Raw genomic sequence first — 57,344 nt, 5'->3', positions numbered from 1 at the left:
CGCCGGGCGTCGGGTCAGCGGGCGAACAGTTCAGCGGGCGAACAGTGCGTTCAGGTCGCCGTAGGGGATCGTGTCGGTGAGTCCGGTGTAGGTGCCGCTCTCGTACAGCTCCCGTGCCGCGCGGCGGACCACCGCGTAGGCGGCCTCGGCGACGGCCGAGCCCAGGCTGACCCGGGCCACGCCGAGTTTGCCGAGTTCGGCGACGCTGGGCGCGCCGGGGCCGACCAGCACGTTGAGCGGCGCGGTCAGCGCCTCGGCCAGCGCGGCCACGGTGGTTGGGTCGGTGACGCCGGGGACGAAGACGCCGTCGGCGCCGGCCGCGAGGTAGGCCGCCGCCCGGTCGAGCGTGGTGCGCAGTCGGTCGGCGGGGTCGCCGACGCCGCGGAGATAGGTGTCCACCCGGGCGTTGATGAACAGCGGGACGTCCCCGGCGGCGGCCCGGGCGGCGGCGATGCGCTCGCTCTGCTCGGCGACCGGGCGCAGTGGGGTCGAGCCGCCGTGCGAGGCGTCCTCGAGGTTGACGCCGACGGCGCCGGCGGCCAGTACGCCGCGAATGGTCTCGGCGACTCCGTCCGGGTCCGCGCCGAATCCGCTCTCGATGTCGGCGGTGACCGGGACGTCGACGGCGGCCACCACGCGGGCGATCAGTTCCAGGGCCCGAGCGCGGCCCAGTCGATCGCCGTCGGCCGCGCCGAGGCCCCAGGCGACGCCGGCGCTGGTGGTGGCCACCGCCGGCGCGCCGGCCTCGGCGACGAGGCGGGCGCCGGCGGCGTCCCAGACGTTGGCGAGGGCGAGGGGCGCGGTACTGGTGTGCAGCGCCCGGAAGGTGAGGGCGGTATCCCGCAGGTTGGTCATGGGCCCACTCCACCATCCCGCCCCCCGATCCGGCCGGCGGTTTTGCGCCGGCGTCCCCGTGACCTCGGTCAGGGGTGGTCGATCCGGGCGCAGAGGTCGTCGATGCTGCCGTGCAACATGGTCAGCGTCTTGACGCCGGCGGCGCTGATGTCCACGGTGTACGCGCCGTCGATGGTGTAGAGGCCGCGGGCCACGTTGCCGCCGTTCGGACCGAAGCCGGCGAGGATGGGACCGAGGACGAACCACAGGTGGGACCCGTCGGGGCGGGACTCGACGACCGCACTGCCGCCGGCGTCCGCGTCGAAGTGCGCGCCGGTCGTGGTATCGGTGAGTCGGATGACCAGCGGACCCCGGTAGGCGACCCATTTCGGGCTGCCGTCGGGATAGGTCTCCAGTACCCGCTGCTCGACCTCGTCCCGGATCGCCTCGCCGTGCACGGGAAAGTCGCAGCGGGTGCCGGCCGGGTAGTCGAGCGGCGGTGTCGGCACGGGCTCCCACCGGCCCCCGGGGTCGCCGGCGGTGGGCGGGGGTGTGCCGGCCGAGGCGGCCGGTGCGGCGCCGAGCAGGGTGGCAACCGCGGTCAGCGCGACGAGGGTTCGGCGCGTTCGGCGCATGGGGTCTCCTTGCCGAGACGGTGACGGTGCGCGGGGTCGGTGGCCCCACATTCGGCTTGTTGCCCGCCGCCGACCGGATTCTCACCACGGGAGGGCCGGCGGTGACGGAGTGGTGGTTGCCCGCGCCGACACCGCCGTTCGACTACCCGGCCGGCCGGTGCCGCGCGGGTGCGATTGCGGGGCACTGTGTACGGCGGGAGGGTGGAGAGGTAAGCCCTGCGGCGTTCGGTGAGCCGGCAGGCCGCAGCGTCGTCGGGCCATCGGCGCACGATTGCCTACCGAGGGTCGGCCGGGGGGCCGAGCGGGTTCGCGGTCCGCGTCCCGTCTGCTCGTTTGCTCGTTTGCTCGGCTGCTCGGCTGGGAGAGATGGTCATGGACGGCACTACGCTCGAAGCCATGCGGACCACGTTGCGTGGTCCGGTGATCGCGCCGCAGGACCCGGAATACGACTCGGCGCGGAAGATCTACAACGCGATGATCGATCGCCGTCCCGCCGCCATCGTGCGCTGTACGGATACGGCGGATGTGTTGGCCGCGGTCGACTTCGTCCGCGACCACGAACTCGAACTCGCGGTCCGGGCCGGCGGACACAGCGGCGCGGGCCTGTGCGAGGTGGACGGCGCGGTGACCCTGGACCTGTCGCCGATGCGCTGGGTACGGGTGGACCCCGCGGCCCGGACGGCCCGGGTCGGCGGCGGCACGCTGCTCGCCGATCTGGACCACGCCACGCACGCCTTCGGCCTGGCCACCCCGGCCGGAATCATGTCGACGACGGGCGTCGGCGGGCTCACCCTGGGCGGTGGCCACGGCCATCTGACCCGCAGGTACGGCCTGACCATCGACAACCTGGTGGCGGCCGACGTGGTGCTCGCCGACGGTACCTTCCGCACCGCGACCGAGACCGAACACCCGGACCTGTTCTGGGCGTTGCGCGGCGGTGGCGGCAACTTCGGGGTGGTCACCTCGTTCCGCTTCCGGTTGCATCCGGTGGACACCGTGGTCCTGGGGATCACCCTGTGGCCGGTCGACCACACGCGCGACGTGCTGCGCTGGTACCGCGACTTCCTGCCGCGCGCGAGCGAGGATCTGAACGGCTTCTTCGCGGTGCTCGAGGTGCCGCCCGGTCCGCCGTTCCCGGAGGAGATCCACGGCCACCGGATGTGCGGCGTCGTCTGGTGCGGGACCGGCGACCCGGACGGGGCCGACCGGGCGCTCGCGGCGGTGCGCGAACCGGGCCCGCCGGCCTTCCACTTCACCACACCGATGCCCTATCCGGCGGTCCAGTCGATGTTCGACGAACTGATTCCCACCGGCCTCCAGTGGTACTGGCGCGGCGACTTCTTCGCGGAGATCTCCGACGCCGCGATCGACGTGCACGCCAAGTACGCGGAGAATCTGCCCACTTCGCTGTCGACGATGCACCTCTACCCGATCGACGGCGCCGCGCACCGGGTCGCCCCGGACGCCACCGCGTGGGGTTATCGGGACGCCATGTGGTCCGGGGTGATCGGCGGCATCGACCCCGATCCGGCCAATGCGGAGGTGATCCGGCAGTGGTGCGTGGACTACTGGCAGGACCTGCACCCACACTCGATGGGCGGCGCGTACGTCAACTTCATCGGCGCGGGTGAGGGCCACGAGCGGGTCGAGGCCACGTATCGCGACCACTACGCGCGGCTCGCGGAGATCAAGCGGACGTACGACCCGACGAATCTCTTCCACGCCAACCAGAACATCGTGCCGGCCGGGTAGGTCCAGTCCCTGTTCGTGTGTTCCTGTGTTCCTGTTCCTGTTCCTGTTCCTGTGTTCCTGTTCCCGACCGCGGTCGGGCCGGTTCGGGACGGTGTTCGCGGTCTGGGGGTTTGCCCTACCCTCGGGACCCGGGGCGCCGGCCGGCGGTGGTCGGCCGGTGGTCGGAGGATGTGGGCGTGACCGATACGACAGCGCCGACCCCCTCTACTCCGCCCGTGCCGCCCGTTCCGCCTGTTCCGACTGCTTCGATTTCTCCGATTTCTCCGACTCCTCCAGCCGAGAGCACGCGTGGCGTCGGTGGGTTCGGACGCCGACTCGGCTATCTGCTCGCGGGATTGCCGCTGGGGCTGGCCGCGTTCGTGGTCGCGGTGATCGGGTTGGCGGCGGGCACGGCGACCTTCGTACTGCTGCTCGGGGTGCCGCTCCTGGTCGGCACACTGGCCGCGGCGCGCGGCTTCGCCGCGGTGGAGCGCCGGCGGGTGGTGGCCGTCACGGGGCGGGAGCTGCCGCCGTACGCGTACCGGCAGCCGGCGGGTGACGGGTTCAAGGGGTGGTTGGCCGCACTGCGCGAGCCGCAGTCCTGGCGCGATCTGATCCACATGGTGGTGTCCTTCCCGGTCCGGGTGGCGAGCTTCTGCCTGGCGCTGACCTGGACCGTCGGCGGCCTCGGCGAACTGCTCTACGCCGCGTGGTCGTGGCCGATCCCGCGCGACCGGGGCAAGGAGGGCCTGCTGGATCTGATGTTCGGCATTTCCTCGCGCGCGGCCGAGATCGGCTTCAACACGGGTATCGGGGTGGTGCTGCTGGCCACCGCGCCGCCGCTGCTGCGCGCCCTGGTGGCGGCGCAGGCGGCGCTGGCCCGGGCGCTGTTGACCAACGAGACGAGTGCGCTGCAGGTACGGGCCGAACAACTCGCGCGGGGGCGGCGCGGCGCGGTGGCCGCCGAGGCGCAGACGTTGCGCCGGTTGGAACGGGATCTGCACGACGGGCCGCAGCAGCGGTTGGTACGCCTGACCATGGACCTGGAGACGGTGGCGCGCCGGCTCGACGACGACCCGGAACGGGCCCGGCCGCTGGTCGCCGAGATGATCTCGCAGAGCCACGAGGCGCTGACCGAACTGCGCGCGTTGTCCCGGGGGATCGCGCCGCCGATCCTGGCCGACCGGGGGCTGGCGCCGGCGCTGAGCGCGGCGGCGGCGCGGTGTCCGGTCCCGGTCGCGCTGAGCGCCGAGTCGGTCGAGGGTCGGCGGTTCGCCCCGGCGGTGGAGAACACCGCCTACTTCGTGGTCACCGAGGCGCTGACCAATGTGGCCAAGCACGCGCGGGCCGCGCACTGTTCGGTGCTGGTGACGGTGGACGAGCAGACGTTGTTCGTCACCGTGCGGGACGACGGTCGCGGCGGGGCGCACCCGGGCAAGGGACACGGTCTGGCCGGGCTGATCGACCGATTGGCCGCGGTCGAGGGGCGGTTGACGGTGGTCAGTCCGGAGGGTGGGCCGACTACGCTCACCGCGGAAGTCCCGTTGAGCGGAGTGGGGGAGCACTGATGCGGGTGGGGTCGGCCTGATGCGCGTGGTGTTGGCCGAGGACTCGATGTTGCTGCGGGAGGGCCTGGTCCGGCTGTTGGAGGAGACCGGCGCGGAGGTGGTCGCCGCGGTCGGCGACGGGTCGGCGCTGGTCGCCGCGGTCGCCGAACACCGGCCCGATGTCGCGGTGGTCGACGTCCGGATGCCGCCGACGTTCACCGACGAGGGGCTGCGGGCGGCGCTGCGGATCCGGCGGGAGGTGGCGCCGGGCACCGCGATCCTGGTGTTGTCCCAGTACGTCGAGGAGTCCTACGCGGGCGACCTGCTCGCCGACGGCGGCGGCGTCGGCTACCTGCTCAAGGACCGGGTGTCCCGACTCGACGAACTCTCCGACGCGTTGACCCGAGTGGCCGCGGGCGGCACGGTCCTGGACTCGGAGGTGGTCTCCGCCCTGTTCGCCCGGCGACACCGCAACGACCCACTGGGCGCGCTGACCCCACGGGAACGGGAGGTCCTGGGCCTGATGGCCGAGGGACGGCGCAACAGCGCGATCGGACGAAGCCTGGGCCTGAGCGCGGGGACGGTGGAAAAACACATCTCGGCAATCTTCGACAAACTGGCGCTCCCCCCATCATCCGACGACCACAGGCGGGTGCTGGCGGTTCTGGCTTGGCTGCGCGGGTAACTTGGCTGCGCGGGTAATCGGCGACTTCGGTCGCTGACGACTGCCCGCTGCCCGCCGAAGAGCACACCGCGCCGGCTGGCTTGTTTCGACCGCCGAGACCGGGGCGCCGGTGGGGAAGTGCCAACCTCCGTTTTGCCCGCGTTCGTTCTGCTGTTCTGCTGTTCAGCCGTTCATGGCCGGTCAGGCAACACCGTCCATCCGGGCCCGCGTCTCGCTCGACAGCGCAAGTAGGGCCGCCTGGGACGGTGAACCCGGCTCGGCTGCGTACAGCAGCAGCGTCAACTCATCGTCCGACGGCGGCAGTCGCATTGCCTGGAAGTGCAACTCCAGTAGCCCGTACCGCGGGTGCCTGACGTACTTAATGCCGTGCGACTTCTCCTCGACCACCTGCGAATTCCACAACCGGGTGAACTCCGGGCTGCGCTCCAAGAGTTCGCCGACCACCTCGCAGAGTCGCACGCTGTCCGGGGTACGGCCGGCCTCGGCGCGCAGTACGGCGACGACCTCGCGGCGGATCTGCGCCGCTCCCGGGTGGATGGCCTCCGCGTCCGGGTGGAGGAACACGCTTCTGGCGATGTTGCGTTCTTCCGGCGGCAATTGTGCGAAGTCGAGCCCCAAGAGCTCCGCCGGTCGATTCCATGCCAAAACGTCCATGGCGCGCCCGTGGACCACGGCTGCCACACCGTCCATCGCGTCGAGCACGACCTGCAGACCGGGCCGCACGACCTGCGATTCTTCCGGGGCCGGCCGCCGGCCACCGCCGCCGCGTGCCGCCCGGTGGGCCACGTTCCGCAGGTACGTGTGCTCGGTTGTGGTCAACCGCAGCCCGCGGGCGAGGGCATCCAGTACCTCCGGTGAGACGTTCCCGCCGCGGCCCTGCTCGATGCGCGTGTAGTACTCCACGCTGATCCCCGCCAACCGGGCCGCCTCCTCGCGGCGCAGCCCGTGCACCCGGCGCCGTGTCCCGCCGGGCGGTAGTCCGAGTTCGGCCGGGTCGAGGGCCGCCCGGCGGGCCTTCAGGAACGCATTGATATCCGGTTCGGCACGCACCGGGCCATTCTCCGGTATGTCCGATCCAGCCAGGCCCTGCGGGTACCAGGCCTCGCCGGGCCTGGTTGGGGTCCGGCCCGGCAGGCAGGGTCGATTCCGACAGCCGGCGACTACACGGAGACAGGGACCAGTCATGAACCGCAGGATCCTCGGCGGCACCGGCATATCCGTCAGCGAATACACCCTCGGCGCGATGATGCTCGGCGCGTGGGGTACCAAGGACCATGACGAGGCCGTCCGCATCGTGCGTACCGCCCTGGACGCGGGCATCAACACCATCGACACCGCCGACATGTACTCCGACGGCGAGTCCGAGGTGATCGTCGGGAAGGCCCTCAAAGGCCGTCGGGACGATGTCGTCCTCGCCACCAAGTTCCACAACCCGATGGGTCCGGACGCCAACCAGCGCGGCAACTCCCGCCGCTGGATCGTCCGCGCGGTCGAGGACAGCCTGCGCCGCCTGGACACCGACCGGATCGACCTCTACCAGGTGCATCGCCCCGACCCGGACACCGACATCGACGAAACCCTGTCCGCGCTGTCCGACCTGGTGCGCGCCGGCAAGGTTCGGGCGATCGGCTCGTCCACGTTCCCGGCCGCGGAGATCGTCGAGGCCCAGTGGGTCGCCGAGAAACGCGGTCATGTCCGCCTGCGCAGCGAGCAACCGCCGTACTCGATCCTGGCCCGTGCCATCGAGCGGGACGTGCTGCCCACCGCGCAGAAGTACGGGATGGGCGTGCTCACCTGGAGCCCACTCGCGGGCGGCTGGTTGTCGGGCAGGTACGGCGGCCCGGACGGCGCGACCCCGGCCGAGGCCACCCGCTCGAACTTCCTGCCGCAACTGTTCGACACCGGCCTGCCCGGCAACGCGGCCAAGCTCACCGCGGTCACCGAACTGAAGAAGGTGGCCGCCGACGCCGGACTGACGTTGCCCGCGCTCGCCACCGGCTTCGTCCTCGCACACCCCGCGATCACCTCCGTGATCATCGGCCCGCGCACCCACGACCAGCTCACCTCGCTGCTGGACGCGGCGGGAACGGTGTTGAGCGGCGACGTCCTCGACCGAATCGACGAGATCGTCCAACCGGGCACCGACCTGAACCACGACGTCACCCACTACGACCCACCCGCACTCAAGGACAAGACGCTGCGCCGCCGTTGACGCGAACTCCCGGCAGCACCTTGGGCATGCCCGGTGGCCGGCGGGGACCGGCCGCCTCGTTTTTCCGCGAAGCGCGCCCCCTGCCCTCCACGAGCGGGATCTGCCGGCAAAACACGACGCTCGACGAACCGACCCCGAGTCCCCGTATTTGCCGCAACTCCTGTTTGCCGCCGAGCGGTTCGCCGGCCCAGTTGCCCTGAGCCCAGTTCTCGTGTGTCTGCCGGAGACCCGGCCCAGGAGACGACGTCAGCCCGGATCGTCGACAACCCGACCTGGCGCATATGTCCGGGCGGCGAGACGCTCTCCAGCGGGAACGGCCCGACATGGCCTCTGCCCTCAAGTCCCGGGCTTCTTGGCCTGCTTGTCGACGTTTCCTGGAATGCCGCGATCGAGCCCGGCGCGATACGTCATCCTTGCGTCCGGGAGGGGGACATGGACAAAGCATCGAGAAGGAAGCAGGAACAGCAGGCGCTGAGCGCAACCTCGGGTGCCACGGTCCGAACCGGGTGTGGTGGTGACCCGCGAGCACTGGGCCAGGAGGCGCTCGGGCGACTGTTGCGCTCGAACGCGCCAGGGAGGCTCAGTCTGGCCGGCGCCTACGCGTTCGGTTACGGCGAGCTGGGATACGCCCAAGTGAAGGGGACTGGTCCGGACTGGTACCACGAGATCGACCCATTGGACGCGCTGTTCCTGGGGACCTTCTGGCCCGGGAAATTTCGTGACGAGTTCGAGTTCGCCAATGCGCGTGACGCGTGGCTGCGTCTTCTGCGGGGCACCGTGCACGGGAAGGGCATCCAGCGCTTCGTACGCGAAGTCGTCTCGACGAGCGAGGAGCTGGGGATCCCGGTGAACGACGGGAGCCTGATGTTGGCGCTCGCCGGCAGGCTTGAAGCGGCCGGACTCGACCAGCGCCGCCTGCCCCGGAGGTTGCTGCCCGGGGCGGCCCTCCAGGGCCGCCGCGCGGTGTGTGGGCCGGCCTTGGATCTACAGCTCCCAGGCCCGCCGGAGGACGCGAAGGAGCAGGTCGGGCGATTCTGGAGGAAAACGACGGAGAAGTCGTGGGCCTACGACACCCCTCAGGCCGTTCTCCGCGCCGGACTGCGCCGGTTCCAGGATGCCGGGTTGGCTGTGGAACAGGAACTCGGAGTGTTGCTGCCGGCCTTGTACGCGGCGCTCATGGCGAAGCCAGGGGAACCTCTGGAAGACATGGGTGAACACGCTTGGGCGTGGGCGCTTTCCGTGGACGAGGCATCGACGCTGGTGCCGGTGCTCGACATCCTCCTTGTCGCTCCCGAACTGGGGATGTCCGTCGCCGAGACGCTCGGGCACCTCTTCGCCGTGCCCGCGTTCACCGAGCCGATCCCTTCGGATGCCCTGCTGTGGACCAGCTCTCCCGGTCTCGCCCTGTCGCGCCTGGCCTTCGAGCTGGGTATTCCCGAGGTGTCCATGCGGGAATCGGTGGTCACCCCGGACCTGTTGGATTGGCTGGGTATGCGTATCAGAATGCGCCTGAGCGCCGCCGTCCGCGAGAGTGCCGACGATCTTGAGGAGAGCGACAGCACCGACAGTGCGGATGGCACGGACGGCACGCTAGAGGAGTCCGGCGAGCGATGGGCCGAGCGACGTAAGGCTGTGCGTGAGGCGGTGCTGTACAAGGTCCGCAAGAAGTCCGTCGAAGCGGAGTCCATGCACCGCCGGTTCGACCGTTCCGTCGAGCGCATCTGGAACGCGGACGGTAGTTCTGTGGTGCGGATCTCGACCGACAGCCCGCACGGACAAAGGTTGCGGGCGGCTCTGGAAGGCCAACTAGTCGCCTTCCGGGAGAAGTTCGGCCGTGAGCCGGGACCGGGTGATCCGGTGTTCTTCGACCCGGATGCCGACCAACCCACCGGTCTCACCAAGGCGTACTTCGACGACATGATGCTGGACATGGCGGAGCGTGCGATCGAGATGGGGATCGATCCCGCGTTCTTCCATGCCTCGCGCGAGGTCGGGTACGTGGTCACCGCGGAAAACAGGAGCGCGTTCACAACCGCAGAGGTGCTCGCCTTCGACAGGGCTCTGGCCCGGCACCGGCAGGCCCGGGGATGACGGACAGGACCGAGAATCGCATCAGCGGCGGAGTCTTCTTCGGCGTCGTCGTCCAAGGGCGGACCATCACCCTGACGCTCCCGGACCGCCCGGATCCCGCGCTTGCCGGACTTCCCCGGCGGTCGGCCACCTTCGCGGGGCGCCGCCCCCAACTGGAACAGGTCCTCGTTGCCTTGGCCCCGGCAGCTCCGGGTGCGACGGCCGGCACTTTGGTGGTGACCGGGCTCCCCGGGACGGGCAAGACCGAACTCGTGCTCCAAGCCGCCCACCGAGCGCTGCGGGAAGAGGGCTGGTTTCCTGGCGGGGTTCTCTTCGTCGATCTGTACGGTTACGACACCAAGCGCAAGGTGTCACCGAATCGGGCGCTCGGTACTCTCTTGCGGGCGCTCGGCATCCCTCCCGAACACATTCCTCCCAGGATCGAGGAACGCGCGCTCATCTACCGTTCCGCGCTCGGCGCACTGGCCTCTGCCGGGCGACGGGTCCTGGTCATCCTGGACGACGTACCGGCCACCGGCAAGATTCGCCATCTCCTGCCGAGTGACGGGAGCACAGCCACGCTCGTGTCCTCGAGGCACTCCCTCGCCGAATTGGACGCGCCGGCGCTGACGTTGCGGGCGCTGCCCGCTGCCGAGGGCCGGGAGTTGCTGGGTGAAGCCCTCCACACGGCCTTGCCCGAGGACTCCCGGGCGGCGGTCGAGGCCGGGGAGGCCGATCGGCTGGTCGCACTGTGCGGCGGCTTGCCGCTGGCCCTGCGCATCCTGGCGTCCTTGCTCGTGGACGTGCCGGCTCGACCTCTGTCCCACCTCCGCCGAGACCTCGAGGACGCGCACTCCAGACTCTCCGTGCTGAGTCGGGAGCAACGCGCCGTGACCGCAGCCTTCGAGCTGTCCTATCGAAAGCTCACCAAAGACCAGGCCAAGCTCTTCCGGCTGATCTCCGTGCATCCCGGGCCGGACTTCTCCACCGAGGCCGCAGCCCAGTTGTACGGGGAGAGCGTCAAAGAAACCGAACGGCTGTTGCTGGACCTGGCCCGTCGACACATGGTCGACCCACGAGAACCGTACGGCCGCTGGCAGCAGCACAGTCTCGTACAGCTGTACTCATGGGAGCAGCTCACGGCGGGCGGCGACGACTCCTGGAGGGAGGGGCTCGGACGTCTGCTCGTTTACCTCCACAAGATGACCACCTTGGCACGCGAAACACTTTTCGTCCCGTTGGCATCGCGCTCCGCAGCGGAGCCCCGCTTCAACGATCGAGCCGCCGCGCTGCAGTGGCTGGAGGCCGAGCGACACACCCTGGTCGCTGCTGCCATCTGGGCCCACGAGGTTGGCGACGATCTGATGTGCCTGGCCTTGGCGGTGCCCGTCTCGCAATTCCTGATGGAGACGCGCTACTTGGAGGATGCCGAGCGGGTACTGAACGCGGCCATCCGGTCGAGTCGAAGGCGCAAGGACAGTTATCGCGAGGCTTCTCTGCTGAGTTCCCTCGGTGTGGTGCTTGGGGACAAGCGCAAGCTGCGCAAATCCATTCGCACGCACTACAAGGCCATCAAGATCTGTCGGAGGCTGAAGAAGCGCCAAGCCCTGGGCAGTGCGCTCAACAATCTCGGGCTCTCGCTCTATGAGCAGCGCGAGTTCGAACAGGCCGAAGCGGCCCACGCCGAAGCTGCGCGGCTGTTCAAGCACACCGGCGACCGGAGCGGAGCGGCGCGCGCTCTGAGCAACATCGGCGAAGCACTGTCCGAGCTGGGCCGTGTGAAGGAAGCTGCCCGCGCTCTCCGCAAGGCCGCGAAGAGCTTCCGAAAACAGGGCGATCTGCGTGGTTACGCCCAGGCTCTGGGCAGCCTCGCCAAGGTAACGCGCAACGATGGCGAGGCTGTGCAGGCCGTGGGGCTGCACAAGCGCGCGCTGGACCTGGCCGACGGCTTGGTCATGCCTCATGAAAGGGCGGTTGAACTGTCCAACTACGCCGCCACACTGACCGTTGCCGGAGAGTTCGAGGCGGCTCTCGCTGCGCAGCAGGAGGCACTGAGAACCTTCAAACGCCTGGGCGACTGCCTTGGCGAGGCAAGGACCTTGGGCAACATGGCCTGCACACGCCAGATGCAGGGCAAGTGGAACAAGGCGGTGCGGCTGCACACCCTCGCCCTGGAGGCATTTCTCGAGGGCAAGGACGATCACGGTCTGGCCGCCGAACTGGGGAATCTCGCGGTTGCACTTCTTCACCAGGGCTGCAACACCGAGGCTCTCGAGAACCTGGAGCTTGCCGCCGACCTGTATCAGCGGACCGGGGACCCGGCGAGGGCCATCGACACGCTCGACTACGTCGACCGGGTGCGAAGGCGAATCGGAGTCGGCCTGTGACCCCGTCGAGAGCCGGCCGAGGAAGCCGACGGGCCCGACTTTGCCGCGACCGCGTTATGGGGCCGGTGTGCTTCGGGCCACGGAAGCCTGCCGCTATGCCGCCGCCGTCCGGTTCGGCGAGGGGTGTGCCCGGCGGTGGTGGTGGCGGGTGGCGATGCGGGCGAGGAGGTTGTCGGTGCTCAGCGGATGCCGGTCGGTCGTGGCCAGTTGGAGCATGCCGGCGGCCAGTGCGAACACGCAGTAGTGGAACTGTTCGGAGGCCGGCCGCGAGACGGTCATCGAGATGCCGAAGGACAACAGCAGACCTGCCGCGCCCAGTGCCGTCCATCGGAGCCGGATCCCGAACAGCAGCGCCAGGCCGAGGGTGGTCTCGGCGATGGTCGCAAGCACCGCGAGGGTCGGTGCGGCTCCCGATGGCAGGAAGGAGGCGACCTGCCGCGTGTACGTGGTGAAGTGCGCGAAGTCGCCCCACGTCACACCCGGTGTGCCCGGTCCGCCGAACGCACCGAACCGGGCGCCGACCGAACGCAGGAAGTCGCCGGCCATCAGGGCCCGGATCGGGATCCCCAGCCACGGACGCCGGCCGGACGCCGCGGCGAATCCGCCGAGCAGGACCAACACGGCTACTCCGAACACGTCGGCCCCGTGGGTGAGGAGCCAGATCGACTGGACGGCGAGTGTTGCCCACAGGGAGGCAAGGACACAGCGCTTCACAACAGCTCTCCAGGGTCATGGGTCGTGGGTCGTGGGTCGCGGGTCGTTCTGCGGGCAAGAGGAGCCCGTACGGCCCGACGTTCCTGTGAGCGCGATCACCCTGTCGGGATCCCATGACCAAGCCGTACGACTCGCGGCGCAGGCCGGGTGCGCGGCGCGGCATCGACGGAGGCGGTGCGCCGATTCGCCGCCCGGCCGCACCGCGACGGCTGTGGTCAGGCCCGGTCGGCGAGTTCGTATGGGCTGTGCATGGCGAGGTAGCGGATTTCGAGGTCGGTCGTCAGGTAGTCCATGCGGCTCTCCCAGAACGCCCGCATGTGCGGCAGCTCCAAATGGGCGTCCAGGTCCGCCCGGGTGCGCCATGCCTCGTAGAAGACGAAGACGCCGGGTTCGTCGTGGTCTTCGTGAAAGTGGTACTCCAGACAACCGGATTCCCGTCGGGTGGGGGCGACGAACGAGAGCAGCAACTGCTTCAACTCCTCCGCGCGCTCGGGCCTGGGCCGGGCGATACCGACGAGCGTGAACGGCTGGGTCATGGACTTCTCCTCCGCTGGGTACCGGCGTACTAGGTACGATCAGATTCGTACCTAGCGGAAGTTAGCAAGCACTTCAGGTACGATGCAAGTCGTACCTGAAGGAGGTGTGTCGGATGGCCGACGACGAGGGGCACCCGGAGGTCGGCGAGATCGAGCTCGGCAGGGTGCTGTCGGCGCTCGCGGACCCGCTGCGCCGCCGGGTCGTACGCGAACTGGCAGCCGAGCCCGACGGCACGGCGAGGACGTGCAGTTCCTTCGAACTCCCGGTGTCGAAGGCGACCGTCACGCACCACTTCCGCGCCTTGCGCGAGGCCGGCCTGGTGCGCCAGGTGGACCGAGGCAACAGCCGCATGGCCACGCTGCGCCGCGCCGACATCGAACAGCGCTTCCCGGGACTCCTGACCATCCTGACCGACGAACCCGAGGCGTGACGCCTGACGCTCGATGCCCGACGCCGGTACACCGCCACGGCAACCGCAACGACGTCGGCCCCGACCATCGAAATGGTCGGGGCCGACGTCTTGCCTGTCAGGGCCGGCGGAGGATACGAGATTCGAACTCGTGAGGGGGTGAACCCAACACGCTTTCCAAGGGATCGCGCGCTGGTACGGCGAGCCTCACCAACGTCCTGACCTGCTCCGAAGCGCCCGACTGGTCAACCGCTGAACTCCTCCGTATGCCCATGAACGCAACCAGAATTGCAACCAGGACGGATCGCCGAACTGGTTGCATTGGAGCAGGTGAGGGCCCTTCCGAGGGCGGAGTAGCCGCAACTGCTCGCTGTGGACATCACCGGCATGAGTGTCGTCGCCTGGCCCTAGGGTGACCGCATGGTGACGTTCCGATCTGGATCCACGCTGCGGCGCATGGTCGAGGCATCAAGGGAGTTGGCGGAGCAGCCGAGCGTGCTGGAGCGCATCGAAGCTGTGCTGCGCATCATGGGGGCGGACCGTACGTACGGGAAGGGCAGGCCATTGGTGGATGCCCTGGAAGGCGTATCGCGAGAGGCCATCCTGCATGGGGATTTCGAACTCGCACAGCGTTTCCAGCGGTTCGCCGGCTATGCGGGAGGAGAACTGTTCCTCGAAGTCGTGGAGACATACTACGACGACGAGGCGCGGCAGCGCAGTGAGGAATTTATGCGGAGGCTGGCTGCGCTCGGCGCTGACCGGGCGGTCGCCGTTCTTGACGCGCTTTGTCGTGACAACCCCGACGCGACCGCTGCCAACGCCCGTGATCTTTTCAAGGGGATCACTCAGTCCGTCGACCACCTGGGTCTTGGGAACGGCGATGGTGGCATCCAACTGTCCACTCGGGAAGTGAGGCGACTCCAGCAGTACGGGCACATGGAAGTGCTCCTTCGCTCCTTGCCCAACTTGGCATCTGCGGAAGCGACCCGATTGATGGGTGATGTTCTGGCGGATGCCGACGCGGGTCTACTGGCCCAGTTTCTCGAACTCAAGGCAAGGCAGGCCGCGTTGGCGGACTTGCGGGCTGCGGTGGAGGATCCGGTCAGCTCCGAGAGTGCCCTCCACGCCTGCCTGAAGAATCAGGCGTGGATCTTCGGTGGGGCCTACGTTGCCGAGTTGGCGCGACGTCAGTACACCCCGGACACGATCCTGGATATTCCACTCTTGCGTGCTGACGGGTCACTGCACGTCGTTGAACTCAAACGCGCCTGCATAAGCAACTTGGTCGTCAGGCTCAACGGCCACCTGATGCTCGGCGCGCCGGCACATCGCGCCGTCTCCCAGTCGCAGAACTATCTTCGAACCTTGGACGAGAACCGGAGAACCATCCTGACAACCCACGGTGTCGACACTCGTAGAGCCTCGGCCACTGTCGTAATCGGCCATTCCCGGTACGTGAGTGGGGGGATCACCTGTCGGGAGGTCTCGGAGACGCTGCGCACCTACAACACGCATGCCACTCGCATAGAAGTGATCACGTATGAGACCTTGCTGGATTCGGCAGCAAGGATGCTGGCGCTTTCGTCGACGCAGCAATCCTCCGACGCGGCCGAGGAGTCCGACGCATGAACGATGCACGTCCCGAGATTGAGCAACTCTTGGCTGACTTGTGCGGTGGCTCGATCACTGCCGATGACTACGTGGGCTATTTCCTGAACGAGTACGGTGAGGAGCTAGTCTTCGCCCAGCGTCAAGGCGACAGGACGGCGCGGCTCTGGCACGGCGATGCGGAATGGCAGATGTTCCACGTCGGCGACGACTCGATACGAGTCGGCCATGTCATGGACGGGATGATCACCGTTGGCGGCCTCATCATCAATCAGCCTGAAGCGACATGGCTGTCCTCCTGCCTGGCCGCGTCCCGCCACTTGCGTATGCAGTAGCGAGGACAAGTGAGGGCGGATGCGCCCGCTGGCCTGGACCAAGCGTCCTTCGACATGCTCAGTTGCGGTTTCACCGAAGTTCACCCCATCGCTGAGTCGCTTAAGGCGAGCTGCACCATGAAGGGTGAAATTTGCCGTAAATGTCCCATGTAAATGGGACCAGAACCGCGCCCAAGACGACGTCAGCCCCGACCGGCGAACCGATCGGGGCTGACGTTTTTCCTGTTCAGGCTGGCGGAGGATACGAGATTCGAACTTGTGAGGGGGTGAACCCAACACGCTTTCCAACCGTTCGGCTGAGTGTTCAGGAATGCGCGGGAGAGTTCTGACCTGGGGCGTGGCACCGAGAGCCAAGACCGCGGACGCTGTCGTACGCGGGTGAATGCCACCAGAACTGCAACCAGGACGTGGTGCGACTCCGCTGGGCGGAGTGTCGGCTGGTCCGGTACCGATAGTGTCCGGCGAGGGTCCTGGGAACTCTCTGTTGCCCACGGCCGGGTGGGTCCTGATGGCGAATCTGCAGGCGACTGGTCCGTGCAGGGGTTCAAACGGTGCGCAGGCCGTACACGGCTTCGGAGCCCACGTATGGAGCCCTCTTGCGGCACTCGCCGCGATCCGGGCGGGCGGGCCCGGGATGACGGCACGGGCCACACTGGGTGTAGGAGGGTGTCTCCAGGCTTCCGCACGCGAGGGTCGGGGCGCTGGGTTGTTCGGAATCGAAGACCGGACACGTGGGGCCACCACGTCGGAGGTCACGCCGTCGCGGCCGAATGCGGCCGTTGCGACCCCCGAGGGAGAGCTGTGAACCCGGTTGAGCGTCGGCGAACGAGATCAGGTCAGCTGCCTATTGAAGGCATGAATGAGCGCCGGTTGGTGCTTCGGTCAGCGGTCGATCACGACATGGATGGCCATCACTGAGCTGGCCAGGGGTATCGAGTCGCCCAGTGCCCGGCTGACTTGCCTTGGACCACGCGGTTCTTCGGTGATACACGGCGTCTCAGTGGTCCCTACCTTGTTGATCGGGCAAGGCGAGCCATTCGTAGGGTTCTCCCACCCAGGGGTGTCGGGTGTGGCTTTCAGTGGTCTGCCGATGGTGGCTTCGTACGATTTGCCGCCCGACACCCCGCGACGACTCGGCCGCTGATTGGGAACTGCGATTCGGTCGCTGTGTAGGGACTCGACGGCGAGGTCGTCTGCGGGACAACGAACCGACGAACCACGGAGAGCGCGTGACGAGGATCCGGGCCGGGGTGGACGCGGGCAAGACCCACCACCACTGTGTGGCGATCGACGAGAGCGGCAAACGGCTGCTCTCGCGCCGGGTCGCCAACGACGAGCCGGTACTGCTCGACCTGGTGGCCGACGTCCTGGCCCTGGGCGAGGACACCGTGTGGGCCGTCGACCTCGCAAACGGCGCCGCGGGTTTGCTCATCGCACTGTTGGTCAACCACGACCGGCACCTCCTCTACATCCCGGGCCGCGTGGTCAACCGGGCGGCCGACGGCTAGCGGAGCGAGGGCAAGACCGACGCGAAGGACGCGGCGATGATCGCCGACCAGGCCCGCGTCCGCCGCGACCTGCACCCACTGCGGCCCGGGGACGAGCTCACCGTCGAACTGGCGCTCCTCACCGCCCACCGCATGGACCTCGCCGCCGACCGCACCCGTGCGATCAACCGCCTGCGAGCCCTGCCGACTGGCGTATTCCCTTCCCTGGAGCGGGAGTTGGACCTCACCAACGCCGGCCCGTTGGTTCTTCTGACGGGCTAGCAGACCCTGGCGGCGATCCGCCGCGTCGGTGCCCGGCGGCTGGAGACATGGCTGCGCAACCGCAAGGTCCGCGGCGCCGCACAACTCGCCGCCGGCGCCGTCGCGGCGGCCGAGCGTCAACACACCGCCGTTCCCGGCGAGGAGCCGACCGCGCATCTGGTGCGCACGCTCGCGAGGGAGGTGACGGCCCTCAACGCGCGGATCGCCGAGACCGACAAGCTCGTCGAGGGCCGGTTTCGCGAGCACGAACACGCCGCCGTGATCGCGAGCATGCCCGGCATCGGGCCCCTGCTCGGCGCCGAGTTCCTCGCCGCGACCGGCGGCGACATGACCGCGTTCGCCACCCCGGACCGCCTCGCGGCCTTCGCCGGCGTCGCCCCGGCCCCACGCGACTCCGGGAAGATCAGCGGCAACCTGCACCGCCCACAGCGCTACAACCGGCGCCTCCAACGCGTCTTCTACACCTCCGCGCTGATCAGCATCCGCTGCTGCGACGAGTCCCGCCGGTTCTACGACCGCAAACGGGCCGAGGGCAAACGACACACCCAGGCCGTCCTCGCTCTGGCCCGCCGCCGCGTCAACGTCCTGTGGGCCCTGCTGCGTGACGGACGGTGCTACCAGGCCACCACCCGTCACCCTCGCCGCTTGACAACAAGATTAGGAATCGTCGATGCGCTGTTTATTCAGTCGGAAAAGCTTGTTCGTCCCGGCGAAGTCGATCCCGTGGATGGTGCGGTCCGTGTCCTGAAGCGCACTTGGTGCCAGTGTGGAGGTAGGCGAGGTGCTTGCCGCCCTGTTGCTCGGTCTGAGACCGAGAGGTGGGCGTGCCGCGCCTCGTGAGTGTGGTCAGGCTGGTTGCCCCGGCCCAGGCGAGCACGTGTGTGGACGAGTCCTATGCGTTGATGTCTTCGATCACGCACGGGCGCGACTCGCCGGGCCTTGCATGTTTGCCCTCCACGTCACCTGCTCTGTTCCAGGGTTTCGCCCGAGAATCGGAGAGCGGACTTCGGTATTCCGGTTTGCGGCGATGCGATCCCTCGGCACTTGCTTCCTGTGCGTCGTCCCTCTCGAAAGTTCGATCGGCAGCGGGGCTCCGTGCATATGCCGAGGTCAACAACTGTATGTGATCGATGAGCCGTCAATACAGAGCTGTCCGACAGACTGCTTCGAGGAGGTCACGGGCGACCCGACGGCGCGCCATCTCACGGGCACTCACGCGTGAACACTTGCACGCCGGTTTGGCCAAGTCGCCCCGGGATCTCCTCGGTGGGCTGGCGATGGCAAGTTCGTTTTGCCTGACGGTTTGACGTAACTTGACGCCGGATCTGGCCAACTCGCGGCAGTAGCAAGGGGTATGGCCCTAGGCTGCTCAAGCGTTGAGGGGCTGACCTGCGGTTGTGGAGGGCTCATGGCAAGGCACGCAAGCATGGCTGATGGGGACCCCCACGGGGAGTTGGTCGGTGCGCTTGTGGAACTCCGTCGTGGGGCCGGGCGGCCGAGCCTGCAGGACATCAGTCGGAGTGCCCGTCGGTCCAAGCTTCCGGAGGCTCCCAGTCACGAAACAGTCCGCAAGGTACTGCGCGGCGAGTCAGCTCCTTCATGGTGGCTCATCATCGAGTCCATCGCGTTTGGCTTTGGCGGCGAATTGCGTGCCACCGCGCGATCCACAGGGAGTAAGCGAGGAAATCCTCCGGCTATGACAGGCCGCGACAGACGGTGATTAATCCGCCATGATGTGAAAGCATCCTCCCGTTGAAATCAAGGAACAGACTTGTATACAGAAGTTCTCATGGTGACACCGGAACTCGCAAAGGCGTGGCTCAAGCAGAATGCCATGAACCGCCCTTTGAGTCGCCAGACGGTTGCTCACCTGGTCCGCGCGATCGAGCGTGGCGAATGGCAACTTACTCATCAAGGCATCGCGTTCGACCAGGACGAGACCTTGCTCGATGGTCAGCATCGTTTGGCTGCCGTGGTGAAGTCGAATCTGGCGGTCCAGATGGCGGTGACGCGCGGCGTCTCTCGATCGGCTTTCACGGTCATGGACACCGGTCGGAAGCGCACAGGGCGAGACGCTCTCACGCTGGCCGGAGAAACTAACAGCACTCACCTCGCCGCTGCTCTGCGAGGGCTCCACTTGTACCTCAACCAGCCCGATACGTCATGGTCGGGTGGCTCCACTGGAATTACCAATGACCAGTTGCTTCGCGTATTGGAAGAACATCCGGGTATGCGCGATGCAATCAATCATGGCCTCATCTTGAATCGAGCCATTAAGATTACGGTGACAGCCTCCGCGATTGGTTGGTACGTCACCGCAAAAGAGCGACCCGATATCGACCCGGCTGACTGGCTTGCGAAGTTGGTGAGTGGTGCGGGCCTAGCTGTGGGGGATCCGCGGCTTACCTTCAGGAATACAATGATGGGGCTGGCCGCCGGACAGCGGCATCGTCGGAGTGATGACTCCCGGGAGTATCTGCTTTACTATTTGAAGGCATGGAATGCCTGGGTGGAGGGGCGCGAGCTGAAACTCCTCCGACGATCTCCCAAGGAGCAGATGCCAAAGGTTACGAAAGTCAGTCACCAACCTTTGTACCTTAGTAGCTGAAGCGCGGAGGAGCAGCCGCACCGCCAAATCGCGTGTCGGCCCACGCGGAGTCGGATGGCGTGCACCGGTTCCGTCATGGATCGGTGGAGCTAATTTGGGCCGGAGTCGCCTTTTGGCGCGAGTGACCATGGCTCCGTAAGTTTCCGGCGCGTCGGGAGGTCCGTGGACCTGCTCAGTAACGCACGACGTTCGGACATGTCCAAAGCCGTGGACCCGACCTCCCCCACCGAGATGGCCCTGAGTTCAGTCGGAGCCGCCTGGTGGCAGTTCCGTGCCTACGGAATCCAGCCCGGATACCAAGCGGACTCCGTGATTCACTTATCAGTTGGGAACCCATGTAGTGGTGGTCGTCGGGGGCGATGCTGATGCGGGTTGTGGCGGATCGTTATGCGTTGGTGCGGTTGGTTGGGCGCGGTGGGATGGGCGAGGTATGGGAAGCCCATGACCGGGTGATTGCGCGGCGGGTCGCGGTGAAACTGATGACCCACGATCGGCGTGCTGCTCCCGCCGCCGCTGAGTTGTTCCTTCGCGAGGCGCGCACTGCGGGCGCACTCAACCACCCTGGCGTTGTCACCATGCACGACGCCGGCCAGGATCCAGTCGACGGCACGTTGTTCCTGGTGATGGAGTACGTCGACGGGCAGGACCTGGCGACCGTGCTGCGAGAGGACGGCCCACCGCCTGTACCGAACGCGGTCGACTGGGCAGCGCAGATCCTCTCCGCGCTCGCGCGTGCGCACGACGCGGGCGTCGTCCACCGGGATCTGAAGCCTGCCAACTTGATGCTGACCGCCGAAGGCCGGATCAAGATCCTCGACTTCGGTATCGCCCGGTTTGTGCAGGCCGCAACAGTGGCGAGCGCGGTCATGGGGACTCTGGCGTACATGGCGCCCGAACGGTTCGACGCTCAACCCGGCGATGCCCGCTCGGACCTGTACTCCTTCGGCTGCGTGCTACACGAACTACTCACCGGACAGGTCCCCTTCGACACGACCGGCCCCGTATCGGCGATGCAGGCCCACCTGAACAGGTACCCCGCCCCGCCTAGCCTACGGCGACCCGGAGTGCCGTCTGCCCTTGACGACCTCGTCGTCAGTTTGCTGGCCAAGACCCCAGACGCGCGTCCCGGCAGCGCTCACGAGGTCCTGGGCAGCCTATCCGCCCATTCCGCTGCGACCAGGACTGTCCGCAGCACCCTGAAACCGCCTTCCTCTCCGACTGGGCCAATGGGCAGCAGCACAGCCGACCGGCCTTTCGAGGCATCGTGGACAGGCGGGAAGGGAGAACCTGCTGGCCAGTTCAGCCAGTACGCCGGCTCGGGGCGCGGGTTGCTCCTGACGCTGGCGATCATCATGGTTGCGGTTCTAGTGACGAAACCCGTATGGCTGTGGGCTATTACCTGTGGCGGCATCGAGCTGGCTCTCGTGCTCATTTGGTGGGGTGGCCGGCGGAAGGCGATCCGGCGCCTGCAGGGAAAGCTGTGTTCCAGGACGGTGCGTGTCGGGTCCGAGGGCATCAGCGCCGAGGATCCGACCAGGACCGTGGCCTTGCGCTGGTCCTCGATCGCGGAGGTCGGTCTCTTCTACACCGATGCCGAGGCCGGCACCTGCCACTTGCTCGCACTTCACGTCAGGCTCCACCACCCGGAGTCAGAGCACGCTGTCGTACAGTCCGTCGTCCGGTCCGGCCCCATCGGATGGCCACAGCCTTGGGACGACTACGACCGGTTCGACAACCGGGATGACTGGTTGCCTGTGTGCGTCTTCGGCCCTCTACCTGACCACCGCCAAGCCCACATGAGGAATGCGGTGACCGCCTTCGCGAAACGCCCGCTGGAGATCGATGAGAGCGGGTGATTCCGGGCCGACAGGTGCGGCGGGCCGTTTGTCCGTCTCGAGCCGTGACGCTTGGGTGCGTGAGCACCTCTGCTCACGCACCCGGGGGACATGACTACGCCACTCAGATGACCGTGGAAGGCACCTTCTTGCTGAGGTAGCTCTTGAAGGCTTTGTGGATCTCTGAACGTGCCGCCGGTTCGAGGCGTATGGGGCGAAGTCCAGACCTACGGAGATGTATTTAGCCGTATATGTCCGAAATAAATGCAACCAGAACTGCAACCACAACGACGTCAGCCCGGACCATCGAAGTGGTCCGGGCTGACGTTTTGCCTGTTCAGGCTGGCGGAGGATACGAGATTCGAACTCGTGAGGGGGTGAACCCAACACGCTTTCCAAGCGTGCGCCCTAGGCCACTAGGCGAATCCTCCGTGCGGAAGCTTACAGGAGGTCCGTGGGTGCTTGTGCACCCGTATTCGACTGGGCTGTGGGATGCAGTGAACCCCCCGTGCACCCGGCAGAGCCTCCCTATCCTTGCTGCCTTCCGGCCCTGGGGAGGTTCAGGAGGATACCGCCGCACGGGGGGTCCGGCGCCTACAGTACCCGACCCGGGTCGGTGTTCGGGCACGGGTGGGTGCACGTGGGTACGAGTGGACCCGGTCCGGCGTTCCGCGTCTGTCCGCTCGCCCGGCTATCGTCGGGGGCGTGTCGCTCGCCCTCTACCGTCGCTACCGCCCCGAGACCTACGCAGAGGTCATCGGACAGGAGCACGTGACGGAACCCCTCATGCAGGCCCTGCGGAACAACCGTGTCAATCACGCCTATCTGTTCAGTGGGCCGCGAGGGTGTGGCAAGACCACCAGCGCGCGCATTCTCGCCCGGTGCCTCAACTGTGAGCAGGGGCCCACGCCCACGCCCTGTGGCGAGTGTCAGTCGTGTCGGGATCTCGGGCTCGGCGGGCCCGGCAGCATCGATGTGATCGAGATCGACGCGGCGTCCCACGGTGGTGTGGACGACGCGCGTGATCTGCGCGAGAAGGCGCACTTCTCGCCGGTGAGTTCGCGCTACAAGATCTACATCATCGACGAGGCCCACATGGTCACGTCGGCGGGCTTCAACGCGCTGCTCAAGGTGGTCGAGGAGCCGCCGGAGCACCTGAAGTTCATCTTCGCGACCACCGAGCCGGAGAAGGTGATCGGGACCATCCGGTCCCGGACCCACCACTATCCGTTCCGGCTCGTGCCGCCCGGTGTGCTGCGCGATCACCTCGCCTCGGTGTGCGAGACCGAGGGGATCAGGGTCGAGCCCGCGGTGTTGCCCCTGGTGGTGCGGGCCGGCGCCGGGTCGGTGCGGGACTCGATGTCGGTGATGGACCAGTTGCTCGCCGGAGCCACCGACGACGGTGTCACCTACGCGATGGCCATCTCGCTGCTCGGGTTCACCGACCGGTCGCTGCTCGACGACGTCGTCGAGGCGTTCGTCGCGCAGGACGGGGCGGCGGCGTTCGAGCTGGTCGACCGGGTGATCGAGGGGGGCTACGACCCGCGCCGGTTCGTCGCCGACCTGTTGGAGCGGCTGCGCGACCTGGTGATCCTGGCCGCCGTGCCGGACGCGGCGGACAAGGGCCTGATCGACGTGCCGGCCGATCAGCTGGAGCGGATGGTTCGGCACGCCGCCGAATTCGGCCGCGCCGGGCTCACCCGCGCCGCTGACATCGTCAACACCGGCCTCACCGAGATGCGCGGCGCCACCGCGCCCCGGTTGCAGCTGGAGCTGATCTGCGCCCGGGTACTGCTGCCCGCGGTCGACGCCGGCGAACTGGGCCTGCAGACGCGCCTGGAACGCCTCGAGCGCCGCGTCTCCGTCGGCGGCCTCCCCGCGGCGCCCGCCGCGCCCGGCCCGGACCACGCCCGCGCCGAAACACCGGCGCCCACGCCGACCCGCTCGCACCAGGCCGCGCCACCGGTCCAGGCCCAGGCCCCGACCCAGGCCCCCGTACCGGCCCCGCCGACCGCAGCGCCCCCCGTACCGCAGCCCCCCCAGCCCCAGCAGGCCAACGCCCCCGCCCCCGGCGCCTGGCCCCAGGCCCGCACCGCCGGCTCCGGCCCGCCCCCCGCCACCCCCCAGCAGCCGCAGCAACAGCCGCAGCAGCCGCAACAGCCACAGCAACAGCAGGCCACCGCACCGGCACCCGCCCCTGCCGCCCCCGCCCAACCCACCGGCGACGTCGCCCGCGTACACGAGATGTGGCCGCGGATCCTGGACGCCGTCCGGGGTCGCAACCGGGTGGCCTGGATGTTGCTGCAGACCGTCACCGTGGCCGGGTTCGACGGCGCCACCCTGACCCTCGCGTTCGAGCAGGCCGGCGCCCGCGAGGGCTTCCGCAGCGGTGGTCGGGACGAGATCGTCCGCCAGGCCGTCCTGGACGCGTTCGGCTTCGACTGGCGGATCGACTGCGTCGTCGCGGGCGAGGCCGGTGCCGCCCCCGCCCGCCGCCCGGCCGCGCCGGCCCCGGCACCGACTCCGGCCCCGATGCCCGCCACCCCGCCCCCCGGCGCCTGGCCCGGCAGCCCACCCCCGTCGGCCGCCCCCACCCCGCCGCCGCCCCAGGCCCCACCCCGCCCCCCGGCCGCCGCAGCACCCCCGGCGCCGGCCCCGGCCGCCCCGCAGCCGCCCCCCGCGCGCCCGCAACCCCAGCAGTCCGCCCCCCCGCCGCCGCCCGAGCCGGACTTCGACATCCCCGAGGACTTCGGCCGCTACGACGACGAGGACCTCGCCGACGACGGCGGCCAGTCCACCCACGAACTGCTCGCCCGCGAGCTCGGCGCGACGATCATCGACGAGTCGCCGACCACCTGACCTCCGCGATGCGCGCCGTCGCCGCGCATCGGCCCCGCCCGGAGCCGTAGGCTCGACCGCAGGACGGACGCGGGCGAGCGTGCCGCCCGAGGCGGTGGAAGGCCGCGTCCGTGCGACGAAGGGTGTCCAGGTGTTTCCCGGTGGTGGCCAGCCCGACATGCAGCAGTTGTTGCAGCAGGCACAGAAGATGCAGCAGGACCTGATGGCCGCGCAGGAGGAGCTCGCGCGCACCCAGGTGAGCGGGAGCGCCGGCGGTGGCCTGGTGACGGCGACCGTGTCGGGGGCCGGCGAGCTGCTGGCTCTGGAGATCTCGCCGTCCGCGGTGGATCCTGAGGACACGGAGACCCTCGGCGATCTGATCGTCGCCGCGGTGCGCGATGCCAACCGCGCGGCCCTGGAGATGCAGTCCCAGTTGATGGGCCCGCTGGCCCAGGGCATGGGCGGCGGCCCGCTGGGCCTGCCCGGGTTGTGAGTCGGAAACCCGGTCCGGGCGAACCCGAAGCCATACAGTCACACCGACACACAGCCACGACGGTCGACGGCCGAGCCGACCCGGACCAAGAGCGAGCAGGGAGACGGTAGGTGTACGAAGGCGTCGTACAGGACCTCATCGACGAGCTGGGCCGACTGCCCGGTGTGGGGCCGAAGAGCGCGCAACGCATCGCCTTCCACCTCCTCGCGGCCGACCCGGCCGACGTCCGCCGCCTCGTACACGCGCTGGTCGAGGTCAAGGACAAGGTGCGGTTCTGCGTCACATGCGGCAACGTGGCGGAGTCGGAGCAGTGCCGGATCTGCCTCGATCCGCGACGCGACGTCGCGGTGATCTGCGTGGTCGAGGAGTCCAAGGATGTCGTGGCGATCGAGAAGACCCGCGAGTTCCGGGGCCGCTATCACGTACTCGGCGGCGCGATCAGCCCGATCGAGGGCGTGGGCCCCGACGACCTGCGGATTCGTGAGCTGATGACCCGGCTCGCGGACGGCACGGTGACCGAGCTGATCCTGGCCACCGACCCGAACCTGGAGGGAGAGGCGACCGCGACGTATCTGGCGCGCCTGTGCAAGCCGATGGGTCTGCGGGTGACCCGGTTGGCCAGCGGGCTGCCGGTGGGGGGCGATCTGGAGTACGCCGACGAGGTCACGCTCGGGCGTGCCTTCGAGGGGAGACGACTGCTCGATGTCTGACGACCTGAACGAATTCACCAGCGAAATCGCGGACCAGATCAACAGCTTCGTCCTGGCCGTCACCGAGGTGGCCAAGGGCGAGGAGCCGGAGCAGGCGGTGTCGATGCTGCTCCTGGAGGTCTCGCAACTGATGCTCGCGGGCGGCCGGCTCGGCGCGATCGCCGACATCGTGCCCGACGACCGTTTCGAACCCGACTCGGGCCCCGATCCGGACGTCGACGCGCTGCGTTCGGCGCTGTCCCGGCTGCTCGAGCCGATCGACGTGTACTACGAGGTGTTCGACCCGTACGTACCCAAGTCCAAGCCGGTCGCCGCCCGGTTGTCGGACGACGTCGCCGACGTGGTCGCCGACCTCGCGCACGGGCTGGCCCATCATCGGGCCGGGCGCAGTCGGGAGGCCCTGTGGTGGTGGCAGTTCTCGTACCTGTCCAACTGGGGCGCGACCGCCAGCGCCGTGCTGCGCGCGTTGCAGTCGGTGGTGTCGCACGCCCGCTTGGACGATCCGATCATGGAGAGCCTGGATCCGGCCGGTCAGGCGCTGGCCGACGAGTTGGTCGACGAACTCGCCGAGCAGCTCGACGAGGCCGTGGTGCTGGGCGGGCCGCACACCTGAGCGCCGTGAAAGCACGCGGAAGGTGCCGGGAAGGCGCGCGGAAACCGAGTAATTCGGACGAATCGCGAGTGTGCCCCGGTCCCGACATGGGCGTTCGGTTCCGACTGCCCGCTTAGTGATATGTACGTCTCACAATGTGAATAACGTTTTGACCACTGTGCGGCCTAGTTAGACTGTGTCGACCGCACAGATATCAAGCGAGGAGCGCACGTGGGCCTTGTCGTGCAGAAGTACGGCGGCTCCTCCGTCGCCGATGCCGAGGGCATCAAGCGCGTGGCCAAGCGAATCGTCGACACCAAGAAGCAGGGCCACGAAGTGGTCGTGGTGGTGTCCGCGATGGGCGACACGACGGACGAGCTGATCGATCTGGCGCAACAGGTGAGCCCCATCCCTTCCGGGCGCGAGCTGGACATGCTGCTCACCGCGGGTGAGCGGATGTCGATGGCGCTGTTGGCGATGGCGATCAAAAACCTGGGCGTCGACGCACGGTCGTTCACCGGCAGCCAAGCCGGGGTGATCACCGACGCGGTCCACAACAAAGCGCGCATCATCGATGTGACGCCGGGTCGGATCCGCTCCGCGCTCGACGAGGGTGCGATCGCGATCGTGGCCGGCTTCCAGGGGGTGTCCCAGGACACCAAGGACATCACCACGCTCGGCCGCGGCGGCTCGGACACCACCGCCGTCGCGCTGGCCGCCGCGCTCGAGGCCGAGGTCTGCGAGATCTACACGGACGTGGACGGCATCTTCACCGCCGACCCCCGTGTGGTGAAGAAGGCCCGGAAGATCTCCCGGATCAGCTACCAGGAGATGCTCGAACTGGCCGCGAGCGGCTCCAAGGTGCTGCACCTGCGGTGCGTCGAGTACGCCCGCCGCTACGACATGCCCGTGCACGTGCGGTCGTCCTTCTCGGGACTCGTCGGCACTTGGGTGACGGATGAACCCGAAGGGGACGACATGGAGCACGCGATCATCTCCGGGGTCGCCCACGACACCAGCGAAGCGAAGATCACGGTGGTCGGGGTCCCGGACAAGCCGGGCGAGGCGGCCAAGATCTTCCGCCTGGTGGCGGACAACGAGATCAACATCGACATGATCGTGCAGAACGTCTCCGCGGCCTCCACGGGCCGCACCGACATCTCCTTCACGCTGCCGATGTCCGACGGGCAGAGCGCGATGACCGCGCTGACCAAGGCCCAGGCCGAGATCGGCTTCGAGTCGCTGCGCTACGACGACCAGATCGGCAAGATCTCGCTGGTCGGCGCCGGCATGCGCTCGCATCCGGGCGTGACCGCCAAGTTCTTCGAATCGCTCACCGGCGCGGGGGTGAACATCGAGCTGATCTCGACCTCCGAGATCCGCATCTCGGTGGTCTGCCGCGCCGATGGCGTCCCGGCCGCAGTACAGGCCGTGCACACCGCGTTCGGTCTGGACGACCAGTCCGGCGAAGCCGTCGTCTACGGAGGTACCGGCCGATGACCCGCAAGGACAAGCCCACCCTGGCCGTGGTCGGCGCCACCGGCGCGGTCGGCACGGTGATGCTCGAACTGCTCTCCACCCGCCAGGACGTGTGGGGCGAGATCCGGCTGATCGCCTCGGCGCGCTCCGCGGGCAAGAAGCTGGTCGTGCGCGGCGAGGAGGTCGAGGTCGTCGCGCTCAGCGAGGAGTGCTTCGAGGGTGTGGACGTCGCGATGTTCGACGTGCCCGACGAGGTCTCCGCGCACTGGGCGCCGATCGCCGCGAGCAAGGGCGCGGTCGCGGTGGACAACTCCGGCGCGTTCCGGATGGACCCCGAGGTCCCGCTCGTGGTGCCCGAGGTCAACGCCGCCGCGGCGCGGGTGCGCCCGCGCGGCATCATCTCCAACCCCAACTGCACGACGCTGACCATGGTCGTCGCGCTGGGCGCGCTGCATGCCGAACTGGGCCTGAAGGAACTGACGGTCGCGTCCTACCAGGCCGCGTCCGGCGCCGGGCAGCCCGGGGTGGACGCGCTGCGCGAGCAGATCGGCAAGGTCGCGGGCAGCCAGACGCTGGGCACCCAGCCCGGCGATGTGCGCCGCGCGGTCGGCGACTTCGGCCCGTTCCCGGCGCCGCTCGTGCTCAACGTGGTGCCGTGGGCCGGCTCGCTCAAGGACGGCGGCTGGTCGTCCGAGGAACTCAAGGTGCGCAACGAGTCGCGCAAGATCCTGGGGTTGCCCGACCTGAAGGTGCACACCACGTGTGTGCGCGTCCCGGTGATCACCACGCACTCCCTCGCGGTGCACGCCGTGTTCGAGAACGAGGTCTCGGTCGCCCGCGCGCACGAGATTCTGGACGGTGCTCCCGGGGTGGTGCTGTGTGACGACCCGGAGAACGGCGAGTTCCCGACGCCGGCCGACGTGGTCGGTACCGACCCGACCTGGGTCGGCCGGGTGCGCCGATCGCTCGACGACCCGTTCGCGCTGGACATGTTCATGTGCGGGGACAACCTGCGCAAGGGCGCGGCGCTGAACACCGCCCAGATCGCCGAGGTCGTCGCCGCCGAGCTGATCGAGCGGGACTAGGTCGCCCGTCGCGGACCGATACGGCAGCCGGTGCCTCCGGGGGTGGGGGCACCGGCTGCCGCACGTGCGCGAAAGCTTCCCGGACCCGAGTGGCTGACCACACGTCACCTCGCCCACTACGGTGGGCGGATGTGTGGCTGAGCCGACGACCGTCCCCGGATCGCAGGCGCATACAACCTTCCCGGGGGGTCGGGTGTCCTACAGTCGTGGCAGAAATGGTCGTGAGGGCGGAGCCGGGGCTGCGCCCGGTTCGGATGCCGGTGGTCGGCGCGCTGGTTCCGGGCGTTTCGGGAGATTCGGTGTCCTCTGACGCGGGCGTCTCCAGCGACGTTCTCACCGAGACCTACCGTGCCCACTATGGTTCGTTGTTGCGCTTGGCTTCCCTGTTGCTCGACGACGCCCATTCGTGTGAGGACGTGGTGCAGGAGGCATTCGTGCGAGTGCACACCGCCCGGCATCGATTGCGCGAGGCCGACAAGACGCTCGCCTACCTGCGGCAGACCGTGGTCAATCTGTCCCGGTCCACGCTGCGGCGCCGGATCATGGGCATGCGATTGCTGTCCAGACCCGAGCCGGACTCGACCAGTACCGAGGACGGTTCGCGGCATGTGTTGGAACGCGACGTGCTGGTACGGGCGTTGCGCGAATTGCAACGGCGGCAGCGGGAAGTGATCGTGCTGCGCTATTACGCTGATCTGACAGAGGCTCAGGTGGCCGATCTGCTCGGGCTGTCGGTCGGCTCGGTGAAGGCGTACGCCTCACGCGGACTGGAAGCCCTCCGGGCCCGGATGGAGACGCCGTGACGAACGACCCGGGGACCCTTGGTCCCGACCCCGACGACCTCGCCGCGGAGGTTCGCCGGCGGCTGCACGAGGCCGTTGCCGACGTGCGGCCCGCGTCGGACGCGCTGGACCGACTGCGCGTCGCGGTGCCGGTTCGGCGTCGGCGTCGGCGGGCGGCCACGTTCGGCGCCGCCGGCCTGGTGGCGGTGCTGCTCGTGGGCACCCCCGTGTTGCGGACGGTGGTGACCGGCGACGACTCGAAGTCGAATGTCGGCGGGATCCGGTCCTCCTCGTCCGCGGTCAATGCCACCGAACCGCTGCCCGGGCCGAGCGAGGGGGTCAGCGCCGGCCTCCCGGGCGGCGCCGGCCAATCACATCCGGCGTCCCGAGGCGGCACCCCGACCACCGGTTCCGGCGCCTCGATCGCGCCGTCGAGCGGGCAGAGCGCGGGGGCCACCACGGGACAGACCGCGCTGCCCGCGACCAGCGCGCCGCCCACCGAGACGGTGCCGCCGGTCAAGCCGGTGCCCGCGTGTCTGACCACCGACCTGCTCGGGGAGGACGCGCACCTGGGCCCGGTCGGCTCGGACGGCCTGGCCTACGGCGTACTCCAGGTACGCAGCAACGCGGCCAAGGACTGCCAGGTGGCCGGCCCCGGCGTGGTCGTGGTGGTCTCCCCGCCGGGCAACCCGATAGTGCAGGTGACGGTGAGTCAGCACGCCAGTGGGGACGAGGCCGTCGCGCTGCCGGTGCCGTCCTCGTCGGCGGGCGGGATCACCCTTCGGCGCGGCCAGGCCTACGAGTTCCAGTTCGCCTGGAAGCCGCAGGCGCCCGGCACGGACGGCACATGCGGGGTCGGCGCGCCCAAGGCGCCGGTACCGGCACTGGGCTACGCGCTGGCCACCAACGACTTCAACGTGGCCAAGGTGACGCTGACCTCGACGTGTGGCGGCACGGTGTACCGCACCGACATCTACCGGACGGGGGAGTACCCGCGCGTGGGGTGACCCGCGCTCGGCCCCCGCCGGCGGGCGGTTACCGTTGGGGGGTGTACCGGTTCCTGCTCCAGCCGCGCTGGCTGGCCTTCCACATGATCGTGCTCGTCGCGGTCCCGGTGTGCGCGGCGCTGGGGTTGTGGCAGTTCCACCGCTACGGCGAACACAAGAGCAGCGGGGGCACCGGCGAGCAGGTGTCCGCGGCGCCCGCGGTGCCGATCGGCGAACTGGTGCCGCTCGGCACCAAGGTCCGCGGATCCGATCGCGGCCGGTCGGTCACGGTCGGCGGGACCTACGACGCGGCGCACCAACTGGTGGTGCCGGGACGCCGGCTGGACGGGCGGACGGGTTCCTATGTGGTGACCCCGCTGCTGGTCGCCGGTCGGCCGGCGGTCGTGGTCAATCGGGGCTGGGTCGAGGGGACGACCGCTCCCGCGCCGCCCGCCGGGCCGGTCACCGTCACCGGTCGGCTGGAGTGGTCGGAGGCCGAACACACCTCGGACGCGGACCGGGCCACCGATCTCAAGCCCGGTCAGCTGTCCATGATCAGCACCCCCGAACTGGTCAACGTGCTGCCCTACCCGCTCACCGACGGGTTCGTGGCGCTGACCGAGCAGTCCCCGACCGCCGACGCGGCGGCGCTCGCGCCGATGCCGCCGGCCAAGGAGTCGGGCGGCGGCGGCATTTCCGGCCGCGCGTGGCAGAACCTCGGCTATACCGCGCAGTGGTTCGTGTTCGCCGGGGCCGCGGTGTTCGTGTGGTGGCGTGTGGTCCGGCGGGAGGCGGACGAGCGGCAGGAGGAGCACGAGGCGCGACTGCTCGCGGAGCTGGGCGTCCAGAGCTGACACCCAGCCCCGTCGGGCGCGCGTACCGCTACGCCGGGTTCGGGATCGGCAGACCGATCATCCGGTCCACGAAGGCGAATTCCCCGCGTAGTTGCCGGATGCGCTCCTCCACCACCAGCGAGCCGTGGCCCGCGTCGAAGCGATAGACCTCGTGCGGCTTGCCGAGCTGTGCCAGTCGTTCGACGTAGTTCTCGATCTGCTTGATCGGGCAGCGCGGGTCGTTCTCGCCGGCGCTGATGTAGACGGGTACGCGCACCTGCTCGACGTAGCTCAGCGGTGAGGAGGCGGCCCAGCGCTCGGGTACCTCCTCGGGTGTACCGCCGAGCAACGTGCGGTCCATCGCCTTGAGTACGTCCATCTCGTCGTGGTACGCCGTGACGTAGTCGGCGACCGGCACCGCGGCCAGGCCCAGGGCCCACGCGTCGGGCTGCACGCCCAGGCCGAGCAGGGTCAGGTAGCCGCCCCACGAGCCGCCGGCGAGCACGATCTTGTCGGGATCGGCCAGGCCGGACTCGATCGCCCACTCGCGTACGGCGCCGATGTCCTCGAGCTCGATCAGGCCGATCCGGACCCGCAGCGCGTCGGTCCAGTCCTTGCCGTAGCCGGTCGAGCCCCGGTAGTTGACCCGGACCACCGCGAAGCCGTGGTCCACCCAGGCCGCGACGTCGGACGCGAAGTGGTCGCCGTCGTGCGCGGTGGGGCCGCCGTGGATGTTGAACAGGGTCGGGAACGGGCCCTCGCCGGCGGGCCGGGACACCAGCGCGTGTACCGGGCCGCCCGGGCCCTCGACCCACGCGTCGGAGACCGGGACCGAACCGGGTGCGCGCTCGCCGGGCGGGGTGAGCAGCACCTCGCCGCCGGTGGAGCGCAGTTCGGCGGGGGTCGCGCCGTTGGACCAGTGGTACTCGACGCTGCCGTCCGGCCGGGCGCCCGCGTTGCCGATGGTGCCGGGCGGGGTGTCGATCCGGGTGAGTTCCTTGCTCTCCAGGTCGTAGCGGTACAGCTCGGAACGCCCGTGCTGCTCGTGGTCGATCAGCAGCGCGCGGCCGTCGGGATACCAGTCGGCGGACAGGTCGCCGGGCAGCCCGAGGTCGAGTTCGGTCTCGGTGCCGGTCAGCGGCTCCCACAGCAGCGGCTCGTCCCGGCTGCGGCGCTGGTGTACGACAAGCAGTCGCTGGTCGCCGGCGACGGGGGAGAAGCCCATCGAGGACAGGTCGGACTCCGGTTGGCCGCCCTCGGGGCCGTCGTGCAGGTCGGCCACCGGGGTGCCGTCCAGGCGCAACACGCGCAGCGACGAGTGCATCGCGTCGCCGTGCTCGTTGTGCGCGATGGTCAGGTAGGCGGCGTCCTCGGACAGCCCGGAGAGCCAGGCCGATTCGGTGTGGCGGTAGACGGTCACCGGTTCGGCGCCGGGGCGCGCGACGTGGATCGAGGAGCCCTCGTCGTCGGTCATCCGGCCGACCACCACGGTGCCGTCCATGGCCAGCCCGAGCCCGCCGGGGTAGGAGGGGGCGAGGCCGGGGACGGCGACCTCGTCCGGGCCGCCGGCGAACGGCTGCCGCATCCAGATGCCGAACTCGTCGCCGTCGGTGTCCGCGAACCACCAGATCCACTGTCCGTCCGGGCTGATCCGGGCCGACGCGGTGCCGTTGGGTCGGTCGGTGACCTGCCGCTGTTCGCCGGTGACCCGGTCCCACGCGTAGATCTCGTAGGTGCCCGAGGCGTTGGAGACGAAGACGGACTTGGCGGGGGCGTGTTCGGCCCAGCGCGGCAGGCTGATCCGGGCCGCGCGGTAGCGGCGTTCCCAGGCGGGGGTGGGCGGGGTGCTCGGCGACGGGGTCTCGCCGGCAGGCGTGGCGGTATCGGCGGGCGTGGTGTCGGCGGTGGTGCTCTCGACGGTGTTCGAGGCGGCGTTCTCGGTGAAGTTCTCGGTGAAGTTCTCGGCGACGTTTTCGGTGGCGTTCTCGGGAGCGGGCATGTGGCAATTCAACTACGTGGGATGCGGTTGTGTTCCGTCACCGTCCGACATCGTTTGACTCCGAGCAGACGCGCGTAGCGGGGGCGGGCGGCGAACTCGGCGAGGGACCAGATCGCCGGGCGGCCGACCTCGCGACACAGGTGCAGCACCCGATCGGGGCCCAGGTGGACGCCGACGTGCGCGGCGTAGCCGGGGGTCCGGTCCGGGCGCGGGCCGCCGTCGAACAGAACCAGATCCAGCGGCGCGGGTTCGGTGACCCGGACGGTCGCGGCGACGTCGGCCCACAGCTCCGAGGAGCGCAACGGCGGGACGTGCAGGCCGTGATGGGCGAGGAAGGTGTACGCGTACAGCTGGCAATTGGCGCCCGCCGACAGATCGCCTGCGGTGACTGCCTGCGGATGCCGGGCGTATACGTACGGAACGGTGCGAAATCCCGCCGGCAGGACGGACAATGACGGGTCGTCGGCAGTATCGGCCATGTGGCGACTTTCAATTCGGGGAATCAAGATCGCCATTATGGATCAACGACGGGGGCATGCGCAGTCGAATTTTTGGCTCGCGTCGATCGACAACTCTTGACGGTCAAGAAAACGCAACGATACATTCCTCGTGGTCGAGCGACAGGCGCCCGAGGTGTCGTGCGGCGGGTGTGAACGTATCCAATCGGCTCGATCGAGGGGATATCTCCTTGTCCACCGGTACGGAGCACATCGATTTCGATCATGCGCTGCTCGCCTACGAGACCGTGGCGGCAGACTACGAGAAGATCGCCGAGGATCCGGACTTCGCCCGCTGGATTTCCTTCTATGCGCAGCTCTTCGATCGATACGGATCGGCCGGCACGCCGTCCGGAAAGCCGACCGGAAAGCAGCTGCTCGACCTGGGTTGCGGAACGGGCCTGAGCACCCTCGCCTTCCGGGATCTGGGATATGCGGCGACCGGCTTCGATCTTTCGCCGTCGATGATCGAGCTGGCCCGGGCCAAGCCGGCGGCGGCCGGGATCTCCTTTTCGGTCGGCGATCTGCGCGATATCCCGGACCTGGGTGACTTCGACGTGGTCACCTGTATCGGCGAACCGCTGAGTTATCTCACCGACGACGAACAACTCGGGCAGGCGTTTTGGGGCGTGGCGAAACTCCTGGCCGAGGGCGGTGTCTTCGTCTTCGACATGAACACGCTCGGCATCTACCGACGGGTCTACGCGACGACCCAGATCTTCGAAGCGGAAGACCGGTTCGAGGTCTGGCGCGGCGACCCGGGACCGGTGGCGCCCGACGGCATCGTTACCGTCGCGCACGACTACTTCGCGCGCGAGGACGCGGGCTGGCGGCGGGTCTCCTCGCGGCACGTCTACCGCCACCACTCCGACGCGACCGTGCGCCGGGTGCTCGCGGACGCGGGTCTGCGGGTGCTCGGGGCGCATGGCATCACGGCCGGCGAGTTGACCGAGTCCGGCGAGGGCGACGAGGAACGCGGCCGCAAAATCGTTTACGTGGCCGGCCGCTGACCGACCCGGTGCCCGGCCGGGTGCCCTGTGCCCTGTGCCGTGCGTGGGGCGCCCGTGCGCCGTTTTCCGTGTGCCGCCGAAGGGCGGCCACCTCGATCCCGGCTGCATCCCATCCCCGGGTGCTTGCGTTTGTCGAAAGCCCGGGCCCGGATCGGCCGTATTCATCGACCGTATCGACCGTGCGGAGAGGGGGTGTGCCATGCGCAAGATGACCCTGATCGTCAAGCCGATCGTCGTCGAGGACTCCTTCCGAGTCCCGTTCTCCTCGTGAACATGTGATCTCGTGATCTCGTGATCTCGTGATTTGGCAAGCTCGTAATCTCGTGACCCGGAGCCCGGCGGCGGATTGTTTCCGAGTCCTGTTCTCCGCGTGACTCAGGGTGGGGCCGGAAATCTTTCCGGCCCCACTACGCATCGTCGGGAGCGATCGAAGCCATGCCCATGTCCATGCGCAGAGCGCGCAGCATCGTCTGCTATTGGCACGAGAATTCCTTCGTCGTCGAGAACTATCGCACCCGGACCACTTCCGCGCTCGATCCGATGGCCGCGGCGCTGTTGCACGAGTTGGGCGACTGGATCGACGAGGAGAAGATCGCGGCCCGATTCCCGGATTTCGACGCGGAATCCGTCCGGGAATCCATCGCCGCTTTGCGCGAGGTCGGCCTGGTCGTGCGCCGGGACGACCCGGAGGCGGATCGGGACGACGCGGTCGGTAACTCCTGGACCGCCTGGCATCCATGTGCGCGGTATATGCACGCGATGACCAAGGATGTCCCGTTCGTGGATCCCACGGTGGAGATACGCGAACGCCTGGCCGGTGAATCCGCCGCACCCGCACTCTTCAAGTCGTATCCGGACGCCGACCTCGTGCTGCTGCCCCGCGTCCCGCGACGATTCGACGCGTCCTTCGACGAGGTGCTCTACGCCCGCCGCACACACCGGTCCTTCGCCGCCCGGGAGGTGCCGCTCGAGGACTTCGCCACGCTGCTCGCGACCGTGTTCGGCCCCACCGGCTTCATCGACGCGGACGCCTTCGGCGGCCTCATGCAACGCACAAGCGCATCGGGTGGAGCCCGCCAGGAGATCGAGGCATACCTCGCGGTGCGCCGCGTCGCACACCTGGAACCCGGCATCTACCACTACAACGTGCTCAAGCACGGCCTCGAGTTCCTCAAGCCGAGCCCACCGTGGGAGCGGATCGCCCGGCTCGGCGTCGACCAACCCGGCATCGAACAGGCCGCCTTCGTGGTGGTGCTCACCTCGCTGGTCGAGCGGCTCCAGGCCAAGTACAAGACGGCACGCGCGTATCGGGTCATGCTCATGAACGCCGGCCACTTCGGCCAGACCTTCGCCCTGACCGCCACCGCCCTGGGCCTCGGTCCCTTCCAGACCGCAGCCTTCACCGACACCGAACTCGAAGCCCTCCTCGACCTCGACGGGGTGACCGAAACCGCCGTGTACCTACTCGGCGCCGGTGTCCCGGGACCCCCGACCCGCCCGGACGGAACCGACACCCCGAAGCCCCCCGCAGGCCTGACCACCTTCCGCAGGACGCGCCTCGACGCGGGGGCGCCGGTCGCCGCCCACGTCGACGACGGAAAGGCCCTCGGGCCCCGGCTCGGCCCGAACCACCGGACATCGAAGCTCACGGAGTCGACGGAGCCGGTCGCATGACCGACACCGGAAACCGGGCGCTCCGCGAGCAGTTCGCGAGCCGGCCCGGATGCCCGTCCTGCTCGGGGTGAACGAGGTCGCCGCGCTCACCCCTGACCTGCTGTGGCATCAGGCCACACCACAGACCTCCCGACCGCCGCAAGGCGTCGGGTGGACGGCTCCAACAGTGACCACTTCGGAGGAGGTGAACCACTATGCAGAAGCTCTTCGCGCGTCTTACCCGCAAGTCGATGCCGGGGCGGTACCCCTGGCACTGAAGGCCGCGGTGATCCCGGCCGGAGGAAAGCGGCAGGGCCGCGACATTGCGGCCCTGCCTGCTCCCGGCCGCCCCACAGAGATGCCGGGCGGCCGGGAGCCTCGGCGCGCACCAGGAAGGAGCAGCCGATGAACGCCGTGCGGACGCCAACCGACGCCGGCTACAGCTGGCGGTCGTTCACCCGGGTCTACAACGCCGATCGGATCGGCTTCCTGGCCTCGCTCCCCGCCACCGGGCCGGTCGTGCGGATGGCCGCCAACCTGGTCTTCGTGTCCGACCCCGCCCTGATCGAGGCGGTCTTCCGGGCGACGAACACCGACTTCCGGATGCCCCTGAACCGCAGGCTGGAGACCGTCGACGCGGGCCGGGGCGACGCGGCGCTGGAAGCTTGGATGGACGCCCGCCGGCGTGCCTCGACGTCCGTACGCCGCACGGTGACCGGCGGCGGCGGCGACGACCCGACCGGACCGGCCGAGCTGCGCGAGCTGGTCGAGGGATGGAAGACGGCCGGGGAGGCCGCCGGCGTGGTCGAGGACCTGACCCGGCTGAACCTGCGGGCGTCCGTCCGGCTGGTGGCCGGGCGGCCCGACGCAGGCTTGGCAGAAGGCACCCGGGCACTCCTGCCCAGCCTGATCGCGGTCGTCGACAACGGCACCCGGTTGCCCGGGCTGCTGGCGTTGTTGTCCCGGCGGCACCGGCGGGCACGGCGCGACGACGATGCGCTGGTCGACCGCCTCCGCGCGATGATCGCCCCAGCGTCGGGTTCGGGCTCGGGCTCGGGTTCGGGTTCGGGTTCGGGAGGCATCATCGGGGACCTGGCCGACGCGGGGCTCGACCCAGATACGATCGCCAACCTGGCCGTGGCAGTCCTGCTGGCCGGAACACTCGTGCCCGCCGCGGCGGGCTCCTGGCTACTGGCCCTCCTGACCGCCCACCCCGACTGGCAGGACCGCGTTCGGACCGATCCCGGCGCCGGATCCAGGGTGGTCAACGAGGCCCTCCGCCTCTACCCGCCGACCTGGCTGATCAGCCGGACGGTGGCCCGCGACGGCGTCTACGCCGGATGGAAGCTGCGCGCCGGTGACGAACTGGTCATTTCGCCCTACGTCAGTCATCGCGACCCCGACGTCTTCCCGGACCCCGAGGAGTTCCGGCCCGAACGCTGGGTCGACCAACAGCCGGGCATCGCCGAGTACTTCCCCTTCGGCGCGGGCGCCCGACGCTGCATGGCCGCAGAACTGGCGCTGCAACGCCTCGAGCAACTCGTGCACGAGGTCACCCGCAGCGGCGCCAGGCTGACGGGAGAGTTCCCTTCGTCGATCTCGACGACAAGCACGTTGTTCCCCGTGCTCCTGCGGGTGGGGTTCGCCGGCCGGCCGTCGGGCCACGTCTCTTCGACCTGACCGGGGCAGATCATGCGCATCGGACTCACGGATGTCGACATCCACTTCACCGCGTCCACCCGGCGGCCGTTTGTTGTGCAACGGTTCCCGGCCGACCATCCCGGTACGGTCCGAGGCGGCGTGATCGTCGGGTTGGTGGAGGAGGCCGGTCACCAGGTGTTGTGGGACCGGCCCGAGCGCTCGGACCGGTTGATGCGGGAGTTCGTCCGCGCACCGGGCCTGTCGGTAGGCACGCCCTGATCCGTCATCCCCTTCCCGTCCTCACCGAAGGTTCTGCCGATGACCGCACGGTACTTGCACATGTCCCCGTCACCCGGGCAGGTGCTGCGCGCGCTGGACCACCTCGGCCCGTCCGTGTCCGCGAAGATCCGCGAGCAGTTCGTGATCACGCCACCGTTGGAACCGGCCGCGACACAGGCCGGGCTGGGCGCGGCGACCAGCGCGGTCATCGACGGTCTCGACGCCATCCGGGACGACATCTGCGGCGGTGACCTCAAGGCGATGGCCAAGCTCTGCCCGGCCGCGCCGAGCGAGTACGAACTGATCGCCATGCAGCCGTGGCAGGACTGGTCGACCATCGCCCGGCCGGACGTGGTGACCAGCGGCGGCCGGCCGGTGGTCGTGGAGATCAACGCCGACTCCCCGGCCGGGTCGTTCAGCCTGCACGACGCGCCGGCCGAGCTCGGCGTCCGGGTGGAAGCGGAACCGCCCCGGACGATGCGGGCGCTGATCGACGCACTGCCGCTGACCCCGGGCGTGGACCGGGTGGCCGTCTGCTATTGGCGCCACGAGATCGAGAGCGCGCCGTCCGCGTGGTCCTACGGGGCGTTCGTCAAAGCGCTCGAGGGCCATGGGATCGACGCCTTCCACTGTCCCCTCGAGGACTTGGACATCGATCGTCGCGGCGTGCACCACCGGGGCGACCCGGTCACCGTGATCTACCGATACTTCGAATCGCCCGACCAGGGCCGACACGATGAACTCGCCCTGCCGCGCCGGGCTTTCGCCAGTGGGCTCGAGGGCCTGGTCCGGGTGTCCACCGGATACCTCGGCGAGATCCTGGCCGCCAAGCTCTCGCCGGCGCTGCTGTCGGACGACGGCCTGCCGGCCCGGATGCAGCCGTCGCCGGCCGACCGGCTGCGGGACCACGTGCCCTGGACGCGGGTGGTCGAGCCGGGCGATACCACGTACGCCGGAGAGCGGGTCTCCCTCCCCGAGTTCGCCCTTGCCCACCGGAACCGGCTGTTGCTCAAACCGGTACGCGGCCACGCCGGGCTCGGCATCACCGTGGGCGCGGAGGTCGGCGAGGCGCAGTGGGCCGCCGCGGTCCGAGCCGGGCTCGACGCCGACGGGGAGCAGGCGCTCGCGGTGGTACAGGAGGTCCACCCGCCGGACACCTCGCCGGTCCGTTTCTCCGACGCCGACGGCGTGGTCACCTCGGTGACCACCCGGAGCGTCGACGGGGTGTTCATCCTCGACTCCCGGCCCGTCGCGGCCCTGCGGCGGTTCGCCATCACCCCGGGCGGCACGGTGAACATCAACCCGCGCAGCGGATACGCGCCGTCCCCGGTGTGGTGGCAGGCGTCGGGTCCCACCGGGTGACCGACAAGTCCGACGCCCGCACAACCCCGCGGTCGGGTCTGTCGCCGGAGACCGGCAAGTTGCAGCGGTGTCGGGCCGAGCAGGAACAGACGGTCGACCCCGGTTTCGCGCGGGCAACGCGCCAGAGGCCCTATCGGAGTCATCCGATAGGGCCTCTGACCTGGGTCGGGGTGGCGGGATTTGAACCCACGGCCTCTTCGTCCCGAACGAAGCGCGCTACCAAGCTGCGCCACACCCCGATGCTGCGCGTTCAGCTTAGCGGGTCGGGGGCCTGAGGCGAAATCCGGTTTAGCGGGGGGCTGACTGACGGGCCGTCAGGGTGAGGAGGGTGGCTTCCGGGGGGCAGGCGAAGCGGAAACGGGCGTAGCGGGAGGTGCCGCAGCCGGCGGAGACGTGGAGGTAGGCCTCGCGGTCGGCGGAGAGGTGTTTGGACAGGCCCTTGGCGCGTTTGCGGTCGAGGTCGCAGTTGGTGGTCAGGGCGCCGTAGAAGGGGACGCACACCTGGCCGCCGTGGGTGTGGCCGGCGATGATCAGCGGGTAGCCCTCGGCGGTGAAGGCGTCCAGGGCGCGCAGGTAGGGGGCGTGCACCACGGCCAGGGAGACGTTCGCGCTCGGGTCGGGGCCGCCGGCCACCTGTTCGTAGCGGTCCCGGTCGATGTGCGGGTCGTCCAGGCCGACCAGTTCGATCTCCAGGCCGTCCACCTTGAGTCGGCCGCGCGCGTTGTTGAGGTTTTCCCAGCCCGCCCGGTCGAAGCCGTCCCGCAGGTCGGTCCACGGGTTCTCCGGGCCGAGCCGGCGGGTGCCGTCGTCGCGGCGGAGGTAGTCGGTGGGGATCTTGGGCCGGGGACCGAAGTAGTCGTTGGAGCCGAATACGTACGCCCCGGGACGGCCCAGCAGGGGGCCGAGGGCGTCCAGCGTCTCGGGGACCGCGTCCGGGTCGGACAGGTTGTCGCCGGTGTTGAGGACGAAGTCGGGGTGCAGCGCGTCGAGTCGGCGCAGCCATTCCTGCTTGCGGCGTTGGCCGGACACCATGTGGATGTCGGACACCTGGAGGATCCGTACCGGTCGCGCGCCGCGAGGCAACACCGGCACCTCGACCCGACGCAGGCGGAACGAACGGGCCTCGTAGGCCGCCGCATAGGTGAGGCAGGCGGCCCCGGTGACGGCAACGGCAAGGGGAAAGGCTGAACGCGGTCGCATCCCTCCATGCTGGCAGAGCCGGCCGGTCGTCGGCAGTCTCGCCGGCGCACGAGGGCCGCGCGCAGGCCCGGCGCGCGGGCTCCTCGCGCTTAATCGCGCGGGCTCCTCGCGCTTAATTGGGTACGGCCGCGTGCCTCGCGGCTGCGACACTTGTGCGCATGAGCACCTTCAAGAGCCGTTTGCAGAGCGACCTGACCGAGGCCATTCGGTCCCGTGACGAACTGGTCTCCTCGACGCTGCGCCTCACCCTGACCGCGATCACCAACGAGGAGGTCGCGGGCAAGACCGCCCGCGAGCTGTCCGACGACGAGGTGCTCAAGGTCATCGTGCGCGAGGCCAAGAAGCGTCGTGAGGCGGCCGAGGCCTTCGCGCACGGTGGTCGGGCCGAGTCCGCCGCCCGCGAGCGTGCCGAGGGTGAGGTGCTCGCGGCCTACCTGCCGGCCCAGCTGTCCGACGACGAGCTGAAGCTGATCGTCGCGGAGGCCATCGCGCAGACCGGGGCGAGTGGTCCGCAGGCGATGGGTCAGGTGATGAAGGTGGTCCGGCCCAAGGTCGGCGACCGGGCCGAGGGCGGCCGGATCGCCGCCGAGATCAAGAGCCAACTGGGCGGCTGACCCGCCGGGGGCCGGCCGGGGGCCCGCCGGGCGGGTCCGATCGGTCCCACCCGCGCCCGGGCCTCGGGTCGCCCGCCCGACCCCGCGCCACACACGCCGATGGTGGTGCCCCCGAACGACTCGGGGGCACCACCATCGGCGTTTCTCATCGACGGTCGGACCAATCGGATCGACGGTCGGACCAATCTGCCCAAAAGGTCAGAACCCGCCCCAGCCTCCGCCCCCCAGCGGGTCACCCGTCGGCGGCCGGGAGTGGCCCGGCGGGCGCGTCGTGTCGGGCGGCGGTTTGCTCGTGCCGCCGCCCCCGTCGGACGACGGTGGCGTGGACGGCTGAGTCCACGGGGGAGTCCATGGCGGCCTGGTGTTGCCATTGCCCGGTGGGCGGTTCTGGTCGCGCGGCTTGGTCGTGCCGTCGTCCCCCTTCCGGTTGGGATCCGGCTTCGGCGGGATCGTGCCGCCGGGCGGGTCCACGAAGCCCGGCGCGTCCGCCCCCTTGAGCGCGCCGTTCATCGCGCTCTTCCAGATCGGTCCGGGGACCTGTCCGCCGTAGACCTTGTCGTAGGGGACGCCGGCGATGGTGATGTCGACCATCTCGACATCGTTCTTGGCGCCACCGATCCACACCGCGGTGGACAGGTTCGGCGTGTAGCCGACGAACCAGGCCGCCTTGCGGTGGTCGGTGGTCCCGGTCTTGCCCGCGTTGTCCCGGTCCTTGAGCCCGGCCATCGCCCCGGTGCCGTCCTCGACCACGCCCTTGAGCAGCGCGTTGATCGTGTCCGCCGTGCTCTGCTTCATCACCTGCTTGCAGCCCGCCTGCGGGACGGCCAGCTTGGTGCCGTCGAGCTTGGCCACCTCGGCGACCGCGATCGGCGCGCAGTACACACCGCGACTGGCGAACGCGGCGTACGCCGCCGCCATGTTCATCGGCGCGATCGTGTTGGAGCCCAGCGTCATGCTGCCCACCTGCTGGAGCGCCTTGCCGTCGCCCGAGTGCACCCCGAGCTGGTCCGCCAGCGTGGCGATCGGGCACAGCCCGACGTCCTTGGACAACAGCACGAAGTAGGTGTTGATCGACTTCTCCAGCGCGGTCTGCATGTTCCAGGTGCCGACCTCGCTCGAACTCTCGTTGTTCACCTTGAAGCTCGAGTCCGGCGCGGTCGGTTTGTCACACGTGCGGAACTTCTCCTTCCGCATGTCGATCTGGGCATCGGTCGAATACTCCTGGTCGACCTTCATCCCACTCTCGAGGGCCGCCGCGGCGGTGATCGGCTTGAACGTCGACCCGGTCTGGAAGCCGTACGTCGAGCCGCCCATGTTGTGGTCGACCGAGTAGTTGAGCGTGGTCTCGTAGTCGCCGAACCCGTACGGCCGACTCTGCGCCATCGCCTTGATCCGGCCGGTGCCCGGCTCGACCATCACGACCGCGTCGGCGACCGGGTCCTTTTGGAGTACACCCTTGGTTGCGGCGGTGTAGGCCGCCTTCTGCGCCTTTCGGTCCAACGTGGTGGTGATCCGCAGTCCACCCTCACGCCACAACCGGTCCCGCTCGTCGCGGTTCGCGCCGAACGCGGGGTCGTTCTTGACCACCCGCTCGACGTAGTCGCAGAAGAACGCGGCACCGTCGATCTGGTCGGCGGTGATGCAACCGTTGGGCAGCGGTTGGGTCTTCAGACCCAGTTCGGTGGCCTTCGCCGCGTCGGCGTCGGCCTGCGAGATGACCTTCACCTCGACCATGCGCTGCAACACGATGTTGCGGCGTTCCCGGGCGGCGTTCGGATAGCCGATCGGGTCGTACGCCGACGGCGCCTGCACGACGCCGGCCAACAGGGCCGCCTCGGGCAGGGTCAGGTCCTTGGCGTGCTTGCTGAAGTAGCGCTGCGACGCGGCCTCGATGCCGTACGCCTGGCGGCCGAAGAAGGTGATGTTGAGATACCGGTTCAGGATCTCGTCCTTGGACAACCGCTGTTCCAGGCCGATCGCGTACTTCAGTTCCTTGATCTTGCGCGAGACCTCCTGAGCCTGGGCCTTGGCCACCTTGGCCGGGTCGTTGCCGGCCTCCTCCACGAAGATGTTCTTCACGTATTGCTGGGTGAGGCTGGAGCCGCCCTGCTTGGATCCGGCGCCACCCGACTGCTGGTTGCGCAACAGCGCGCGCAGGGTGCCCTTGAGGTCGATCGGACCGTGCTCGTAGTAGCGCGAGTCCTCGATCGCCACGATCGCCTGACGCATGATCGGGGAGATCTGGTCGAAGTTCACCAGGATGCGATACCGGTCGTAGACCATCGCGAGCTGGTTGCCCTCGGAGTCGAGGATGTACGACGGCTGCGACAGGAACGGTTGATCCAGGTCGCTGGGCAGGTCGTCGAAGTTTTCCGACGCCGCCTTCGCGGTCAGGCCGAAGCCACCCACGAACGGCAGCGCGATTCCCGCGACCAGGGCACCGGCGAGGATGCTCGCACCCACGAAGGCGGCGAACCGGCCCACGAAGCCCAACGGGGTTCGTGGGCGGGACGAGCCGCGTTTCGGGCGGGCCGAGCCGGAGGAAGTTCGGGCCATGGGCGACAGCCTACGTGCCGAAACACCCTACGCGGGGAAGGCGCTTCGCCTAAGCTGGCCGGGCAGCCGGGGGATTCGTGTCACCCCGCATTTCACTCTTTGGAGTGAATGTGACCGGATGTCGCATCCCGCTGCCGTGCTCCGTGCCGACGACGCGTCTCCTGCTGAGTGAAGCCGAGACCGAAAGCGCAAGAGCATTCACCCGGACGGGTGGGTCCATATTTGCGCATAGTCCTTCCGGGCCATCGATGACTGCCCGCGCAGGGGCTGTTGCGCGTGCTCAGGGTTTCGTACCGTCCTGCTTGGCGTAGGGAATTCCCTTCGCCGCCGTTGGGGGAGCCTCGAAAATCGGGAGAGGACGGCACCAGCATGAGCTGGGTTACCGACTGGAGCACGCAGGCCGCCTGCCGGAGCACCGATCCGGACGAGCTGTTCGTGCAGGGGGCGGCGCAGAATCGCGCCAAGGCAGTGTGCACCGGGTGTCCGGTCCGCACCGAGTGCCTGGCCGACGCGCTGGACAACCGAGTGGAGTTCGGCGTCTGGGGCGGCATGACCGAGCGGGAGCGGCGCGCGCTGCTGCGCCGCCGGCCGATGATCACCTCGTGGCGTCGGCTCCTGGAGACCGCGCGCGAGGAGTACGAGCGCGACATCCACGGAGACGAGGAGTTTCGGGTCGCCGGCTGAGGACACCTCGCCGGCGGGCAAGGGATCGCCCGACACGTGTCGGGCACCGACCGACCGCCACCGCGTTCGAACGTCACCGCCCACCGGGGCCGGGAGTCAGGCCCGGGTCCCGGTGGACCGGCGACGACCTCACGCGGCGGGTCGCCCGCGAACGCGACCGCGAGGTCGGGCCGGACCGCAAGGTCGGGACCACGCCGCGATGTTCGGGGCAGGTTCGCGAGCCGAACCCGAGCCGCAGTCGGCCGCCGCGAGGTCGGCCCGCGCCCGGGCCCGGACGGATCACGCGCAGCCCCTGCACCTCGGGGCGGACCGGGTGTGCGCTCCTCCCGCGGCGCCGGCCGCGAGGTCAGCCCGCGCCCAGGCTCGCGCCGATCACCCGCAGCCCGTCCAGGTCGTGCACGTCGCCGGGCAGCGCCGGCACCTCGGCCACCCGTACCTCGGGGTGGATCGAGGTGAACCGGGTGCGGGTGCGCTCCTCCCGGTCGATCACCCGCAGCCGCTCGGCGTGCAGCGTGAGCAACCCGGCGACCAGGCGCAGGTCGGTGGGATGCGGCGCGTCCTCGACCGGTTCGCCGTCGGCCTGTTCGGTCAGCGACTCGGCGGCGGCCAGGCTGCGTTCGGCGGACAACCGACCCGCGCGCGTGGCGTGTACGCGGTTGAGCACCAACCCGGCCAGCGGCATGCGCTCGGCGCCGAGCCGGTCGACGAAGTACGCCGCCTCGCGCAGCGCGTCCTTCTCCGGCGCGGCGACCACCAGGAATGAGGTGCCCCGAGCCTGGAGCAGCTTGTAGGTCGCGTCGGCGCGCTTGCGGAAGCCGCCGAAGGTGGTGTCCAGGGCGGCCACGAAGGTCTGGATGTCGGTCAGCAGATGGGTGCCGACCACCTTGCTCAGCGCGCCGGTCATCAGCCCCATGCCCGCGGACAGGAACTTGAGCGCGCCGCGCCCGCCGACCTTGGCCGGGGCGGAGAGGATCCGGATCAGCCGGCCGTCCAGGAACGAGCCGAGCCGCTGGGGGGCGTCGAGGAAGTCGAGCGCGGACCGGCTCGGCGGGGTGTCGACCACGATCAGGTCCCACTCGCCGGTCGCGTGCAACTGGCCCAGCTTCTCCATCGCCATGTATTCCTGCGTGCCGGCGAAGCCCGCGGACAACGACTGGTAGAACGGGTTGTCCAGGATCTGCTGCGCGCGCTCGGGGTCGGCGTGTTGCTCGACGATCTCGTCGAACGTGCGCTTCATGTCGAGCATCATCGCGTGCAGGCTGCCGCCCTTGGTCTCGTCGACGTCGACCACCCGGCGCGGCGTGTTGTCCAACTCGGTCAGCCCCATCGACTGGGCGAGTCGGCGCGCCGGATCGATGGTCAGCACCACCACGTCCCGACCACGCTCGGCGGCGCGCAGCCCGAGTGCCGCGGCCGTGGTCGTCTTGCCCACCCCGCCCGAGCCGCAGCAGACCAGGATCCGGGTGCCCGGGTCGTCGATCAGCGCGTCGATCTCCAGCCTGTTCATGCCATCCCCTGCTCGCGCAGCGCCTCGGCGAGGCGGTACAGCCCGCCCAGGTCCATCCCGTCGGCCAGCAGCGGCAGTTCGTAGACCGGCAGGTCCAGGTCGCGGATCAGCCCGCGCCCGGTGCTCTCCAACTCGATCCGGCTCGCGTGCTCGTCGGCCTCGGCCAGCAGCGAGGCGACCAGCGGCCGGGTGGGTTTGATGCCGCCGGCGAGCAGGCCGGCCTCGAGCAGCTCGGGGGTCAGCCGCCGGCCGGTGTCGCTCTCGTCCTCGGCCTGCAGCGGCGGGCGGGCCATGTTGATCACCACGCCGCCGGTCGGCAGGCCCGACTCGCGCAGTTCGCCGACGCCGTCCACGGTCTCCTGGACCGGCATCTCCTCCAGGAGGGTGACCAGGTGCACCGCGGTCTGCGGCGAGCGGATCACCCCCATCACCGCCTCGGCCTGGGTGTGGATCGGGCCGAACCGGGCCAGCCCCGCCACCTCGGTGTTGACGTTGAGGAAGCGCGCGATCCGGCCGGTGGGCGGCGCGTCCATGACCACCGCGTCGTAGGCGAACCGGCCCTGCACCCGGCGCCGCGCCGACTCGCACGCCTTGCCGGTCAGCAGCACATCGCGCAGACCCGGCGCGATGGTGGTGGCGAAGTCGATCGCGCCCAGCTTCTTCAGGCCCTTTCCGGCCCGACCCAGGTGGTAGAACATGTCCAGGTATTCGAGGAGCGCCTCCTCCGGGTCGATCGCGAGCGCGTACACCTCGCCACCGCCCGGGGCGACCGCGATCTTGCGGTCCTCATACGGCAGATGCGCGCAGTCGAAGAGCTGGGCGATGCCCTGCCGGTCCTCCACCTCGACCAGCAGGGTGCGTCGCCCGCCGGTGGCCAGGGCCAGGGCCAGCGCGGCGGCCACCGTGGTCTTGCCGGTGCCGCCCTTGCCGCTGACCACGTGCAGGCGCACGCCCTCCCAATCGGCGTCGCCGTCGACGGTACGCGCCGGCGACGTGGTCACGGCAGCCGCCGGTCGGCCGGGACCCGGCCCCGGCCCACCCGGATCCCGGCCCTGATCGGCCTACTCCATTCGGCCGCACCCGCGATCCGACCCGACCCGTGTGGCCTCGCACCCAAACTCACGAGTCGAGCCTAACCACCCGGTCCCCGCCGGGTCGGAGGTGATCCCCCCGTGGTGACCCGAGTCACGTCACCGTCGCCCGGATGGCGTAGCGCGCATCCCGGTGCGCCCCCGTCTCCAGGATGTCCCCGAGCACCCGTACGGACTCGACCACGTCGGCGTAGCCGATGTAGAGCGGATTGAAGCCGAAGCGCAGCACGTCCGGCGGCCGCACGTCGCCGATCACGCCCCGGTCGATCAGCGCCGCCATCACCGCGTGCGGCTCCGGGTGGCGCACCGCGACCTGGCTGCCGCGCAGCGCGTGCTCGGTCGGGGTCAGCGTCTCCAGGCCGAGGTCGGCGACGCACGCGATGAACAGGTCGGTGAGCGCGAGGCCCTTGGCCCGCACCGCCACCATCGACACCCCCTCGTACGCGTCGAGCGCGGCTTCGAGGGCGAGCATCGACAACAGCGGCGGGGTGCCGATCCGGGCCCGCTCGATGCCCGGCGCCGGGGTGTAACCCGCCTCCATCCCGAACGGGTTCGCGTGCCCGTGCCAGCCGGTCAGGGCCGGTGCGAAGGCCGCGATGTGCCGCTCGGCGACATAGACGAAGGCGGGCGCGCCCGGGCCGCCGGACAGGTACTTGTAGCCGCACCCGACGGCCAGGTCGACGTCGTACGCGTCCAGGTCGATCGGGAGGGCACCCGCGGAATGGCACAGGTCCCACAGCGCCAAGGCGCCCGCGGCATGCGCGGCGGCGGTCAGCCCGGGCAGGTCGCGCAACTCGCCGCTGCGGTAGTCGACGTGGTTGTACGCGATCACCGCGACCGTGTCGCCGGCCACGAGCAACGCCTCGGCCAACGCGTCGACCGGCACTCGGCGTACCTCGGCGCCGAGCAGCTTCGCGATCGACTCGGCCAGGTAGAGGTCGGTCGGGAAGCTGTCCGGGTCGGCCAGCACCACAGTGCGCCCGGGCCGCAGTCGCAGTGCGCCGGCGATCGTGTTGAAGATCTGTACCGACGTCGAGTCGCCGCAGATCACCTGGCCGGGCGCGGCGCCGAGCAGCGCGCCGATCCGGTCGCCGATCCGGGCCGGCGCGTCCCACCAGTCGTTGGCGTTCCAGGAGCGGATCAGGTCGGTGCCCCACTGGCGGTGCACCGCGTCGTGCAGGGCGTCGGGCACCGCCGCGGGCAACGCGCCCAGCGAGTTGCCGTCGAGGTAGATCACCCCGGCCGGCAGCAGGAAACGTTCGCGTACGTGCGCCAGCGGATCGGCGGCGTCCAGCTCGGCGGCCTCGGCGACCCTGTTCGGCAGGGAATCGGACATGCTGCACCCATCTCTCGATGAACCGATGAAGTCGATGAACTCGATGAACTCGATGTACTGCGCCGAATCAGACCCGCGCCGGTTCGATCAGGGTGCGCATGGTCCACAACTCGGGAAAGACGCGCTCCCGGACGGTCTGTTCCAACCAGGACGCACCGGCCGATCCACCCGTACCCGGTCGATTGCCCAGCGCGCGCAGTGTCGTCGCCAGATGCCGCTCACGCCAGTGGGTCCAGCGCTCGGAGACGTCGGTGAGCGCCTCGCCGAGCTCGACCAGATCGGGAACGCCGTCGCTGTAGGCGGTTGCCCACGCGCGCTCGACGTCCGGGCACGGCACGTACGGCCGGCTTCGATCCGGGATCGGCGCCGGGGTGTACAGCCCACGGCGGGCCAGCAGGTCGAGGGCGTGGTCGTACAGGCTCGGCGCGTGCAACGAACGCTCCAGGTCGGCGTACACCGCCGGGGCGCCCGGGTAGGCCCGCAGCACCCCCGCGCGTTTGACGCCGAGCAGGAACTCCAGGTGCCGGTACAGATGCGACTGGAAGCCGGACGCCTCGCCCAGCGCGTCCCGGAAGGCGCCGAACTCGCCGGGGGTGAGCGTGCCGAGCAGGTCCCACGTGGACACCAGCACGTCCAACTCGCGGATGCTGCGCCGCAGCACGCCGGTCGCGCCGGACACGTCGTCCGCGTCGAGTCGTTCGCCCGCGAGCGTCCACTCGTGCCGGAGCAACGCGAAGAGCAGCTCCATCACCTGGGAGGAGATCAGGAAGGACAACTCGGCGGGTTCGTCGGTGCGGGTGCGCTGGAGGGCGAGCAGCCGGTCCAGGCCCACATAGTCCGCGTACGGCGGCGCGCCGGCGGGGGGAGCCTGCCGTGCGGCCGTCGGATCGGCGACGGTCATCGCGCACCACCTTTCCTGCCGGTCCCACCGGCGGGTCGGTCGGGGAGTGCCCTCATGCAATCGTGCGACCGCTCGGTTGGGAATGGGCATCGAACACACCCGAGGCCGATTCGGTTTACGCTCGCCAGGTGTCGGACGGCATACCTTCACGATCGTGAACGAGGGGCGAAGATGGACGCGATCGACCGCAGACTGCTCGCCGAACTCCAGCGCGACGCCCGGACCTCGCTCAACGAACTGTCCCGGCGGATCAACCTCTCGGCGCCCGCCGTGGCCACCCGGGTGCGCCGGCTCGAACACGCCGGCGTGATCACCGGCTACCACGCGCACGTGGACCCGGCGGCGGCCGGTCGCGGGGTGGTCGCGCTGGTGCGGATGAGTTGTTACGGGCCGCGCTGCCTGCTGCGCCGGGACGCGGACACGGTGCGCGAGTGGCCCGAGGTGCTCCAGGTGCACCGGGTCACCGGCGACGCGTGCTGCCTGCTGATGGTCGCGGTGGGCACGATGGCCGACTTCCAGGCGCTGATCGACCGGCTCGCCGAGCACGGGAAACCCTCCAGCACGATGGTGTTGTCCTCGCCGGTGGCGTGGCGCCCCGTCGAACCACCGGAGGGGTCCGTCTAAAGTCTGGACACATGACGAAGTGGGAATACGTGACCGTCCCCCTGCTGGTGCACGCGACCAAGCAGATTCTGGACAACTGGGGCGACGACGGCTGGGAGTTGGTACAGGTGGTGCCGGGTCCGAACCCGGAGAGCCTGGTCGCCTACATGAAGCGCGCGAAGCAGGGAGCGGCGCAGTGAGCGAGGTACACCCCGAACAGCGCATTACCGAGCTGGGGTTGACCCTGCCCGGCGTGGTGCCCCCGGTCGCGGCCTACGTGCCCGCGATCCGCACCGGCAACTACATCTACACCTCCGGCCAGTTGCCGATGATCGACGGCAAGCTGCCCGCGACCGGCAAGGTCGGCGCCGAGGTCACCGCCGAGGAGGCCAAGGAGCTCGCCCGACAGTGCGCGCTCAACGCGCTCGCCGCGGTCAAGGCCGAGCTGGGCGACCTGGCGCTGGTGCGCCGGGTGGTCAAGGTGGTCGGATTCGTGGCCAGCGCCCCGGACTTCACCGGTCAGCCCGGCGTGATCAACGGCGCCAGCGAGCTGCTCGGCGAGGTCTTCGGCGAGGCCGGCCGGCATGCCCGCAGCGCGGTCGGCGTGGCGGTGCTGCCGCTGGACGCCCCGGTCGAGGTGGAGATCCTGGTCGAGGTGGAGATCCTGGTCGAGGTGGGCTGAGCGGATCATCGCTCGAGCCGAGGTGATGATCGGACCCGCCCCTTTCGGGGCGGGTCCGATCGGTTTCGGGGGCGAGAGATGGAACTTGACTCGGTCAGGCGTACGATCCGGCGCATGGCCGAATCGGGGAGTACACGAGCCGAGAGCGCGGGTGTGCCCGCGTCCTGGGCCGAGCGGGCCCGCGCGATCATCGCCGGCGAGGCCGAACCGGTGGCCCCGCGCCGCGCGGCCACCGTGGTGCTGCTGCGCGACCGGCCGGCGGGCACCGAGGCGTACCTGCTGCGCCGGCACACCACGATGAAGTTCGCGGCCGGGATGTACGCGTTTCCCGGCGGCGGGGTCGACCCCCGGGACGCGGACCACTCGCCGGCCTGGGCCGGGCCCGCCCCCGCCGAGTGGGCGAAGCGGCTCGGCACCGGTGTCGCCGAGGCCCGCGCGATCGTCTGCGCCGCGGTCCGGGAGACCTTCGAGGAATCCGGCGTGCTGCTCGCCGGCCCCGACCCGACCTCGATCGTCTCGGACACCACGGGCGCCGACTGGGAGGCGGACCGCGCGGCCCTGGTGGCGCGCGAGGTGACGCTGACCGAGTTCCTGGAGCGCCGCGCGCTGGTGTTGCGCTCGGATCTGCTCGGTGCGTGGGGGCGGTGGATCACCCCGGAGTACGAGGACCGGCGCTACGACACGTGGTTCTTCGTCGCGGCGCTGCCCGCCGGCCAGCGCACCCGCGACGTCTCCGGCGAGGCCGACCGGGTCACCTGGGCCCGGCCCGCCGACGCGCTGGCCCAACACCGCGCGCGGGAGCTGGCGATGTTGCCGCCGACCATCGACACGCTGCGGCACCTGGCGGACCTGACCGACGCCGAGGCGGCACTGGCCGCGGCGGCCGAGCGGGAGATCACCCCGATCATGGCGCGCGGCCGGTTCGAGGGGGAGCGCCTCGTACTCGAATGGCCCGGCGTCGCGGATCCGTTCGGGCTGCGATGAGCCGGCACGGGCGTTCGGGAGCGGGCCACCCGGGACGATCGGGCCCCGGACAATCGAGGTACCGACGACGAGGTACAGGATGGCGACCATGAACGCACAGCCCCTGCCCGGCAATCCCCGTTCGAGCATCGGCGGGCCCGCGAGCTCCCGGGTGACGTGTCTGCTCGCACCCAATCCCAGTGCGATGTCCCTCGACGGCACCAACACCTGGATCGTCGCCGAGCCCGGCGCGGACACCGCCGTGGTGATCGACCCGGGGCCGGACGACGAGGGCCACCTGCGCGCGATCGTCGCCGCCGTCGAGGCCGAGGGCCGCCGGGTGGGCCGAATCCTGCTCACCCACGGCCATCTCGACCACTCGGCCGGCGTGGCCGGACTCAAGGCGCTCACCAACGCGGTCGTACACTCCGTCGACCCGCAGTGGCGCCTCGGCGGCGAGGGCCTGGTGGACGGGCAGGTGATCGACGACGGCGGGCTCGACCTGCGGGTGCTGGCCACTCCCGGGCACTCCGGCGACTCGGTGTGCTTCCTGGTCGCCGCCGACCGGTTCGTGATCACCGGCGACACCGTGCTCGGCCGGGGCACCACGGTGGTCGCGCATCCCGACGGTCGGCTCGGCGACTACCTGGACTCGCTGCGCCGACTGCGCGCGCTCGCCGGCGCCGGCGAGGTCGCCGCGATCCTGCCCGCGCACGGCCCGATCCTGGACGACGCGGCCGGTGTGCTCGACTTCTACCTGGCCCACCGGGCCGCCCGGCTGGCCCAGGTCGAGGCCGCGGTCGCGGCGGGCGACAAGAGCGCGGAGCAGGTGGTCGAGCGGGTCTACGCGGACGTGGACCGCGGCCTGTGGTGGGCCGCCGAGCTGTCGGTCCGGGCCCAGCTGGACTACCTGGCCGAACACGCGAACGGCTGACCGGACCCGACGAAGGGGCCCGCCTCGCGGCGGGCCCCTTCGTCGTACGTCTAGCGCGAGCGGCGGGACAGCCGCTCGACGTCCATCAGGACCACCGCGCGAGCCTCGAGCCGCAGCCAGCCGCGGCTGGCGAAGTCGGCCAGCGCCTTGTTGACCGTCTCCCGCGAGGCGCCGACCAGCTGGGCCAGCTCCTCCTGGGTGAGGTCGTGCGCGACGTGGATGCCCTCGTCGGCCGGTACGCCGAACCGGCGGGACAGGTCGAGCAGCGCCTTGGCCACCCGGCCGGGCACGTCCGAGAAGACCAGGTCGCCCAGGCTCTCGTTGGTCCGGCGCAGTCGACGGGCTATCGCCCGCAGCAGCGCCGCCGCGACCTTGGGCCGACCGGTCAGCCACGGCTGCAGGTCGGAGTGGCCCAGGCCGAGCAGCCGTACATCGGTCAGCGCGGTGGCGGTGGCCGTACGCGGTCCGGGATCGAACAGCGACAGCTCGCCGAACATCTCGCCCGGGCCGAGCACGGCGAGCATGTTCTCCCGGCCGTCGTTCGAGCTGCGATGCAGTTTGATCTTGCCCTCGATCACCACATACAGCCGGTCGCCCGGGTCACCCTCGTGGAAGAGTGAGTCCCCGCGCTCGAGCGCGACCTCCGCCATGGAGGCCCGCAGCTCGGCGGCGTCCTCATCTTCGAGCGCCGCGAACAGCGGAGCCCGCTGCAAAACGTCGTCCACGAGGTTCCTCCTAGGCCGGCCTGGTCGACACCAATGAAGCCGAGCGGTCAAACAGTGCGATCGGTCACAGTCTGACGCACCGGTACCCGCAATCATCACGCGGGGTGGCCTGGATCACGAACGGGCGGATCCACAGTAACCGGACATGTCACTCCTGTGATCACGCGTGTGCGGACTGCTCGACCGCAAGTCCGGCGCATCTGCGTACTCTGGCCGGGTGTCGAGCAACGTGACGGAGCCCGCACCGCGCAGGTCGCGGGGCACCGCGAAGGTCGTGAAAACCGAGTCCCACCTGGCCCTGGTGCGCCGTGCGCGCCGGATCAATCGGGAATTGGGCGAGATATACCCGGGGGCGCACTGCGAACTCGACTACGGCGACGCGTTCCAACTGCTGGTCGCCGTGGTGTTGTCCGCGCAGACCACCGATCGCCGAGTGAACACGGTCACCCCGGCGCTGTTCGCCCGCTTCCCGGACGCGGCCGCGATGGCCGCCGCCGAGCCGGCCGAACTGGAGTCGATCATCCAGCCGACCGGGTTCTTCCGGGCCAAGACCCGCTCGGTGCAGGGGCTGGCCCAGGCGCTCCTGGAGCGGTACGACGGCGAGGTACCGGGAAAGCTCGCCGATCTGGTCACCCTGCCCGGGGTCGGCCGCAAGACCGCCAACGTGGTGCTCGGCGAGGTCTTCGACGTCCCCGGGATCACCGTGGACACCCACTTCGGCCGGCTGGCCAGGCGGTTCGGCTGGACCACCGACGAGGATCCGGTCCGGGTCGAACACGAGGTCGGCGCGCTGTTCCCGCGCAAGGACCTGACCCTGCTCTCGCATCGGGTGATCTTCCACGGCCGCCGGGTGTGCCATGCCCGCCGACCGGCCTGCGGGGCGTGCGCCATCGCGCCGCTGTGTCCGGCATACGGCGAGGGCGAGACGGATCCGATCAAGGCGAAGGCACTGCTCAAGTACGAGATGGCCGGGCAGCCCGGGCAGCGGTTGCAGCCGCCCGCCAAGCCGGTACTGGCCGTGAACGCACCGAAGGACGAGGGGGACGCCGGGTGACCCAGACCGGGACCGGGATCGAGATGTGGGCCGAGGCCGACCTGCCGGAATGGCTGCGCCCGGTCGCGCGCGCCGCCGCAGCGATCCGGCCCGAGCAGCTGAGCCGCTTCCTGCCGCCGGCCGAGGGCGGCCGACGCTCCGCGGTGTTGATGTTGTTCGGCGAGGGGCCCGAGGGCCCGGACCTGCTGCTGCTCCAGCGCGCCGCGACGCTGCGCTCGCATGCGGGCCAACCCGCGTTCCCGGGCGGTTCGGTGGATCCGGGCGACGACGGACCGGAGGGGACGGCGCTGCGCGAGGCGCAGGAGGAGGTCGGCCTGGATCCGGCCGGGGTGCGGGTCTTCGGCCGGTTGCCCGATCTGTACATCCCGGTGAGCGACTTCGTGGTCACTCCCGTACTCGCGTGGTGGCATCGGGAGAGCGAGGTGGCTCCCGGCGCGCCGGAGGAGGTCGCCCGGGTGCAGCGGGTGTCGATCGCCGAGCTGGTCGAGCCGGCCAACCGGGCCCGGCTGCGCCACCCGAGCGGGCACCTGGGCCCGGCGTTCCTGGTGCACGACATGGTGGTGTGGGGGTTCACCGCGGGGCTGATCGACCGGGTGCTCCACTACACGGGCTGGGAGCGACCGTGGGACACCCGGCGCGAGGTCACCCTGTCCGAGACCGAGAGCCGCCTGGCCCGCCGGGGCTTCGACCGCTACGAGGAAACCGCTTCTGAACCCGAGGTCGGGAACTAGTGCCGCGCCCGGCGACGGTGACCCCGGTGCGGTGCCTCGCCGCACCGCCGAAACATCCAAGTACAAGTACTCCGCAGTACGAGGACGTTCCGGCGGCACACCGAGGCACCGCACCGAGCACCGCGCCGGGGCAAACGTCGCCGGGCGCGGCACCAGCCGGCCGCCGCCCGCTGCGCTCGCGTCGCGGCACCGGAGAAACAGCCGAACGGAACCACCATGCGGCTGCTCCTCCGGCGCGCCGACGCACGACACCGGACGACGCCGCCGCCTGATCCGGCGGGGCACGTCCCGGTATCGGCGACGCCCACTGCGGCATCCGCCTTCTGGCACCGCACCGAGGAACCGGCCGGGGCAACTCCCGCGACACGGCACCGCACGCCGTAGCCGAACCGAGAACCGGGGTCGGCACCCAGCCCGCCCCGCCCCCGGGCAGGCCACGCAGGCCGGCCCACCCCGGAGGGCCTGCGGGCCTGCCGTAGCGGCTCCGCTGTCGGCCCGCCCGGCTCGCCCCGCCCGACCCCGCCGGTCTTGTTGCGTCGGCCGCCTCGCCTTACGTGCCCTGCGGCCCGCCCCCGGGTAGGCCACGCCGGCCCGCCCACCCCGGAAGGCGTCCGGGCCTGCCGTAACGGCCGCCCAGCCCTGCGTGGCCTGCCCCCTGCCTGCGTCGGCCCGACCTGCCCCGGCCCTGCCGTGTCGGCCCGCCCGGTTCCGCCGGTCGCCTCGCCCCACCCGGGCTCCGCCGGCTGCTCCGCGCCGGCCCACCTCGTCCGGCCTGCCCGGCCGGCCGCGTCGCATCGGCCGCCCAGCCCTGCGCGGCCTGCCCCCTGCCTGCCCGCGTCGGCCCGATCTGGCCCGGCCTACCCCGTGCGGCCTGCCCGACCCCGCTGGCCGCGTCGCGTCGGCCGCCTCACTCCGCCCGGCCCGCCCAGCCGCGCCAACCGTGCCACTTCAGCCCGCCCCGCCCGCCCGCGTCGGCCCGTCCTGCTCGGCCCCGCCCGTCCCCCGTCCGCCCCGTCGCGGCGCGCCGTGTGGGTGGGCTGACGGTGTGTCAACAGGGGGTTGGACAGCTGTGTCACCGGTGTTCGACGAACCGGCACGGCGGCGGACAGCGTGGGCTCGCGCGTGAGAACGTGAGCCCGTGAATGTCCTGGACCTGCTGTTGCTCGCCGCCGCGGTGGCCTTCGCCATCTCCGGATACCGGCAGGGCTTCATCGTCGGCGTGCTCTCGTTCGTGGGCTTCATCGGCGGCGGGGTGTTCGGCATGTGGCTGGTGCCCTCGCTGCTGAGCCGGTTCGAGCCGGGTCTGGGCCCCTCGATCGCGGCGATCTGCGTCGTGCTCGTGCTGGCGACCGCGCTCCAGGCGCTGACCACCGCGGCCGGCAACCGACTTCGCCGACATCTCACCTGGCGCCCGGCCCGCCTGGTGGACGCGGCCGGCGGCTCGATCGTCAGCGTCTGTGCGCTGCTGATCGTGGTGTGGTTGATCGGCTCCTCGGTTGCCGGCGCCTCGATGCCCACGATCTCGCGCGAGGTGCGTTCCTCGCAGGTGCTCGGCGGTGTGCAGAAGGTGTTGCCGCAGGGCGCGGACACCTGGTTCTCCTCGTTCGG

General features: G+C 69.8%; 49 protein-coding genes, 2 tRNA genes, 1 other RNA gene and 1 pseudogene (1 of these 53 only partly in view). 36 read left to right on the top strand and 17 right to left on the bottom strand.

Annotation, left to right across the window (positions count from 1 at the left end; translation table 11 throughout):
- Positions 1-30: 30 nt before the first annotated feature.
- Positions 31-855: an isocitrate lyase/PEP mutase family protein gene (locus ABIA38_RS38235; protein WP_424643583.1), complete on the bottom strand. Its 825-nt coding sequence runs from the start codon at positions 853-855 to the stop codon at positions 31-33.
- A gap of 68 nt (positions 856-923) precedes the next feature.
- On the bottom strand, positions 924-1,469 hold the full coding sequence (locus ABIA38_RS38230) for a hypothetical protein (protein WP_424643582.1): 546 nt from the start codon (positions 1,467-1,469) through the stop codon (positions 924-926).
- Between the two features lie 372 nt (positions 1,470-1,841).
- On the opposite strand from ABIA38_RS38230, the gene ABIA38_RS38225 reads away from it, so the two are divergent.
- From ABIA38_RS38225 to ABIA38_RS38215, 3 genes are read left to right on the top strand one after another with little or no spacing between them, the layout of a single operon-like run.
- Positions 1,842-3,221: an FAD-binding oxidoreductase gene (locus ABIA38_RS38225; RefSeq protein WP_424643581.1), complete on the top strand. Its 1,380-nt coding sequence runs from the start codon at positions 1,842-1,844 to the stop codon at positions 3,219-3,221.
- Between the two features lie 17 nt (positions 3,222-3,238).
- The gene (locus ABIA38_RS38220) at positions 3,239-4,768 is read left to right on the top strand and encodes a sensor histidine kinase (RefSeq protein WP_424643580.1); all 1,530 of its coding nucleotides are present in this window, start codon (positions 3,239-3,241) and stop codon (positions 4,766-4,768) included.
- Positions 4,769-4,787: 19 nt separating this feature from the next.
- On the top strand, positions 4,788-5,432 hold the full coding sequence (locus ABIA38_RS38215; protein ID WP_424643579.1) for a response regulator: 645 nt from the start codon (positions 4,788-4,790) through the stop codon (positions 5,430-5,432).
- 180 nt (positions 5,433-5,612) lie between these two features.
- Here the strand turns inward: ABIA38_RS38215 and ABIA38_RS38210 are convergent, their stop codons facing one another.
- Complete coding sequence (locus ABIA38_RS38210) at positions 5,613-6,482, bottom strand: helix-turn-helix domain-containing protein (protein ID WP_424643578.1); 870 nt, start codon at positions 6,480-6,482, stop codon at positions 5,613-5,615.
- A 133-nt stretch (positions 6,483-6,615) separates the two neighbouring features.
- Here ABIA38_RS38210 and ABIA38_RS38205 point away from each other — a divergent pair, with 133 nt between their 5' ends.
- The 3 genes from ABIA38_RS38205 to ABIA38_RS38195 all read left to right on the top strand — a co-directional run bounded on the left by ABIA38_RS38205 (position 6,616) and on the right by ABIA38_RS38195 (position 12,101).
- On the top strand, positions 6,616-7,644 hold the full coding sequence (locus tag ABIA38_RS38205; RefSeq protein WP_424643577.1) for an aldo/keto reductase: 1,029 nt from the start codon (positions 6,616-6,618) through the stop codon (positions 7,642-7,644).
- A gap of 432 nt (positions 7,645-8,076) precedes the next feature.
- Positions 8,077-9,735: a hypothetical protein gene (locus ABIA38_RS38200; protein ID WP_424643576.1), complete on the top strand. Its 1,659-nt coding sequence runs from the start codon at positions 8,077-8,079 to the stop codon at positions 9,733-9,735.
- Complete coding sequence (locus ABIA38_RS38195; protein ID WP_424643575.1) at positions 9,732-12,101, top strand: tetratricopeptide repeat protein; 2,370 nt, start codon at positions 9,732-9,734, stop codon at positions 12,099-12,101. Before ABIA38_RS38200 ends, ABIA38_RS38195 begins: the two co-directional genes overlap by 4 nt.
- Positions 12,102-12,194: 93 nt before the next feature.
- Here the strand turns inward: ABIA38_RS38195 and ABIA38_RS38190 are convergent, their stop codons facing one another.
- The gene (locus tag ABIA38_RS38190; RefSeq protein ID WP_424643574.1) at positions 12,195-12,815 is read right to left on the bottom strand and encodes a hypothetical protein; all 621 of its coding nucleotides are present in this window, start codon (positions 12,813-12,815) and stop codon (positions 12,195-12,197) included.
- Positions 12,816-13,030: 215 nt separating this feature from the next.
- Positions 13,031-13,351: a putative quinol monooxygenase gene (locus ABIA38_RS38185; RefSeq protein WP_424643573.1), complete on the bottom strand. Its 321-nt coding sequence runs from the start codon at positions 13,349-13,351 to the stop codon at positions 13,031-13,033.
- A 113-nt stretch (positions 13,352-13,464) separates the two neighbouring features.
- On the opposite strand from ABIA38_RS38185, the gene ABIA38_RS38180 reads away from it, so the two are divergent.
- The 6 genes and pseudogenes from ABIA38_RS38180 to ABIA38_RS38155 all read left to right on the top strand — a co-directional run bounded on the left by ABIA38_RS38180 (position 13,465) and on the right by ABIA38_RS38155 (position 21,937).
- Positions 13,465-13,782 carry an ArsR/SmtB family transcription factor gene (locus tag ABIA38_RS38180; protein WP_424643572.1) on the top strand — a complete coding sequence of 106 codons (318 nt, stop codon included), beginning with the start codon at positions 13,465-13,467 and terminating at the stop codon, positions 13,780-13,782.
- A gap of 399 nt (positions 13,783-14,181) precedes the next feature.
- The gene (locus ABIA38_RS38175) at positions 14,182-15,390 is read left to right on the top strand and encodes a Shedu anti-phage system protein SduA domain-containing protein (protein ID WP_424643571.1); all 1,209 of its coding nucleotides are present in this window, start codon (positions 14,182-14,184) and stop codon (positions 15,388-15,390) included.
- Positions 15,387-15,704 (top strand): hypothetical protein, encoded by a 318-nt coding sequence (locus ABIA38_RS38170; RefSeq protein ID WP_424643570.1) that lies wholly within the window; start codon positions 15,387-15,389, stop codon positions 15,702-15,704. Before ABIA38_RS38175 ends, ABIA38_RS38170 begins: the two co-directional genes overlap by 4 nt.
- Before the next feature lie 1,229 nt (positions 15,705-16,933).
- A pseudogene (locus tag ABIA38_RS38165) lies at positions 16,934-18,094 on the top strand (IS110 family transposase); the annotation flags it as partial.
- Positions 18,095-19,244: 1,150 nt separating this feature from the next.
- Positions 19,245-20,081: a hypothetical protein gene (locus tag ABIA38_RS38160; protein ID WP_424643569.1), complete on the top strand. Its 837-nt coding sequence runs from the start codon at positions 19,245-19,247 to the stop codon at positions 20,079-20,081.
- 359 nt (positions 20,082-20,440) lie between these two features.
- Positions 20,441-21,937: a serine/threonine-protein kinase gene (locus ABIA38_RS38155; protein ID WP_424643568.1), complete on the top strand. Its 1,497-nt coding sequence runs from the start codon at positions 20,441-20,443 to the stop codon at positions 21,935-21,937.
- A gap of 322 nt (positions 21,938-22,259) precedes the next feature.
- Here the strand turns inward: ABIA38_RS38155 and ABIA38_RS38150 are convergent.
- Together ABIA38_RS38150 and ffs are read right to left on the bottom strand one after the other, a co-directional pair.
- Positions 22,260-22,347, bottom strand: a tRNA-Ser gene (locus ABIA38_RS38150).
- Positions 22,348-22,409: 62 nt separating this feature from the next.
- Positions 22,410-22,508: signal recognition particle sRNA small type (gene ffs, locus ABIA38_RS38145), an RNA gene on the bottom strand.
- 113 nt (positions 22,509-22,621) lie between these two features.
- Here ffs and ABIA38_RS38140 point away from each other — a divergent pair.
- The 9 genes from ABIA38_RS38140 to ABIA38_RS38100 all read left to right on the top strand — a co-directional run bounded on the left by ABIA38_RS38140 (position 22,622) and on the right by ABIA38_RS38100 (position 31,735).
- Positions 22,622-24,775, top strand: a complete 2,154-nt coding sequence (locus ABIA38_RS38140; protein WP_424643567.1) for a DNA polymerase III subunit gamma and tau — start codon at positions 22,622-22,624, stop codon at positions 24,773-24,775.
- Positions 24,776-24,905: 130 nt separating this feature from the next.
- Positions 24,906-25,247, top strand: coding sequence for a YbaB/EbfC family nucleoid-associated protein (locus ABIA38_RS38135; RefSeq protein ID WP_424643590.1), 342 nt, complete (start codon positions 24,906-24,908; stop codon positions 25,245-25,247).
- Positions 25,248-25,357: 110 nt separating this feature from the next.
- Positions 25,358-25,957 carry a recombination mediator RecR gene (gene recR, locus ABIA38_RS38130; RefSeq protein WP_424643566.1) on the top strand — a complete coding sequence of 200 codons (600 nt, stop codon included), beginning with the start codon at positions 25,358-25,360 and terminating at the stop codon, positions 25,955-25,957.
- Positions 25,950-26,570 (top strand): DUF5063 domain-containing protein, encoded by a 621-nt coding sequence (locus ABIA38_RS38125; RefSeq protein ID WP_424643565.1) that lies wholly within the window; start codon positions 25,950-25,952, stop codon positions 26,568-26,570. The genes recR and ABIA38_RS38125 overlap by 8 nt, the downstream gene beginning before the upstream one ends.
- Positions 26,571-26,780: 210 nt before the next feature.
- Positions 26,781-28,049, top strand: a complete 1,269-nt coding sequence (locus tag ABIA38_RS38120; RefSeq protein ID WP_424643564.1) for an aspartate kinase — start codon at positions 26,781-26,783, stop codon at positions 28,047-28,049.
- The gene (locus ABIA38_RS38115) at positions 28,046-29,113 is read left to right on the top strand and encodes an aspartate-semialdehyde dehydrogenase (RefSeq protein WP_424643563.1); all 1,068 of its coding nucleotides are present in this window, start codon (positions 28,046-28,048) and stop codon (positions 29,111-29,113) included. Before ABIA38_RS38120 ends, ABIA38_RS38115 begins: the two co-directional genes overlap by 4 nt.
- Positions 29,114-29,328: 215 nt before the next feature.
- Positions 29,329-29,916, top strand: coding sequence for a SigE family RNA polymerase sigma factor (locus ABIA38_RS38110; protein ID WP_424643562.1), 588 nt, complete (start codon positions 29,329-29,331; stop codon positions 29,914-29,916).
- Positions 29,913-30,902 carry a hypothetical protein gene (locus ABIA38_RS38105; protein ID WP_424643561.1) on the top strand — a complete coding sequence of 330 codons (990 nt, stop codon included), beginning with the start codon at positions 29,913-29,915 and terminating at the stop codon, positions 30,900-30,902. Before ABIA38_RS38110 ends, ABIA38_RS38105 begins: the two co-directional genes overlap by 4 nt.
- Positions 30,903-30,943: 41 nt before the next feature.
- Entirely contained in the window at positions 30,944-31,735 is a 792-nt protein-coding gene (locus tag ABIA38_RS38100; RefSeq protein WP_424643560.1) for an SURF1 family protein, read from the top strand.
- A gap of 28 nt (positions 31,736-31,763) precedes the next feature.
- On the opposite strand, the gene ABIA38_RS38095 is transcribed toward ABIA38_RS38100, so the two are convergent.
- Together ABIA38_RS38095 and ABIA38_RS38090 are read right to left on the bottom strand one after the other, a co-directional pair.
- The gene (locus tag ABIA38_RS38095; RefSeq protein WP_424643559.1) at positions 31,764-33,713 is read right to left on the bottom strand and encodes a prolyl oligopeptidase family serine peptidase; all 1,950 of its coding nucleotides are present in this window, start codon (positions 33,711-33,713) and stop codon (positions 31,764-31,766) included.
- Positions 33,714-33,721: 8 nt separating this feature from the next.
- Entirely contained in the window at positions 33,722-34,192 is a 471-nt protein-coding gene (locus tag ABIA38_RS38090; protein WP_424643558.1) for a cell wall hydrolase, read from the bottom strand.
- A 209-nt stretch (positions 34,193-34,401) separates the two neighbouring features.
- Between ABIA38_RS38090 and ABIA38_RS38085 the strand changes: the two genes are divergently transcribed.
- The 5 genes from ABIA38_RS38085 (at position 34,402) to ABIA38_RS38065 (ending at position 40,155) form a co-directional block, all read left to right on the top strand.
- Positions 34,402-35,220 carry a class I SAM-dependent DNA methyltransferase gene (locus ABIA38_RS38085; RefSeq protein ID WP_424643557.1) on the top strand — a complete coding sequence of 273 codons (819 nt, stop codon included), beginning with the start codon at positions 34,402-34,404 and terminating at the stop codon, positions 35,218-35,220.
- Between the two features lie 441 nt (positions 35,221-35,661).
- Positions 35,662-36,894, top strand: a complete 1,233-nt coding sequence (locus ABIA38_RS38080) for a SagB/ThcOx family dehydrogenase (protein ID WP_424643556.1) — start codon at positions 35,662-35,664, stop codon at positions 36,892-36,894.
- A 384-nt stretch (positions 36,895-37,278) separates the two neighbouring features.
- Positions 37,279-38,553 (top strand): cytochrome P450, encoded by a 1,275-nt coding sequence (locus ABIA38_RS38075; protein ID WP_424643555.1) that lies wholly within the window; start codon positions 37,279-37,281, stop codon positions 38,551-38,553.
- A 12-nt stretch (positions 38,554-38,565) separates the two neighbouring features.
- On the top strand, positions 38,566-38,793 hold the full coding sequence (locus tag ABIA38_RS38070) for a hypothetical protein (protein ID WP_424643554.1): 228 nt from the start codon (positions 38,566-38,568) through the stop codon (positions 38,791-38,793).
- 39 nt (positions 38,794-38,832) lie between these two features.
- Entirely contained in the window at positions 38,833-40,155 is a 1,323-nt protein-coding gene (locus tag ABIA38_RS38065) for a hypothetical protein (RefSeq protein WP_424643553.1), read from the top strand.
- Positions 40,156-40,320: 165 nt separating this feature from the next.
- On the opposite strand, the gene ABIA38_RS38060 is transcribed toward ABIA38_RS38065, so the two are convergent.
- Positions 40,321-40,394, bottom strand: a tRNA-Pro gene (locus tag ABIA38_RS38060).
- Between the two features lie 49 nt (positions 40,395-40,443).
- Positions 40,444-41,355 (bottom strand): metallophosphoesterase, encoded by a 912-nt coding sequence (locus ABIA38_RS38055; protein ID WP_424643552.1) that lies wholly within the window; start codon positions 41,353-41,355, stop codon positions 40,444-40,446.
- Positions 41,356-41,513: 158 nt separating this feature from the next.
- Between ABIA38_RS38055 and ABIA38_RS38050 the strand changes: the two genes are divergently transcribed.
- Positions 41,514-41,969, top strand: coding sequence for a GatB/YqeY domain-containing protein (locus tag ABIA38_RS38050; RefSeq protein WP_424643551.1), 456 nt, complete (start codon positions 41,514-41,516; stop codon positions 41,967-41,969).
- A 198-nt stretch (positions 41,970-42,167) separates the two neighbouring features.
- Here the strand turns inward: ABIA38_RS38050 and ABIA38_RS38045 are convergent, their stop codons facing one another.
- Entirely contained in the window at positions 42,168-44,525 is a 2,358-nt protein-coding gene (locus ABIA38_RS38045; RefSeq protein WP_424643550.1) for a transglycosylase domain-containing protein, read from the bottom strand.
- A 369-nt stretch (positions 44,526-44,894) separates the two neighbouring features.
- Here ABIA38_RS38045 and ABIA38_RS38040 point away from each other — a divergent pair, with 369 nt between their 5' ends.
- Complete coding sequence (locus ABIA38_RS38040; RefSeq protein WP_020554910.1) at positions 44,895-45,209, top strand: WhiB family transcriptional regulator; 315 nt, start codon at positions 44,895-44,897, stop codon at positions 45,207-45,209.
- A gap of 346 nt (positions 45,210-45,555) precedes the next feature.
- Here ABIA38_RS38040 and ABIA38_RS38035 read toward each other — a convergent pair whose 3' ends face one another.
- From ABIA38_RS38035 to ABIA38_RS38020, 4 genes are all read right to left on the bottom strand, one after another.
- The gene (locus ABIA38_RS38035) at positions 45,556-46,716 is read right to left on the bottom strand and encodes an ArsA family ATPase (protein ID WP_424643549.1); all 1,161 of its coding nucleotides are present in this window, start codon (positions 46,714-46,716) and stop codon (positions 45,556-45,558) included.
- A complete protein-coding gene (locus tag ABIA38_RS38030) occupies positions 46,713-47,717 on the bottom strand; it encodes an ArsA-related P-loop ATPase (RefSeq protein ID WP_424643548.1) in 1,005 nt (334 codons plus the stop codon). The genes ABIA38_RS38035 and ABIA38_RS38030 overlap by 4 nt, the downstream gene beginning before the upstream one ends.
- 184 nt (positions 47,718-47,901) lie before the next feature.
- Positions 47,902-49,143: a kynureninase gene (gene kynU, locus ABIA38_RS38025; RefSeq protein WP_424643547.1), complete on the bottom strand. Its 1,242-nt coding sequence runs from the start codon at positions 49,141-49,143 to the stop codon at positions 47,902-47,904.
- Positions 49,144-49,210: 67 nt separating this feature from the next.
- Complete coding sequence (locus tag ABIA38_RS38020; protein ID WP_424643546.1) at positions 49,211-50,044, bottom strand: tryptophan 2,3-dioxygenase; 834 nt, start codon at positions 50,042-50,044, stop codon at positions 49,211-49,213.
- A 171-nt stretch (positions 50,045-50,215) separates the two neighbouring features.
- On the opposite strand from ABIA38_RS38020, the gene ABIA38_RS38015 reads away from it, so the two are divergent.
- The 5 genes from ABIA38_RS38015 (at position 50,216) to ABIA38_RS37995 (ending at position 53,226) form a co-directional block, all read left to right on the top strand.
- Positions 50,216-50,668, top strand: coding sequence for an Lrp/AsnC family transcriptional regulator (locus ABIA38_RS38015; RefSeq protein WP_424643545.1), 453 nt, complete (start codon positions 50,216-50,218; stop codon positions 50,666-50,668).
- A gap of 11 nt (positions 50,669-50,679) precedes the next feature.
- Entirely contained in the window at positions 50,680-50,847 is a 168-nt protein-coding gene (locus ABIA38_RS38010) for a hypothetical protein (protein ID WP_360316010.1), read from the top strand.
- Positions 50,844-51,329: a RidA family protein gene (locus tag ABIA38_RS38005; protein ID WP_424643544.1), complete on the top strand. Its 486-nt coding sequence runs from the start codon at positions 50,844-50,846 to the stop codon at positions 51,327-51,329. Before ABIA38_RS38010 ends, ABIA38_RS38005 begins: the two co-directional genes overlap by 4 nt.
- A 114-nt stretch (positions 51,330-51,443) precedes the next feature.
- Positions 51,444-52,313 carry an NUDIX hydrolase gene (locus ABIA38_RS38000; protein ID WP_424643543.1) on the top strand — a complete coding sequence of 290 codons (870 nt, stop codon included), beginning with the start codon at positions 51,444-51,446 and terminating at the stop codon, positions 52,311-52,313.
- Positions 52,314-52,392: 79 nt separating this feature from the next.
- Positions 52,393-53,226 (top strand): MBL fold metallo-hydrolase, encoded by an 834-nt coding sequence (locus tag ABIA38_RS37995; RefSeq protein WP_424643542.1) that lies wholly within the window; start codon positions 52,393-52,395, stop codon positions 53,224-53,226.
- 50 nt (positions 53,227-53,276) lie between these two features.
- Here ABIA38_RS37995 and ABIA38_RS37990 read toward each other — a convergent pair whose 3' ends face one another.
- Positions 53,277-53,951, bottom strand: coding sequence for a Crp/Fnr family transcriptional regulator (locus ABIA38_RS37990; RefSeq protein ID WP_355530989.1), 675 nt, complete (start codon positions 53,949-53,951; stop codon positions 53,277-53,279).
- Between the two features lie 229 nt (positions 53,952-54,180).
- Here ABIA38_RS37990 and nth point away from each other — a divergent pair, with 229 nt between their 5' ends.
- From nth to ABIA38_RS37975, 3 genes are all read left to right on the top strand, one after another.
- Positions 54,181-55,005, top strand: a complete 825-nt coding sequence (gene nth / locus ABIA38_RS37985; protein ID WP_424643589.1) for an endonuclease III — start codon at positions 54,181-54,183, stop codon at positions 55,003-55,005.
- Entirely contained in the window at positions 55,002-55,736 is a 735-nt protein-coding gene (locus ABIA38_RS37980) for an NUDIX hydrolase (protein ID WP_424643541.1), read from the top strand. The genes nth and ABIA38_RS37980 overlap by 4 nt, the downstream gene beginning before the upstream one ends.
- Before the next feature lie 1,138 nt (positions 55,737-56,874).
- Positions 56,875-57,344: the 5' portion of a MarP family serine protease gene (locus ABIA38_RS37975; RefSeq protein ID WP_424643540.1), read on the top strand. The gene runs 715 nt beyond the window's last position; the window shows 470 of its 1,185 coding nt (coding positions 1-470); its start codon is at positions 56,875-56,877; its stop codon lies off the right edge, out of view.

This window comes from Embleya sp. AB8, from assembly GCF_049739465.1.
Taxonomy (GTDB): Bacteria; Actinomycetota; Actinomycetes; order Streptomycetales; family Streptomycetaceae; genus Embleya.
The sequence above is the reverse complement of the archived record's forward strand: the minus strand, read 5'-3'. Positions and strand labels throughout refer to the sequence as shown.

Bases quoted from the DNA above. Each gene is read 5' to 3' on its own strand.
- ABIA38_RS38235 (WP_424643583.1), bottom strand. From the start codon at position 855: ATGACCAACCTGCGGGATACCGCCCTCACCTTCCGGGCGCTGCACACC.
- ABIA38_RS38020 (WP_424643546.1), bottom strand. From the start codon at position 50,044: ATGACCGTCGCCGATCCGACGGCCGCACGGCAGGCTCCCCCCGCCGGC.
- ABIA38_RS38065 (WP_424643553.1), top strand. From the start codon at position 38,833: ATGACCGCACGGTACTTGCACATGTCCCCGTCACCCGGGCAGGTGCTG.
- ABIA38_RS38080 (WP_424643556.1), top strand. From the start codon at position 35,662: ATGTCCATGCGCAGAGCGCGCAGCATCGTCTGCTATTGGCACGAGAAT.
- ABIA38_RS38070 (WP_424643554.1), top strand. From the start codon at position 38,566: ATGCGCATCGGACTCACGGATGTCGACATCCACTTCACCGCGTCCACC.
- ABIA38_RS38155 (WP_424643568.1), top strand. From the start codon at position 20,441: ATGCTGATGCGGGTTGTGGCGGATCGTTATGCGTTGGTGCGGTTGGTT.
- ABIA38_RS38050 (WP_424643551.1), top strand. From the start codon at position 41,514: ATGAGCACCTTCAAGAGCCGTTTGCAGAGCGACCTGACCGAGGCCATT.
- ABIA38_RS38090 (WP_424643558.1), bottom strand. From the start codon at position 34,192: ATGGCCGATACTGCCGACGACCCGTCATTGTCCGTCCTGCCGGCGGGA.
- ABIA38_RS38200 (WP_424643576.1), top strand. From the start codon at position 8,077: ATGGACAAAGCATCGAGAAGGAAGCAGGAACAGCAGGCGCTGAGCGCA.
- ABIA38_RS38205 (WP_424643577.1), top strand. From the start codon at position 6,616: ATGAACCGCAGGATCCTCGGCGGCACCGGCATATCCGTCAGCGAATAC.
- ABIA38_RS37995 (WP_424643542.1), top strand. From the start codon at position 52,393: ATGGCGACCATGAACGCACAGCCCCTGCCCGGCAATCCCCGTTCGAGC.
- ABIA38_RS38195 (WP_424643575.1), top strand. From the start codon at position 9,732: ATGACGGACAGGACCGAGAATCGCATCAGCGGCGGAGTCTTCTTCGGC.
- ABIA38_RS38055 (WP_424643552.1), bottom strand. From the start codon at position 41,355: ATGCGACCGCGTTCAGCCTTTCCCCTTGCCGTTGCCGTCACCGGGGCC.
- ABIA38_RS38185 (WP_424643573.1), bottom strand. From the start codon at position 13,351: ATGACCCAGCCGTTCACGCTCGTCGGTATCGCCCGGCCCAGGCCCGAG.
- ABIA38_RS38225 (WP_424643581.1), top strand. From the start codon at position 1,842: ATGGACGGCACTACGCTCGAAGCCATGCGGACCACGTTGCGTGGTCCG.
- ABIA38_RS38175 (WP_424643571.1), top strand. From the start codon at position 14,182: ATGGTGACGTTCCGATCTGGATCCACGCTGCGGCGCATGGTCGAGGCA.
- ABIA38_RS38230 (WP_424643582.1), bottom strand. From the start codon at position 1,469: ATGCGCCGAACGCGCCGAACCCTCGTCGCGCTGACCGCGGTTGCCACC.
- ABIA38_RS38180 (WP_424643572.1), top strand. From the start codon at position 13,465: ATGGCCGACGACGAGGGGCACCCGGAGGTCGGCGAGATCGAGCTCGGC.
- ABIA38_RS38000 (WP_424643543.1), top strand. From the start codon at position 51,444: ATGGCCGAATCGGGGAGTACACGAGCCGAGAGCGCGGGTGTGCCCGCG.
- ABIA38_RS38045 (WP_424643550.1), bottom strand. From the start codon at position 44,525: ATGGCCCGAACTTCCTCCGGCTCGGCCCGCCCGAAACGCGGCTCGTCC.
- ABIA38_RS38110 (WP_424643562.1), top strand. From the start codon at position 29,329: ATGGTCGTGAGGGCGGAGCCGGGGCTGCGCCCGGTTCGGATGCCGGTG.
- ABIA38_RS38095 (WP_424643559.1), bottom strand. From the start codon at position 33,713: ATGCCCGCTCCCGAGAACGCCACCGAAAACGTCGCCGAGAACTTCACC.
- ABIA38_RS38015 (WP_424643545.1), top strand. From the start codon at position 50,216: ATGGACGCGATCGACCGCAGACTGCTCGCCGAACTCCAGCGCGACGCC.
- ABIA38_RS38075 (WP_424643555.1), top strand. From the start codon at position 37,279: ATGAACGCCGTGCGGACGCCAACCGACGCCGGCTACAGCTGGCGGTCG.
- ABIA38_RS38010 (WP_360316010.1), top strand. From the start codon at position 50,680: ATGACGAAGTGGGAATACGTGACCGTCCCCCTGCTGGTGCACGCGACC.
- ABIA38_RS38040 (WP_020554910.1), top strand. From the start codon at position 44,895: ATGAGCTGGGTTACCGACTGGAGCACGCAGGCCGCCTGCCGGAGCACC.
- ABIA38_RS38115 (WP_424643563.1), top strand. From the start codon at position 28,046: ATGACCCGCAAGGACAAGCCCACCCTGGCCGTGGTCGGCGCCACCGGC.
- ABIA38_RS38215 (WP_424643579.1), top strand. From the start codon at position 4,788: ATGCGCGTGGTGTTGGCCGAGGACTCGATGTTGCTGCGGGAGGGCCTG.
- kynU (WP_424643547.1), bottom strand. From the start codon at position 49,143: ATGTCCGATTCCCTGCCGAACAGGGTCGCCGAGGCCGCCGAGCTGGAC.
- ABIA38_RS38035 (WP_424643549.1), bottom strand. From the start codon at position 46,716: ATGAACAGGCTGGAGATCGACGCGCTGATCGACGACCCGGGCACCCGG.
- ABIA38_RS38170 (WP_424643570.1), top strand. From the start codon at position 15,387: ATGAACGATGCACGTCCCGAGATTGAGCAACTCTTGGCTGACTTGTGC.
- ABIA38_RS38125 (WP_424643565.1), top strand. From the start codon at position 25,950: ATGTCTGACGACCTGAACGAATTCACCAGCGAAATCGCGGACCAGATC.